Source organism: Rhodococcus sp. no. 34 (genome assembly GCF_054589475.1).
The window spans coordinates 32243-88845 of record NZ_BAAILK010000012.1 but is presented as its reverse complement, the minus strand read 5'-3'; the positions used below and the strand labels follow the sequence as shown (position 1 = coordinate 88845).

Genomic DNA, 56603 nt, shown 5'->3' with positions numbered 1-56603 from the left:
ATCGAGTTGTGCGAGGGCGTACTCGAAGATCGCCGGTTCGGGCTTGACTGCACCTACCTCGAACGAGAGGACGAACTCGTCGACCCAGACGTCCCAGCCGCGGTCGGCGAACGCCGGACGGATGTCGAAGGCGATGTTGCTCAAGACGGCAGTGCGTATGCCCTTCTCCGACAGTGACTTCAGGACCTCGCCGGTATCCGGGTACGGCGACCACTGATCCGGATCGACCAGCAGGGCGTAGAAGGCTTCGGCCCGAACCGGATCGGGCACCCCGGACTTACTCAACACGTCGAGGTAAGCCTGACGATGCAACTTCGGATCCCGGTCGCGGTTCTCCCACGCGTAGATCCCCGCTTCGTCCATCTCCACGGTTCTGCCCACCGGCGCGGTCATCCGACGCATCAGCTCGGCTTGAGCGTGCACGTCGAGCGGATCGCCTTGGTGATCGACGAGGTGCTCGGTCCAATCGTCGCTCTCCTCCAAACGGAAGAGGGTTCCGGAGAAATCGAACAGCGTCGCGGCGATATGTCCGTCTTGATGGGCCGTGCTGTCAGTGTTCACCTCGACAGGTTATCGGCGTCCGCTTTCCGATGCGTGATGTGAGCCAGTGCACGCGTACTTTGAGAGAGCACATTTTCCGAGGTTCCCCCGACGGGCACGATTTCGATGCCCCGGATGAACCGTATGACGAGGGGGATCCTCCGTGTCCGACCACGCGAATACACCAGACCTGACGAAGCCGTCCGGCGAAGACCCCCACCTCTCACGTCAGCTGTCCAACCGGCATATCCAGCTGATCGCCATCGGTGGTGCCATCGGCACCGGACTGTTCATGGGATCGGGCAAGACGATCTCGCTCGCCGGGCCCTCCGTGATCTTCGTGTACATGATCATCGGATTCATGCTGTTCTTCGTCATGCGGGCGATGGGGGAGCTGCTGCTCTCGAACATGGCGTACAAGTCGTTCTCCGACTTCGCCGCGGATCTGCTGGGCCCCTGGGCGGGATTCTTCACCGGCTGGACCTACTGGTTCTGCTGGATCGTCACCGGCATCGCGGACGTCATCGCGATTTCCGGGTACTTCAAGTACTGGTGGCCAGGGCTCGCGGCGTGGATTCCTGCTTTGCTGACGATCGCGGCGCTGTTGCTCCTCAATCTCCCGACCGTTCGCGCCTTCGGTGAAACCGAGTTCTGGTTCGCGCTGATCAAGATCATCGCCATCGTCAGCCTGATCGTCGTCGGCATCGTCATGGTCGTCTCCGGGTTCACTGCGCCGAACGGTGCCACCTCCGGTATCGACAACCTCTGGAACGACGGCGGGATGTTCCCGACCGGATTCATGGGCTTCGTCGCCGGCTTCCAGATCGCCGTGTTCGCCTTCGTGGGTATCGAGCTCGTCGGTACGACGGCAGCCGAGGCGAAGGACCCGGAGAAGAACCTGCCGAAGGCCATCAACTCCATCCCCATTCGTGTCCTGCTGTTCTACGTCGTTGCACTGACCGTGATCATCGCGGTGACTCCGTGGCGTGAAATCAGCGCAGACAAGAGTCCGTTCGTCGCCATGTTCACACTCGCCGGCCTCGGCATCGCTGCTTCTGTCATCAACTTCGTCGTGCTGACCTCCGCTGCATCTTCGGCCAACTCGGGTATCTACTCCACCTCGCGCATGGTGTTCGGCCTTGCGCAGGAAGGCGACGCACCGAGGGCCCTCGGCAAGCTGAACTCACGCAAGGTCCCCGCGAACGCCCTGATGTTCTCGTGCATCTTCCTGCTGGCGTCGTTGATCCTGCTGTTCTCGGGCGATTCCGTGATCGAGGCCTTCACCGTCGTCACGACCATTTCGGCGCTGCTGTTCATGTTCGTGTGGACGATCATCCTGGCGAGCTACATGGTGTACCGGAAGCGTCGTCCGCACCTGCACGAGGCGTCGAAGTTCAAGATGCCCGGCGGCATCGTGATGTGCTGGGTCGTGCTCGCGTTCTTCGTCTTCATTCTCTGGGCACTGACAACCAAGGACGACACCCTGCAGGCACTTCTCGTCACGCCGATCTGGTTCGTGGTTCTGGGCATCGCGTGGGCGATCATCCGGCGTCGACCCGCTCACCGGGCACGATACGACGCATTCAAGTCAGAACTGGACGCCAGCCGACAGAACGGCGAGAAATAGTTTTGGTCAAGATCGGGTAACGGTGGCGGCCGCCTTGATCAAACTGTTACATTCTTCGGCAGACAGAGGAGCGGGCTTCATCAGAAGGACGCTGCACGCCGACGACTGACGGAGTACACACTGTGGGAAACCACCACCGCACGGGCAATGACGATGTTGTCTTCGAGATCGATCCCGAGGCAGCAAGCGGCCGCCACCGCACCCCGTCGGCTGGCCCTGGTGCCGGTGTCAAGGCAGGTGTCGTAGCTGCGGCTACCGGTGCGCTCCTCGTCGGTGCAGGCCAGATGGGTGCAGGAACCGCTGCTGCGGCGCCGGCAACACAGACCATCGCCGGCATCGAAATCCCGCAGGGTCTGCTCCCCGAGGGCGTTGTCGTTCCGGCTGAATTGGCGGCACTTCCGGCTCTCGACATCCCCGAGCTTCCCGATTTTGCTGCCGACCTCAACACGCAGGCACAGCAGTTCCTCGCTGGGATCAACCCCGGCACCTCAGCTCGTACCGTGCAGCCGGTGTCCGGAACGCTGACCTCCACCTTCGGTTCGCGCTGGGGAGCACACCACGGCGGCCTCGACATCGCGGCTCCGATCGGTACGCCGATTCTGGCTGCAGCCGACGGCCAGGTCATCGACGCCGGCCCGGCGTCAGGTTTCGGCCTCTGGGTCCGCGTCCAGCACGACGACGGTACGGTCACCACGTACGGCCACGTCAACGACTACCAGGTCAACGTCGGCCAGCGCGTCAACGCCGGCCAGCAGATCGCCACCGTGGGTAACCGTGGCCAGTCCACCGGCCCGCACCTGCACTTCGAGGTTGCCGAGAACGGCGCAAAGGTCGATCCCGCAGCGTGGCTGCAGGCTCGCGGCGTAGCTGTCACCTGGGTCGACAACTCGTAGAAGAAACTTTCGGAGAACTGCGGTGGCGTCGGGAAATTCTTCCCGGTGCCACCGCAGTTCTCGTTTGTCGGTGACACCGGACGGATAGCCTTCAGTGACGTTGATCGTCGAAGGGGGAATGCGCAATGGGTGCAGAGGTCACGGCGCGAGAATTCACCAGAGCCGACCGTAGGCTCTTTCGTAAGAAGGTGCGCTCGTGCGTCGACGCCATGAAGCAGATGCTCGACGGTGGTGACTTCCGAGACGCCGTCGACAAGCCCGCTCCGCTGTTGGGCATGGAGATCGAGTTCAACCTCGTGACCGGCGACATGACGCCCGCGATGTCCAACCGTGAAGTGCTCGAATCCATCGACGACTCTGCGGTTTTCCAAACCGAGCTCGGACAGTTCAACGTCGAGATGAACGTCGAGCCCGGCCCACTCACCGGTGATGCGACTTTCGAATTGGAGAAGAAACTGCGGGCGTCCCTCGACGTCGCGGACGCGCGAATCCACGCGCACGACGCCGAGATGGTGATGATCGGGATGCTGCCGACACTGCAGCTCGAGCATCTCGATCGTGAGTGGATCACCGCCAACCCGCGCTACGAATTGCTCAACGAGCAAATTTTTGCCGCGCGAGGAGAGGACATCGAACTCGACGTCGAAGGTGTCGCGCTACCCGGCGGCGACGTGGAAATCCTTCGGGCCGACACCAATTCGGTGGTGCCGGAGGCGGCATGTACGTCCATGCAGTTGCACCTGCGCGTCGCGCCGGAAGAATTCGCAGCGCACTGGAATGCCGCGCAGTGTCTGGCCGGAGTGCAGGTGGCGCTTGCTGCCAATTCTCCTTTCCTGGCAGGCAAGGCACTTTGGCACGAATCGCGCATTCCGATCTTCGAACAGGCAACGGACACCCGAACTTTCGAGCTCAAGAACCAAGGTGTGCGACCGCGAGTGTGGTTCGGTGAGCGGTGGATCCATTCGGTTCTCGACCTGTTCGAGGAGAATTCACGGTACTTCCCGGCGCTGCTCCCTGATGTCTCGGACACCGATCCGCTGGAAGTGCTCGCGGCGGGCGGGGTTCCGGAGTTGAGCGAGCTTCAGATGCACAACGGCACGGTCTATCGCTGGAATCGGCCCGTCTACGACTGCTCGGATGGCAAGCCGCACTTGCGTATCGAGAATCGGGTGTTGCCGGCCGGGCCGACCGTCGTCGACATCATGGCCAATGCGGCCTTCTACTACGGAACCGTCCGCGCATTGGTGAACGCGGAGCGGCCACTGTGGTCGCACATGTCGTTCCATGCGGCAGAAGAGAACCTGCACATCGGCGCCAAGTACGGACTCGACGCCACCCTGTACTGGCCGGAGATCGGTTGGGTCGGTGCCGACGAGTTGGTCCTGCGAAGGCTGCTGCCGTTGGCGGACGAGGGTTTGGCCGACTTCGGATTGTCCGCCGCGGCCCGCGATCGGTACCTCGGCGTGATCGAAGGGCGGTGCATGAATCGGCAGACCGGTGCCGCCTGGCAACGCGAGCAAGTGGCGCACGCGGAGGCCTCGGGCGCGGACCGCTCGACTGCGCTCACCGGAATGCTCCGCGGTTACGTGGAGAACATGCGGACGGGAGATCCTGTTCACACCTGGTCTTGATTGCTCTGCTAATTCTCCTATCCGTCAACAGTTTCGGGGACCTAAGTCCCCGAAATGAAGAGGGGGCGACCCCAAAAAAGCCGGACAAGTGGGATGGTTAGAGTGAAAGTGGCTCGGTTACTTCTTCAGGAAGGTGGGCACATGAGTTCACGCGAACATAACAGTGTTGTTGTCGGAGTCGAGGGTTCGGACACTGCGTCCACAGCGCTCCGCGAGGCCGCGAAAATCGCCGCCCAGCGCGAATTGCGACTCGACATCATCCACGCTCTCGACTTCGCGCCTTACGGTTTCGGCGGACCGTACGTCGACGCGGGTGGGGTGTACGAATGGGTCGAAGAGGCCGGAAAAGCGATCTTGGCGGAGGCGGAACAGTTCGCCCGTGAGATCGATCCGAAACTCGAAGTTCACACCGAAATCGCCATCGGCAGCGCAACTCAGTGGCTGATCGAGAGTTCGGCACAAGCCAGGCGGGTAGTCGTCGGAGCGTCGGCGTCAGGCAAGGCGGCGACAGCAGTCCTCGGCAATACCGCGGTCGGTGTGGCCAGTCACGGCAAGTGTCCGGTCATCGTCGTTCGGGACCGCGATGGTGCGGTGCCCTCGGAAGGACCCGTAGTGGTCGGCGTCGACGGCAGCGCGTTGAGCGCCCAGGCCGTCGGTGCGGCTTTCGAGGAAGCGTCGTTCCGCGGAGTCGAGTTGGTGGCGTTGCACGTGTGGAGTGACCTCGGCAGTGCGGCATTCGAAGACCCGAGGGCCGCTGCGCTTGCCCCGCAGTCTCTCGAAGAGGAAGAGCACGCGGTACTCAGCGAGAGCTTGGCCGGATGGTCCGAGCAATACCCGGACGTGAAGGTCCGGCGCGAGGTATACCTCGACAACCCACGCGGACGGCTGTTGGACTGGTCGGCAAAAGCGCAGCTCGTCGTAGTCGGCAGCCGTGGCCGTGGTGGATTCCGCGGCATGTTGCTCGGCTCGACCAGCAACACCCTGATCGCTTCGGCCAAGTGCCCCGTCATGGTGGTTCGCCCCGAAGAATCCTGACCCTCGACAGGCTCTCCCACTACCCCGTTCATTTCGGTCATCGAATATGAACGGGGTAGTCACATGAATGCGGACTCAGGTTCCGTAGTGTTCGATGTGAGTAAGTGTTCGATGGGAGTACCACTGCTCGTGTGCGCGTCGCACACGGCAGCAATCGTCAGGATTGGGGTTACAACGTGCGTATCGGTATGGGTTTGAACTACAGCGGCGGGTTCGCTGAAACCGTCGAAGAGGTCGGTGACCTGGAGAAGGCGGGCCTCGACATCGCCTTCGTCCCGGAGGCGTATTCCTTCGACGCCGTCAGCCAGCTCGGTTACCTGGCGGCCAAGACGTCGACCATCGAACTCGCTTCGGGAATCTTTCAGATCTACACCCGTACCCCTTCGTTGACCGCCATGACGGCGGCTGGCCTGGACTTCGTCTCCAACGGTCGCTTCGTGATGGGACTGGGCGCTTCCGGACCGCAGGTGATCGAGGGGTTCCACGGCGTCAAGTACGACGCTCCGCTGGGACGCACACGTGAGGTCGTCGAGATCTGCCGTCAGGTATGGCGCCGCGAGAAGGTCGAGTACCAGGGCAAGTACTACCAGGTTCCCCTCCCCGCCGAGAAGGGCACCGGACTCGGAAAGCCGCTCAAGCTGATCAATCATCCTGTGCGTGAGCGCATCCCGATCCTGATCGCTTCGCTCGGACCCAAGAACGTCGAGCTGACGGCGGAAATCGCCGAAGGCTGGGAACCTATCTTCTTCCATCCGGAGAAGGCAGCAAGCGTGTGGGGTGAGCCGATCGCCAAGGGCAAGGCCAAGCGCGATCCGAGCCTCGGTGAGCTTCAGGTGTACGCGTCGCCGGCACTGGCCATCGGTGACGACGTCGACCACATGCTCGACTGGGTACGCCCGAGCCTTGCGCTCTACATCGGTGGCATGGGCGCCAAGGGCAAGAACTTCTACAACGATCTCGCGGTGCGCTACGGCTACGAAGAGGCCGCCGAGAAGATCCAGGATCTCTACCTCGCGGGCAAGAAGGACGAAGCCGCAGCAGCAGTGCCGGACGAACTGGTTCGCGCAGTGTCGTTGATCGGTCCCGAGAGCTACGTCAAGGAACGCGTCGCGGCCTTCGCCGAAGCCGGTGTCACGACGCTCAACGTCACGCCGTTGGCGGCCGACCGCAACGGCCGAGTGCAGCTGATCGAGAAGTTCCGCAAGATTTGTGACTGACCCCGCTGTGCGCCTTTATTAACCGCCGGCGGTTAATAAAGGCGCACAGCAGAGCGAGTGGTTCAGGATCTCCTGCGTACGAAACCCGATTTTGGGCGCTTGTTGACAGGACTTTTTTCACTTCTGACCGGTCGGGTTCTTCACCTAACGTGGATCGAGTAGCCAGGGTTTGCGTGCGAATCCGGCACCGGTGGCCTCGTTGACGCCCGAAAGGGATGTTGGCGGGGCCGTTGCCGCAGTCCACCCGAACACCCAATGTCCGATTCGGGACTCGCGTCGGCTGATGAATCCTTTTTGCCGTCATTGGGCAATAGTGTGAGGGCGAAGAGATTCTGTGGTCGATTGTGGAGGGACGAACATGAGTGCAACCAAACCCGTCGTCGTAGCGGTAGACGGTTCGGAATCGGCGTCGTCGGCTGTCGTCTGGGCGGCGAGGACCGCGGTGGCGCTCGGTCGACCGCTCCACATCGCGACGGTGGTGCACATCCCAGCCTTCTACTACTCCGAGCCTTACCTCGCCGAGAGCTTCAAGGACGAACTGCGGCGCACTGCCACCGCTCGTCTGGACAGCGCACAGATTCTCGCGCGGCAAAGCATCGACGACGACCTCGAGATCGTCACCGAACTACTCGACGGCAGCGTCTCCGATCGCCTGATCGAATTGTCCAAGGGCGCGTACATCATTGCGCTCGGCCCTCGCGGGCACGGCGAATTCACCGGATTGGTCGTCGGTTCTGCGACGGTCTCGGTTGTCTCGCACGGCGAATCTCCGGTTGCAGTTGTCCGAGGACGGACGCTCGACGGTCGGCCGCCGACCGAGGGCCCCGTCGTCGTCGGTGTCGATGGATCCGAAAGCAGCATCGAGGCAGTCGAGCACGCTTTCGAGCAGGCCTCCGCGCGGGGCGCCACCTTGATTGCCGTCAACGTGTGGAGCGACGTGAGTGTGCAGCCCTCGTTGGGCGCCACCCCCGACGACCCCCTGTGGAGCAGCATCCAGACGGGTGAGGAAGTTGTCCTCGCCGAGCAATTGGCCGGATTCACCGAGCGTTACCCGGACGTCGTCGTCGAAAGAGTCGTCGCGCGTGACCGTCCGGTCCGAGTCCTGAGCGAATACGCGGAGACGGCGCAGTTGATAGTCGTCGGCAGTCGCGGGCGCGGCGGATTCGCAGGGATGCTCCTCGGATCGACCAGTCGGGCGCTCCTGCACACCGCGGATTGCCCGGTTCTCATCGTCCGGCACGTCAACAAGTGAAGAGAATGCATTCCATGAGTTCTGAGTCCACCGTCTCCGGTACCGTTCGACGTGAGATGTCTTTTGGAGGGGTTCGATGACAACGCGGATATTCCTGGTCGACGATCACGAGATCGTCAGACGCGGATTGTTCGACCTACTCGGTGGGGTCGAGGACTTCGTGGTGGTGGGCGAGGCGGCGTCCGTGGGGGAAGCGCTGGCCGCGGTACCGCAGAGCAACGCCGACGTCGCTGTTCTGGACGTACGCCTGCCTGACGGCAACGGCGTCGAACTGTGCCGAGAACTCCGCTCGATGCTTCCCGACCTCCGCTGCCTGATGCTCACGTCGTACGCCGATGACGAGGCGTTGCTCGACGCGATCATGGCGGGCGCCTCGGGATTCGTCCTCAAGCAGATTCTCGGAACCGATCTGGTCGCTGCAGTCCGCACAGTCGGGCGCGGCGGTTCACTGCTCGACAGTCGTGCAACCGAGGCGCTGATGCAGCGGATCCGCAGCGACCGTACAGCTGATCCGTTGGCCGAACTTTCCGATCAGGAGCGAGCAGTCTTCGATCTCATCGGAGAGGGGCTCACCAACCGGGAGATCGGCGCGCGATTGTTCCTCGCGGAGAAGACGGTCAAGAACTACGTGACGCGTCTGCTCTCGAAGCTGGGCATGCAGCGTCGTACTCAGGCTGCGGTGCTGGCGACCGAAATCCGTAGCGGCAGTCGCTAGGATCTAACGACCGGATTTCGGTCGATTCGAGTTGGTGCGACCGAGCGGTACTCGCCAGAGCAGGCGTGCACCGCTCGGATCGTGATTGACGATCGTGCACGTACCGCCGCAATGTTCGGCGCGGCGCTCCAGATTGTGCAGTCCACTCTTGTGGAAGTCGGAGGGGAGTCCGACGCCGTCGTCCTCGATCGTGATCGCAAATTCGACGTCCGCGGTGACAGCGATGGTGATGTGGCGTGCGTGTGCATGCCGAAGGACGTTGCTCAACCCCTCACGCAGCACGGCTTCGGCGTGCTGGTGGATCCCGGGATTCACCAGAGTGTCGATGGCGCCGGAGAATTGGACGCTCGGGGTCACAGCGGACTGTGCGGTGGCGTCGCCGATGACATCGAGGAGGCGCCGGCGCAGGCTCGACGAATCGGTGGCCGTCGGAGTCTGCAGATCGAAGATGGTTGTCCGGATCTCGCGGACTGTCTTGTCGAGCTGTTCGAGAGATCGTTTGACAATCGCGCGCGCCGACTCCGGGAGGGTCTCGTCCGGAAGCGTGCTCTGCAGGCTCATTCCGCTCGCGAACAGTCGCTGGATGACGTTGTCGTGCAGGTCTCGTGCGATGCGGTCGCGGTCGGCGAGAACGGACAACAGGCGTTGCGCCTTTTGTTTCTCGTCGAACTCGATTGCAACGGAGCCGAGTTCGGCCATCGACTCGATCCGGGTCAGTTCGTCGTGATCCCAGTGTGTGTTGGTGGAATTCGACGCCACGATGACCGCGCCGACTACACCCGAGGCGACGCACATCGGTGCCACGACCGCACTCCCAGCCGACGGCACCAGTTCGGTGAGTGCGCCTAAAGTGGTGAGTACCTGTAGCTTTCGAGTGCTCCGCACCACGTCGAACGGATAAGTGGTCGCCGGGATTCTGACTCCACGTGACGTGGTCCGGGCGCTGGCCGCGGCGTGAACCTGTGCGTAGCCGTTCTCGCAGATCACCACGATCACGTCGTCGACGCCGGTCAGGTCCCGAACGCGACTGGCAAGAAGTTGCAGGCCGTCCTCGAGCGAGTCACCGGCCAGCAACCGCGAGCGGATGGCAGATGTTGCGGTGAGCCATCTTTCACGAGTTCGTGACTGCTCGAACAGTCGGGCGTTTTCCACAGCGATACCGGCTGCGATGGCGAGGGCTTCGAGAATGACCTCGTCTTCCTGGGTGAACTCGGCCTGTCCCCGCTTCTCGGTCAGGTAGATGCTTCCGAACACCTTTCCCCGCATCATGATCGGCGCTCCGAGGAAGCTCTCCATCGGTGGATGATTTGCGGGGAATCCCACCGATTCGGGATGGTCGCCGAGATGGGCCACACGCAAAGTCTGCGGGTGATTCATCAGAACACCCAGCACGCCATGACCTTCGGGGAAATGTCCCATGGTCGCGCGTTGGGACCCGGAGATTCCCTCGTACACGAATTCCGAGAGCCCGCCCCCCGGCGCCGCGACCCCCAGGGCGCCGTAGCGGCAATCCAGAACCGTTGTCGCAGAGGTGATGATCCGTTGAAGCGTCAGGTCGAGGTCCAGGCCGGAGCCGACCACCAGGACCGCCTCGAGCAGGCGGTGGAGTGTCGGTATGTCGGCATTGGAATCGCCCAGGCGGTCGAGCAACTCGCCGAACGTACGTGCCGGACTGTGACCCGAAGCTTCGACCATGGTCGAAGCATATCGCCTCACCGAACGTCAGCTCTCCTGGCGGCGACCTTCCCACCACGACGACCAGTGATGCTTGATCTCGTCGAACTCGTCATCGCTCAGGTCGTAGGTGGTCAGCAGGATGGACATGCCTCCGTCGGGCCGCTGCGCCGTCACCGACTGGGTGGCGACAGACAGCAGGCCAGGGCCGAGATCCTCGACTGTCAACCCGAATTGGTGGTCGGTGACGTAGTCGACGACGCCTTCGAAATAGTCGCCGGGAGCGATTGTCACCGCGTACCGACTTCCTGCTTCCAATTCGATTTCGGTGAGCCCGAGGACGCTTGCCACGTTCTCACCGGGGAGCAGAAGGCCGTCGAGATAAATGGTTCCACGCTCGGCCAGTCCGTGGTGCTCCACTGCGAATCTGAGCAGCTGGAGGAATGTCGTCCAGCCCTCGGTGATGTCGTCGTACCAGTCGTCGTCGGCAGATTTGGCCGGTCGGTCGATGCGGACGACCGTCTTGCCGTCCTGTTCGCGAAGTGAGAAACGGTCGCCGTTTCCGAGTTTCAGCGTCAACGCTTCGGGGTCGGCCTCAGCGGTGGAGTAGATCTGGGTGATTTCGTCGTCGAGTCCGTCGTACTCCCAGCCGAACCAACGTCGAATCAGCGACGGGTCGCGCAGCGCGGGCCAGAGTACGGACGGGGCTGCGACGATGGACACTTCGATCACGGTTTCGCTCACGCGGAAGACGCTACCGATTTCAGCCCTTCATGGCGACGGTCAGTAGAAATGCAACGTCTTCGAGCGCTTCGACGCTGTGCCGGTCGGCCGGGACGGTCAGGAAATCACCCGTGGATCCTTTCCACTGGTCGCTCCCACATACAAGATTCAGCTTCCCGCTCAGGACCAACAACGTGGCTTCGCCCGGACTGTCGTGTTCGGCGAGGCTCTTGCCGGCGCTCAGCGCGATCACCGTCTGTCGCAGGCTGCGCTGGTGGCCACCGTAGACGGTTTGTGAACTGCGACCGCTGGTCGCCGAGCCCGCCAGTTTCAACTGTTGGCGAGCGAGAGCGGTCAGTGACTTCTTGTCCATCGAAGACCTCTCGGAAGCGGTGAATGTCCTTCTTGGAGTATGACCGACTCACTCGCGAGGTGCCTCGTTATCGGCGGAAGTCGGTCAGCGCGTGTACTCCAACCAGCGGAAGCGCAGGCCGCTCTTCTCCGAGGTCTGCCAGGGCTCGTCGGATTTCAGGTTCCATTCGGGGCCGATCTCGGGAGCAAAAGCATCACCGGCGATGTCGAGGTCGATCTCGGTCACCAGTAGATGCGTCGCGAATGGCAGTGCAGCCGAATAAATTTGCCCGCCACCGACGACGAAGACGTCACCGTCCGGCAACGCCAGGGCGTCGTCCAGACTGCGGACCACCTCGGCGCCTTCGGCGTGCCATTGCGGATCGCGTGTGACGACGATGTTCCGACGCCCGCTGAACGGACGGAACTTCGATGGAATGGAGTCCCAGGTGCGCCGCCCCATGATTACCGGATGGCCCATGGTGACGCGTTTGAAGTAAGCCATGTCCTCGGACACGCGCCACGGGATCGAGTTGTCGGCGCCGATGACGCCGCCGTGGGCCTGCGCCCAGATGAGGGTGACTGTGCGATCGGTCATCGTCAGACCGCTACCGGGGCTTTGATCGCGGGGTGGTGCTGGTAGTCGACGATCTCCACGTCCTCGAATGTGTAGTCGAAGATGGAGTCGCGCTTGTTCAGCTTCAGGGTCGGCAACGGCAGCGGTTCGCGGCCAAGCTGCTCGGTCACCTGGTCGACGTGATTGTCGTAGATGTGGCAGTCGCCGCCGGTCCAGACGAACTCGCCGACGTCGAGTCCGGCCTGCTGGGCCATCATGTGGGTGAGCAGCGCGTAGCTGGCTATGTTGAACGGAACGCCGAGGAACATGTCGGCGCTGCGCTGGTACAGCTGGCAGGAGAGCTTGCCGTCGGCGACGTAGAACTGGAAGAAAGCGTGGCACGGCGCCAGGGCCATCTGCGGAATGTCGGCGACGTTCCACGCCGAAACGATGATCCGCCGCGAATCGGGGTTGGAGCGCAGGGTCTCGACGGTCTGCGTGATCTGGTCGATGTGCTCGCCCGAAGGGGTGGGCCAGCTACGCCACTGGACGCCGTAGACGGGGCCGAGTTCACCGTTCTCGTCGGCCCACTCGTCCCAGATGGAGACGCCGTGCTCGTGCAGCCACGCCACGTTGGAGTCGCCGCGCAGGAACCACAGGAGTTCGTTGACTATCGACTTGAGGTGGACCTTCTTGGTGGTGACGAGCGGAAAGCCGTCGGCAAGATCGAAACGCATCTGGTGACCGAAGATGCTGCGGGTGCCGGTTCCGGTTCGATCGGATTTGGCGGTACCCGTCTCCATGACGAGCCGGAGGAGGTCTTCGTAAGCAGTGGAGACAGTCACGGGAATCAGTCTAGGGCCTGCCCTGCTGTGCGCCTTTATTAACCTCCCGCGGTTAATAAAGGCGCACGGCAATATAGCCTCGGCACATGCGCGAACTCTTGGTGATCGGTATCGGTGCTGGTGATCCCGACCAGGTGACGGTTCAGGCGATCAAGGCTATGAACAGGGCCGATACCTTCTTCATCATCGGAAAGGGTGACGAGAAGCAGGCCCTGGTCGACTTGCGCACCGGCATTCTCGACGAGCACGTTCACCTCGACTACAAGGTGGTCGAGATCACGGACCCGCCGCGGGACCGAACCCCCACCGATTACGAGGGGGTTGTCGAGGACTGGCACGAGCGTCGGGCCGCGAAATTCGAAGCGGAATTCGCGGCCGAACCTGGCGTCGGCGCGATTCTCGTCTGGGGTGACCCTTCCCTCTACGACAGCACTCTGCGGATCGTCGAGCGCGTGCTCGCTCGCGGGAGAGTTTCGTTCGACTACTCCGTCATCCCGGGAATCACCAGCGTGCAGTCGCTGGCTGCACAACACCGGATCGTCCTGAACCGAATCGGCGAACCCATCCACATCACGACCGGCCGCAAACTGGCCGAGGGATTGCCCGACGGCGTGGACAATGCCGTCGTGATGCTCGACGCGCATTGCACCTTCACTCAGGTAAGCGAAAACGACGCCGAGATCTGGTGGGGCGCGTACCTCGGGACCCCGGACGAGGAGTTGATTTCCGGCAAACTGCGTGACGTCGAAGATCAGATCGTCGCTCGCCGGGCGGAGTTGCGTGAGAAGCACGGTTGGATCATGGATACGTACCTCGTTCGGCGCTGACAACCGACCCTGAATTTGCCGCCTCGATCCTGCACTCTTGATCCCGAACGACGGTCTGCGCACCTATGATCTGCGCATGACATCGTTCGGGCAGGACCGACTGCAGTCGATTCTGCCCGCGCCGCGTGGCCGTGAAAAATCAGCTGTGAAGTCGGCTTTCGACCTTCTGGTTCAGTGGTATCGGCGTCCTGATCAATTCGACAGTTTCAATCGATACCTCGCCACGAAGGGCCTGGAGCTAGCTGTCCGATTGCTGGTCATCGGCTCGCTGACGACGGTCATCATTGCGATGACTCTGCTGCGCTTCAGCGACGCTGGCGTGCACAACCACGTCACCAGCGTCGTCAACGCCGTTATCATCGCCGTCACGATTGCGGTGATCGTGCTCTTCTGCCTTCTGCCCGAAATCACGCGTCGGTGGTCGTACTTCTTTGTCGCCTACTGCGAGGTCGGCGTATTCGTCGGTGTGTTCTTGAACAACGACCCTTTCATCGGGTTGATCCAGTGTGTGCTCTTCGTACTGATCGGTGGTTACATCGCGTACTTTCACAACGCGAGACTCCAGGCGGTTCACATCGCGCTGTCCATCGTGGTTCTGGCAGTGGTCGGCCGAAAGGTTGCGGTCTACGCGGATCCTGCGTTGGCCACAGCACTGTGCCTGATCATCGCCACCGGGATCGTGGTCATCCCGTTCGCCTGCCAGTTCGTCCTCTCACTTCTCGGCTCCGACGCGGACAGTTCGGATGTGGATCCGTTGACAGGGCTTCTGAATCGGCGCGGGCTGCAGCGAGCTGTTGTCGAAATGGGGGCGACGGGGCATGCGTCGAGCAAGTCGTCGTATGTCGTCGCGATTGTCGATGTCGATTCGTTCAAGAGCGTCAACGACTCACAGGGGCACGACGAAGGCGATCTCGTACTTCGCCAGATTGCTGATCGACTGCGGTGGTGCGGCGGCGAGAAGGCGCTCTTCGCCAGATTCGGTGGGGACGAGTTCGTGTTGGTAGACACGATAGACGTCGGCGCAGCGCCTGCGTTCGAAGACAATCTGCGAAGGCACTTGCGAATCGACAATCGTGATCCGGTAGTGACCACCAGCGTCGGAGTCGCGATCACCTCTGCCGAATGGTCGTCGATTATTTCCGACGAGGAGTTGACGGAACTGTTTCGAGTAGCCGATGCCTCGATGTACCGCGCGAAGGCCGCCGGCGGCGATCAGGTTGTGATGTGGGACGGCAAACAGTGAAAATTGTCTGATTGCGGGGAGTTGACTGGATTACCCTGACACTATGGAATCTGCCGAGAGTGTTGAGCGTTCGGACGCCGTGGCGTCTCGACGACCGCTCTCGGGTCCCGCGTTCCGGCTGATCTCTTCTCAACTTGTCGATTGGTATCGGCGTCCGGACCAATTCGACACCTTCAATCGCTATCTCGCGGACAAAGGGTTGACCGTCTCCTCGCGGTTTCTCGTCGTCTGCTCGTTGGTACTGGTCACCGTGATCATGTTCCTCACTCGCTTCAGTCCACAGGGACCGACCACTGCGCACGCGCGCTCCGCGAACGCAGTCATCATGGTCATAACCGTGATGATGGCCGTCGCCCTCTCGACGAGGCGAAATCTCTCCCGTTCCTGGTCTTACGCCTTTGTGCTCTACTCGGAAGTGGGAATAGCGGCCGCAATGCTGCTGTACTCCAATCCACTTGCAGCACTGGCACACGCCGTGATGTTCTCGGTGATCGGCGGATACATCGCGTTCTTCCACAATGCTCGAATACAGAGCCTTCACATGTTGTGGGTATTCGTCGTGGTCATCGGCATCGTGACACGTACGGCAGTGGTCGAAAACGATGTGGATGTTCCGGTTCTGGTCGCGTTGGTAGTACTGGTCGGCGCGGCAATCTACGTGATTCCCTTTGCCTGTCAGTTCATTTTCTCCATCCTCGGCACCGACGCGTTGAACTCGCAATTGGACCCACTGACGGGACTGCTCAACAGGAGGGGACTGGCCGACGAAGTACGACTGTTGCTGGAGCGGTCGTACACGCACTCGGCGCTCTTGGTAGTCGCCGCCGTCGACATCAATCGATTCAAGGCCATCAACGACGAGTACGGACATACCGTCGGTGACGCCGTGATCGAAAAAGTCGGATCGAGGCTGGTCGAATGCGCCGGCCCGGCGGCCTTGATCGCACGGATAGGCGGCGACGAGTTCGTCATCGTCGATTCGGTCGATCAACGCTCGTTCCATCGACTCGAACATGAGTTACTCCGTTCGACGATCACCTCGCCCGATCATCCCGAGGTGGCGATGAGCGTCGGAATCGCGAAGATCGCAGGGCCTTTCGAATCAGCGGATGATGCGCTGGTCGCCTACCCGACTCTGCTGCGGCGAGCGGATCGGGCGATGTACTCCGCGAAGGCACGCGGTGGGCATTCGGTGGTGCTGCAGACGGAAACGGACTGAGCGCGCTGTGAGTGTCCGTGGTCGGCGTTAGTCTGTTGCCATGCCTGAACTACCCGAGGTGGAAGCGCTGGCAGGGTTCCTTCGTCAGCACGCGGTCGGCGCAGTGGTGGGACGCGTCGACATCGCTGCATTGAGTGTGCTCAAGACCTTCGATCCGCCGATCACTGCTCTGCAGGGGCGTGACGTCACGGGCGCCGCCCGCTTCGGGAAGCATCTGGCTCTGGATTGCGACGGGTTGTGGTTGGTCACGCATCTCTCCCGTGCCGGCTGGATGCGCTGGCTGGACAATCCATCGGCGACGCCGCCGAAGCCGGGGAAGGGGCCGTTGGCGCTGCGCGTTCATTTCTTCACACCCGAAGGGTTGACGCCGGCATTCGATCTCACCGAAGCCGGCACCAAGAAACGCCTCGCCGTCTGGGTCGTGAACGATCCGCAGGAGGTTCCGGGCATCGCCCGGTTGGGGCCGGACGCGATGGCCGTGACCGAAGCCGAGTTCGCACAGATTCTGGGCGGAACGTCGGCGCGGATCAAGAACTCGATAGTCGAGCAGTCGTTGATCGCCGGTATCGGGAACGCCTACTCGGACGAGATCCTCCACACCGCGAAACTCTCGCCTTTCGCGACCTCGTCGCGGCTGACGCCGGATCAGATTTCGACGCTGTATGCCGTGATGCGATCTACGCTGGCCGACGCGATCGAGCGTTCGGAAGGTCAGGACGCGGCCCGGCTCAAGGGTGAGAAACGCTCGGGGATGCGAGTGCATGCTCGTACCGGACTTCCGTGCCCGGTGTGCGGTGACGTCGTACGCGAAGTGTCGTTCGCGGAGCGTTCTTTTCAATACTGTGCGACGTGCCAGACCGGCGGTAAGCCGTTGGCGGACAGGCGAATGTCGAAACTGCTCAAGTAGCGAACTGTGCTGCGAGTAGTTCGACGAACTCGCGGGCGAGTGCCGACGAATGGGTGGGTTCGGTGATTGCGTGGACGATCCGATGCGGCGCATCGGTGATCGGAATACAGACCAATTCGGGGTGCAGGGCGCTCATGGACTGGGGGAGCAAACCTACGCCCAGGCCGTTGGCGGTCAGTGAACAGATCAGGTCTACCGAGTTGGCTTCAAGTGTTTTTCCCCGAGGGACCTGTGATTCGGCGAAGGCTTGGTCGGTTTGGACACGGGCCTCGCTGCCGGAGGCGAAGTCCACGAGAGTGTGATCGCGTAGGTCTTCGAGCCTGATCGACGAAGCCTGGGCAAAGGGATGGTCAGGAGCAACGAACGCTGCGGTGGGTTCACTCCACAGCGGCGCGGCGGCAAAGCTCTTGGGTAGGCGACCTGCGGCCAATCCGACAATGCCGACGTCGATTGCACCGGACCGGACTCCTTCGATAACTACTTCACTGCCGTACGGTCGCGCGGTGATGTTGATTGCAGGGTGGCGCCGTGTCAGATCTGCCAGCGCGCGTCCGACGTCGACGCGCCCCGCCGAGGTGATGGTGCCGACCGTCAACCGCACTTGCTCGTTGCTCCGTGCCGAGACATCACTGACGAGTCTCGACACGGCGCCGAGTACCTCGCGGGAGCGGGCGACAAAAACCTCGCCTGCAGCAGTCAGGCCGACGTTTCGGCTGTTCCGGTTGAACAATTCGACTCCCAGTTCCTTTTCGAGGTCTCTGATCTGGGCACTCAAGGCGGACTGGGAAACGTGCAACCGCGACGCTGCTCGGCTGAAGTGTCTGTCTTCCGCGACTGCCAGGGCGTAGCGGATGTGACGTAGTTCCATTGCACCAATCTATCGTTTCTGGAGATAGATCATGCATATCTATCTATTGGACGCGCGTCGGTGTAGGCGGTCATGCTTGACGACATGATTTCAAGCGACGCGCGTCCGAGGCTCGGACTACCGATAGTGCTGCTGATGGCTGCGGCGACGGGCCTGTGCGCGGGCGGTAACTATTTCAACCAGCCACTCCTCGATTCCATCGCAGATCACCTGAATGTGTCGGCCTCCGCAGCGGCCGCGACGGTGACCATCGCGCAGGTCGCGTATGCACTCGGATTGATACTTCTGGTTCCGGTGGGCGACATGGTGGACCGACGCAAGCTGACGGTAGGGCTCATGCTGCTGGCGGCGACCGGTCAAGCGGTCAGCGGATTTGCGCCCAACTTTGCCACGCTGGCCGTGGGAATCGCTGTCGCTGGAGTCTTTTCGGTCGCCGCCCAGGTGCTCATTCCGTTTGCCGCCTCACTGGCCGAACCTGAGAGGTCCGGTCAGGTGGTCGGCACGATCATGAGCGGACTGCTGATCGGAATCCTGCTGGCGCGCAGCGTTGCCGGCGTCCTCTCCGGACTGGGAGGTTGGTCGACGGTATACAAGGTTGCGGCGGTGCTGATGGTGGTGATGGCCGTGGCATTGTGGCGATCTCTGCCTTCCGATTCCGCAGATCGCCCGAAGGCAAGCTACCGCGCAACGCTCGCTTCGGTAGGGAAGTTGGCCGCGACCTTGCCGCGCCTGAGAACCCGATCGGCCATGGGCGGACTGGCTTTTGCTGCTGTCAGCACCGTCTTCACGACGATGGCCTTTCTTCTGTCCGGCGAATTCGGCTACAGCGACACTCAAATCGGCTTGGTCGGACTACTCGGTGTGGCGGGAGCTTTGATGGCGACGGTGGCGGGCAGACTGGCCGATCAGGGATTGGGTCAGCTGGCGACCGGCGGCGCCATCGCGATTCTCTTGGTGTCGTGGCTTCCCTTTGTCGCCGGTGCCACCCACGTGGTGTGGTTTCTCGTTGCCATCGTCCTTGCCGACCTCGCGCTGCAGGGAGTGCACGTCAGCAACCAGAACGTGATCTACGCCCTTGTCCCCGAAGCACGTTCGCGTGTGAATTCCGTGTACATGACCACCTACTTCGTCGGTGCTGCCGTGGGCTCGGCGGTGGGGTCAGTGGTGTGGAAGTCGTACGGCTGGAACGGAGTGTGCATCGCCGGGTTGGTCTTCTCCGTTGCAACGGCGATGGTGTGGGTGCATGATCGCCGACTGGAGACGGCTGAACTGCGAATCCCGGAATCCCCTGTTGCAGTGGGGTAGGCACCCACACCTTCTCGGCTCCAGCACCTTTCAGATTTCGGCACCGTCCACCAGGATCTTGCCGACGCGTTCGGGATAGAACGACACGTGGTCGTCGATCCCGGACGCTTCGGCGGTAGTGAACGGATAAAACCACGCCAGATCCTCGATCGGAGCGAGTTCGGTTGTGCCGGTGAACGACAGATACGACGCAGTGCCCCTGTAGGGGCAGGCCGTGGTGGTCGGGGACGGCGCAAAGTACTCGCTGCGAACGTCGATTCTCGGAATGTAGTACCGCGTGGGCAGTCCGGTTTCGAAGAGCAGTCTGGGTCGTCTCGTCTCGGCGACCAGTACGTCGCCGACAAAGACCTGGACGTGGCGGGACGAGGGGAGTGCGTCGATACGTACGTATGGATCGCGGGCGTGGACAAAGACCTGTTGATCCTCCTCGTACCAGGCGTCCATGCGATCCCAATAGAATGCGACGTACTCACTCAGATCCAGGGAACCGTCGAACTGTTCAGGGTAGGTCCAGACGGCGTCCTCGGCCCGGCGATCCCCGATCTCGATCGTCCAGTAGGTGGCGTCACCTTTCCATGGGCAATGGGTGGTCGTCGACGTCGGGACGAGGAATTCGGTACGAACGTCCGCGAGGGGGATGTAGTACATCGGCAGGCGGCCGCGTTCGAAAAGGTATACCGAACGAGTGGTGTCTGCGACGGCGTGACCAGCGAAGAAGGCTCGAATTCGGCGGGGGTTCGGCTCCAGTGCGATCCGCCCGTTGGAAGCTGTGATCTGTGTGTCTTCTGCGTGAGTCAGTGCTGTGGACATTCGCGAATGCTCCTGAGATCGGCAGGGTGGTCCTTCCCATCCTGCGCCCGGCAGCAGTTATTTGACAGGTTGGAGTCGAAATACGCGGATCTGGCGCCCGAATGCTCGATCGGCGTAGGTTTCGTACGGCGGCCACGTGGTGGTCGCGAGCTCCCACAGCTTCTTACGCGTGGCGCCCTCCGCCAGACTCGCACCGACCGGTATTTCGACGCCCTTCACTGTCACGATTGCGGTGGGGTTTGCCATCAAATTGAGTGTCCATGCTGGATGCGTATCCTGCCCCCAGTTCGAACCGACGACGACAAACGCATCGCCGTCGGGTGCGTACAGGAGTGGCGTGGTTCGAGAACGGCCGGTCTTACGGCCCGTCGTGGTGAGCAGTAGCTGAGTCACGGTGTTCTCTCCGACCAGCGAGAGCTTGCCTCCCGACACTCTCTGCACTGCTCGATCGAGCGGAACCAGATCCTTGCCGAGATCCGAGAACCATTGTGTATGGCCGACATTGCGCATCAATGACCGGTAGATATTGCGCATCGGACCCCTCGCATTCTCGGCACTGTTTCGAGGCTGGTGCACCTCGACTCGAAAGAGTCTGCCACGTCTGGTCACAGATACCTGAGTCCCAAGGTCCCGAAAGGAATGAAGCGGTCAGCCGAATTCGGTTTTGGTGGAGTAGAATTGGGGCATACCGCCGAAACCGTTCGTTTGTGCGCGTTGGACGGTCGTTGGAAGATCAACCCTCCGAGGTCAAGACATCAGGCTCGAGCCACTCGACGCCGAGCAGTTCGGACAGCGACCGCAGACCGGATCGATCACCACCTTTCAGACCTGTGACCGAATTGAGATTGCGCAACATGACCGTGGCGACGTCCTCTTCCTTGGTGCCTACGCCGAAGGGTATGACCCACGGGCACGTCTGGTAGTCGCGATGCGACCGACCGAACGTCTGTTCTGCCGCGATCCCTGAGTATCGCGGTTGATGAAAGATTCCCGTCCGTGGCAACGGGGACGCGTGAGTGCCGTCCGGGAGTGCTTCGTTGGCATGGAGCGAGATCGAGGTCGTGACATTGAAGACGATGACCGGTGCGTCCCCGCGTTGAAACCGCAGACGTTGACCCTCCTTGTCCGGCACCGCACCGAACAGTTTTGCCACCGAGATCCCGGCGTCTTCGATCATCTCGACCAGTGGATCACCTGCCGTGGAGACGAATTCGACGGCCACCAACACCTGCTTGCCTGCCTTGACCTGCGCCTGCGCCCACTGTGCCGTCGACTCGGCGCGGATCATGCCCGCTTTCTGTCGGTAGCGCAGAACCAGCGCACGGCCGCGCGCGATGTTGCGACTCTTGCGGGCCAATCCCATTTCGTAGGCGTACTCGGCCCACTCGGTCTCGTACTCGGCGCGCTGGGCATGGGTGAGGTCGATCGGCATACCGTCGAGTGGAACAGGTCCCCACGGAGTCGGTCGATGAATCATCAAGGGCGGTTTGCTGTTCGACATCCACCCACGCACGGTCTCGAGCGCTCGAGATTGCAGCGTAGGTGATTCCTTCGCCTCTGCGCTCCACGTCCACTTCCCGTAGGACTTGTCCAGCGGAAGGCCGGACTCGACCAGCCTGGCGCCCAGGTCGGACCAGTACTCCGAAGGTTCTGAATGCAGCTGCGCGAAAAGCGGTGCCAGGTAACGCTGGTCGGCCGGCGTGTGTCCCGGTGTTGCCGTCACGGACAGGACGAACGGCGCTTGCTCGTGAGCATTCGAAAAGCGCGCGACCTTCTCGAATGCCGCCGTGCGCTGTGTGTCGTTGCTGTACAGCTGGGCCTCGTCTGCAATCACCACACCGAACGTGTACTTGGGGCGGCCGTTTCGCGCGATCAGCTTCTTCAATTGGTCAGGCGACATGATCAGCCAGCGGAATCCACCGTCGCCCACCGAGGCGATGGAATAGCGCCAATGCGGAATGGTGATCTGTGCGGGTCGATCGACGAGGACGAGGATGTTGGTTTCGCCGCGCTCCTCGGCGATCGTCTTGGCCGACATCACTGCGATCAGCGTCTTACCCAGGCCTGCATTGTCTGCCAACAGAAACCCGCGTTTGCCGGCGCGAGCGGCATCGACGACGGCTGCAGCCCCCGAAACCTGCTCGGGCCGAGGAATTTTGGGTGCAGCAACGGGACGTTCACCGGTGCTGTCATTGATGTCGTCCTCTACCCACTGCTGATAAGAGAAGGGGAGTGCCGTGAATGGAGCGAGTTCTACGGGCAACTCCGTACCGACCCACGCGTAGCTCTTCCATTTCTTGACGAACTGCGCACCAGGCGCCGGCGTCCGAAAGGGAACGTCGAGGAGCCAGACTCTCTCACCAGGGCCGGCAGTCGGCACATCCGGGATCGTCGCGCGTGAGCTCTTCTTTGCGACAGTCTTCTTCGGGGCGGTCTTTCTGGTCGTGTTCCTCTTGGGTGCAGCCTTTTTCGGTGCAGCCTTCTTTGCGGCAGTCTTGCGTGCCGTGGTTGCTTTGCGTGGTGGCATCAGGCGGTTTCTGCTGTGAGGAATTCACGCAGCGTGAGCGCGGGCCGGCCGACAAGGTCCTCCACGGTGCCCGTGATCAGCGCCAATTCACCCTGCGCGATTGCGGTGTACGTCGACACCCATGCGTCGAGTTCCCAAGCGGGTGCGTTGTACGACGCCCGCGATTCGTAAGCTTCCTCGAGCGTTTCCTCGACGTACGTGGTCCGCTTGCCGGTGACTTCGGTGATGATGCTCGCGGCCTCGGAGAGCGTCAGTGCCTCCCGTCCGGTCAGGTTGTACGTCTGTCCGACATGAGAATCCAGATCCTGCAGAACCGACACAGCGACGGCAGCAATGTCGGAGCGCGCTACCGCGCCGACGAGACCGTCCCCTGCGGGTCCGCGGATCACACCGTCTTCACCGGCGAGAGCGGGTAGGAAATCGAGGTAGAAGCTGTCGCGCAGGAAGGTGAATGCGAGCCCGGAAGCGCGGATATGTTCTTCGGTGACCCAGTGATCGCGAGCGAGCGTGAACGTCGCGTCCGGAGCAGCGCCGAGGAAAGACGTGTACACGATGTGCCTGACCCCGGCCTCCGCGGCGGCGTCGATGAAGGTGCGGTGCTGATCCAGGCGATCTGCGCTTTCGGCCGCCGAGACCATGAAGAGGGTGTCGATTCCGGCCAGAGCCGCGAGAGCGCGCTCCTGATCCCCGTACGTGGTCTCGGCCGAATCGGCACCGGGGAGCTGCGGTAATCGGTTGACCGACCGTGCGATCAGCCGCTGCGGGACACCGGCGTCGGCCAACGACCGGGCCACCAGTCCGCCGATATGACCGGTCGCGCCGGTGACGGCGATCCTCGCAGACCGTGAATCTACGGACATGGTGCCCCTCCTTCGTCGGTGTGCATCCCATCTTGCCGGAACCCACTCCCACGTCAGGTCACGACGCGACGATTACACCGCGAGCCACCGACAGAGCGTCGGACAAAGCTGTCCTGGTGTTGTCGTCGAGGGACAGCAGGGGCCGGCGGGGAAGGCCGGCGTCGACGCCGAGAGATTCCAACCCGGCTTTGACCGTCGACGGCAGTCCGCGACTGACGAGGACCTTCAGTAGCGGCTCGATCTGTTCGAACACAGCGGCGGCACCCGACCGATCACCGGATTCGAGTAGACGCCAGAAGTGCACCACCTGTTCGGGGGCCAGACACGGGGCTGCCGTGCACCATCCGCTTGCACCGGCAGAGAAAGATTGCAGTGCAAGAGGATTGCTGCCGTTGAAGAAGGGGATCGTGCCACCGCTCAGTTCGTTGATGCGGTTCATCCGGGTGATGTCGCCGGTGGATTCCTTGATCATCGTGATGCCGTCGACGGTGGAGACGAGATCGACGAGAAACTCCGGCGACATGTCGATCCCGGTGGTGGCCGGATTGTTGTAGATCATCGTGGGAATGTCGACGGAATCGGCCACCGCGGTGACGTGTTCACGAATCTCCTGCTCACCCAGATGCCAGTACGACGTGGGGAGGATCATCATTGCGTCGGCTCCGGCGTCTGCCGCGATCGATGCTCGGCGGAGTGCTCCCGTCGTCGTCAGATCCGACACTCCGACGACGGTGGAGACTCGGCGGTCGACGTAGTCGACAGTCTCCCGAGCTACCGTCTCCCACTCTGCATCGTCGAGATAGGCGCTCTCGCCCGTACTGCCGAGTGGGGCTATCGCGTCGACACCACTGCTGATCATGCTGTCGAGGAGCGTGTGTAGCGGCTTGGGGTCGAATGCTCCGGTGTCCCGGTCGAACGGGGTGATGGGATAGGCGACGATTCCCTTGATGGTGCTGCTCATGAGGCTCTCAGTTCTGTTGGTGGGAAACAAAAGTCAGTTGGTCAGTGTGTCGGGATGATTGCGGAGAGCGCGACGGGCGTAGTAAGCGAAGTTCGCCTCGCTGCGCCGAGGAGTCAGTGTCCAATCGTGTGCCTCCTTCGCCAGGCGAGGCGGTAGCGGCTTGATGTCTCCGGCAGCCATCGCCAGCAACTGCAGTCTGGCCGCTCGCTCGATCAGATGCCCGAGAGAGCATGCCTCTTCGACCGTGTTGCCGACGACGAGTTGGCCGTGGTGGGCGAGCAGAATTGCCCGCTTGTCGCCGAGTGCAGCCGAAATGATCTCGCCCTCCTCGTTTCCCACGGGAACCCCGGGCCAGTCGGCGAGAAATGCGCAGTCGTCGTAGAGCGGCGCGATGTCCATTTGGGAGACGACGAGGGGAATCTCGAGCATCGACAGCGCCGTCGCATGTAGTGGGTGTGTGTGGACGATGCAGTTGACGTCGGGTCGTGCGCGGTAGATCCAACTGTGGAACCTGTTGGCGGGGTTCGGCATGCCTTCCCCGTCGAGGACTTCGAGATCCTCGTTGACGAGCAGGAGGTTGTCCTCGGTGATCTCGTCGAACCCGAGGCCGAGTCGCTGTGTGACAAACGTTCCTGGCTGCTCACCGCGGGCGGAGATCTGTCCGGCAAGGCCGGAGTCGTGGCCGGCGTCCGACAGTGCCCGGCAGGTCAGTGCGATCTTCTGTCGAAGAGTCCAACTACCTGTCGTTACTTCGGTGAGCATCTTCGTCTCGGCGGTGGCCATGAGTTCCTGCTTGCTCGCATGCATCGTGTCGGTCATAGGGTGTGCCTTTCTCGGGACCCGGGAATCAATGACATTCAGTCACCTATAAGACACAAAGTGTCATATAGGGCGGAAATGTGCAACCCTCGATTCCTGCATCGCTGATCACCGCAGGTCAATGTATTGGTAGGGTAATGACACAAAGTCTCGTGAGGGGAACCGAATGGCAGCGTTTTTGCGAACACATCGGCGTCGTGCCGGTCTGACGCTCGAGGGCCTGGCCGAGCAGACCGGTCTGACGAAGAGCTATCTCTCCAAGGTCGAGCGGGGTATCAGTACCCCGTCGATCGCGGTGGCACTCAAGATTGCGCGTGTGCTCGACGCCGATGTGGGGCAACTGTTCTCGGACAGTATGGAGGGAAATGCCATGACGATCGTGCGCGCGAAGGACCGCGTGATCGACCCGGCCAACTCCGTGCAGTCTTCCGTCTACGATCCGATCGCGCCCTCACTGGTCGGAAAGGCCATGCAGCCGTTCGTGGTTCATCCGGCCTCCGTGATGGGTCCCAAGTTCATGGACCACACGGGAGAGGAGTTCGTGTTCGTGCATTCCGGATCCGTGGAATTCGAAATCCCCGGGCAGACGATGCACCTCGACGCCGGCGACAGCTTGTACTTCGACGCGAATACGCCGCACCGGATGCGGTCGGTGTCGGCGGATCGTGCGGTGGTGCTGGTTGTCGTCTACGACAAGCCTTCGGCTGGATCACCCAGCGGTGACTCGCTGGAAACGCACTGCGGGGTGGGCAGATGACGCTGGGGATCGACACGACACTGACGCTTCTCGCGGCCGGTCTGATCTTCCTTCTCTCCCTGTGCCTGGGAATCTGGAAATACCGACAGATGGCCACTTCGGACAATCACCTCGCCCATCCGTATGTCGACATCGCACACCGCGCTGCCCTGATGTACTCGTTTGCGACGCTGCTGATCGCGGTGTTCGTCGAACTCAGTGCGTGGCCGACGTGGATCAACCTGACCAGTGCCGCAGTGGTCGTGTTCTTCTTTCTCGCAGCGATATTCAGCTACATCGCTCACGGTGCGATGAAGGACACCGACAATCAGTTCGAGTCCGCCGGTCCGCCCCTGCACCTCGGGATGTTTCTGCTGATCCTCGGTGAGGTGGGCGGATTTGCCGTACTACTCGCAGGTTTCGTGAAAGGTCAGTTCTTCTGATCGGGCTTCAGCGCCTGTGCTCGTAGCCGATCCAAGCCCGTCGACGCTCACCCATCGGGTCGTTCTCCACTCGGGACGTCTCGTCGAAGATCATTGTTTGCCGCTCCGGTACGGAGTAGGCGGGCCAATCCCGGTCCGGCACTCCGTGGCGGGCGAAATGGATCCAGTGGCGCTGCATGGTGGAGGTCACCGCAGTCAGTCCGCGGCGCCCACCGACCGCGGTCAAGGCCGCGGTGAGTGCATCCGAACGCCCGAAGACCGCAAGCAATTCGGTGGCGTGGGTAGCGCCCATGCCGACGAGTCTGAGCAGGCGAGGCGCAAAATCGTAGCGGTAACTGTAGGTAGGAGCTACCTGGCAATGACCCTGTGCGCAGAGTATCGCGGGCTCCCAGAACGTGATGTCGCCGCCGAGATCTGCGGCAGCAAACCGGTGCGGATACGTGGGATACGCCGCGAGCGCACGTGCTTTCACTTCAGGGGTGGTGTGGGAGAACATCTTCTCGATCCGAACCGGGTCGGTAGGCAAGATGTCGAGAACGCGCGGGAAGATTCTTCCCTCGTGGAGATTCGAACCGACGAGCAGCGGAACGGGGTGGGCGCGTCCGGCGGCGAACACGTCGAGCGGGTGTTCGGGAAGGACGTCGTCACCCACCACGGGGGCAAATGCCCGCGTTCCGGGTTCTTCGTCCGCGCCGCGGCGCGCAAGTTCTTCGCCGGCAGCGACCAGGTCGTTCACCGAAGCGGAGCGCAGCCACGATCCCGGATCGGTATCCGGAGCCTGTGCGATCTCGAGGAACTCGCGTGCCCAACGGTGCGCTCGCTCTTTTCCGTATGCCGAAGCAGCCGGCGGACTTTGAGCGATGGCCCGGGCGAACAGCCCTCGTGCCGCCGGCGTTGCCATCAGAGTGGTGACCGCGTTGGCGCCGGACGATTCACCGAAGACGGTGACGGCGTTCGGGTCGCCGCCGAAAGCGGCGATGTTGCGTTGGACCCACGTCATCGCGGCGATCTGATCGCGCAATCCGAGGTTCGTCTCGAATGATCTTTCCGCAGTGGAATATTCACTGAAATCGAGGTAGCCCAACGCGCCGAGACGATATTGGATCGAGACGTAGACGATGTCGCCACGTTCGACCAGGCTCGTTCCGCGGTACATGGGCGTCGACGGATTCCCGCCGTTGTACGCGCCGCCGTGAATGAAAACCATGACCGGTCGCAACGAATCCGACGGTACCTGCGGAGCCACGACATTGACGAAGAGTGAGTTCTCGTCGAAATTGCTCTTGCGCTGCGGAGACGGAGAGCCGAATGCTTCCGCCGGGCGGACACCATGCCAAGCCTCGACCGGCTGCGGTGCGCGAAATCTCCAAGGACCGGTCGGGGCCGTTGCGTAGGGGATTGCTCGCCAGGTGCGCAGTCCTCGATCGAGGCGCCCGCGTACGACCCCGGAATCGAGAGTGATCTCGAGGGGGCTCGTCACGGTAGGGAGATGTCGGTGCCGTGGCTACGGTAACCGCTGTATCCCGCCCAGGCCAAGCGTTGTTCACGTCTGGGATCGTTCTCGACGCGGACGATCTCGTCGAAGATCATGGTCCGACGCTCCTGCCCCTCGTAGCGCGGCCACGATCCGCGCGGCGAGCCGTGCTCGGCGAAGTGAAGCCAGTGTCCCTGAACAGATTCGGTGACTGCGCGCAGTCCGCGTCGACCGCCGGGAAGGGTGAGGCCGCGCCCGACAAGGGTGTCACCGATGCCGAAGACTGCAAACATCTCGAATCCGTGTGTGGCGTCGAGGCCGAGCCAGCGCATCATCGTCGGCGCGAAGTCGAATCGGTAGGCGTATGTCGGCGCCGATTGTGCGTGCGCTTGCATCAACTCCACGGACGGGTGCCAGAACGTGACGTCTCCGCCGACGTCGATCGCGGACTGCTCGTCCGGGTAGCCGGGATAGGTCGCGAGGATGCGCTTCCCGGCCTCGGGATCGGTGAGGGCAAACATGGTGTCGATGCGCGACGGGTTGGTCGGAAGTGCGTCGAGCACCTTCGGGAACAGCGTCCCCTCCCGTCTGTTGGTGCCGATGATCATCGGCACCTGGTGTGCCGATCCTTCTTTGAATGCGTCCAAGGGGGAGCGCGGCAGGAAGTCGCCGTCGACGACCGGTCCGAAGGGATGTAGTCCAGGTGTGTTCGCGAGTACCTCGGCGCCCAGTCTGCTTCCGGCTCTGCCCAATTCGACGGCTGTCGCCGAGGTCAGGGCCTTCGCGGGTGGTAGGCCGGAATTGAGGATCTCGACGAAACGCGCGCCCCAGGCATGCGATCGCTGCGTGCTCGAGACCAGATCCGGAGCCGAACTCTCGGCGATAGCGCCGGCAAAGAGTCCCTTGGCGGCCGGAGTCGCCATCAGGGTGGTGACGGCGGTGGCTCCGGCGGATTCACCGAAAATCGTGACTTTTTCAGGATCCCCACCGAAGGCGGCGATGTTGCGTTGCACCCACTGCAGGGCCGCGACCTGATCGCGCAGTCCGAGGTTGGAGTCGAATACGCGCTCGGATGTGGAGAACGGGGTGAAATCGAGGTAGCCCAGAGCGCCGAGCCGGTAGTTGATCGAGACGTAGACGACGTCGCCGCGTTCGACGAGGGACACGCCCGAGTACAAGCCGGTGGCCGAGGTCCCGATGGTGTTTGCCCCACCGTGGATGAAAACCATGACGGGACGCGGAGTATTGCCGGTGTTCGCGGGGGCGAGCACGTTGAGCGTCAGGCAGTCCTCGCTGCTCGGCTGGTACTTCCCGGGCGCGAGCAACAGCCCCTTCTTGTGTTGGACAGACGCGTCGCCGAACCTGGTCGCGTCGCGTTCTCCGGTCCACGGCGTGACCGGCTGGGGTCGCGTCAGACGCAGTGTTCCGACCGGCGGCCGGGCGTAGGGAATTCCGCGCCAGGCACGAAGTTTTCCCACCCGGCGGCCGCGCAGGGTGCCGTCGGCCGTGGTCACAAGTATGTCGGACGCCATGTCGCGACTATACGTACTTCGGGAGCGCGTCAGCGGCGAGCCTCCAGCAATCGAAGCCAGACTTCACTGACCGTCGGATACGAGGGCACCGCATGCCAGAGAGTTTCCAGTGGTACGGCGCCGACGACCGCGATTGTCGCCGCATGCACCAGCTCGGATACTTCGGGCCCGGCGAAGGTAGCGCCGAGGATCACGTCGGTGGCCTTGTCGATCACCAACTTCGCGCGCCCCGAGTAGTCGTCGCGCAGCAGCGAAGATCCCGCGACGGCGAGTTCGATCTCCACGACTTCGACGTCGTAGCCGTCGTCGCGAGCTTTCTTCTCGGTGCGTCCCACCCAGGCGATCTCGGGTGAGGTGAACACCACTTGGGGGACCTGTCCGTTGTCCGCCGACGCGGTGTATCGAGGTCCACTGAGCCCGCGACTCTCGGCCCGCGCGGCGATGACGTCTCCGCAGACTCTCGCCTGATACTTGCCCATGTGGGTGAGGGGAGAACGACCGTTGATGTCGCCGACTGCGTATAGCCATTCACCTTGGGCGCAGAGGTGATCGTCGGTCGTGACGTACTTGCCGTCCTCGAGGCCGATGACGGACAAGCCGAGATCGGCTGAGGTCGGGCCGCGGCCCGCCGCGACGATGACCTCGTCGACTTCGATCACGCCGGACGATGTCTCGATGCTGACGGGTCCACCGTGGATGTGACCTTCGCCGGTGTCCTTGGCATCGGGGCGTGAGACCGAGTTGACGGCAGTGCTCAGTCGAACGTCCACACCGCGGGCGCCGAGTGCTTCGGCCACCATCGTTCCGGCAAACGGTTCTGCTGATTTCAACAGAGCATCGCCCCTCACGAGCAACGTCACGTGAGCGCCGAACGACGACAACCACGTTGCGCACTCCGTTGCGACCACTCCGCCGCCGATGACCGCCACTCGCGACGGAACCTCGTGCAGGTTGGTCGCATCGCGCGAGGTCCACGGGAGTGCCTCGCGCAATCCCGGTGTCTTCGGGACGGTGGCGGTCGTTCCCGTGGCGAGTACGACGGCCTGGCGGGCGCGGAGCTTACGGGTCCCGTCGACGGTCACTGCTCGCTCGCCGTCGATGACCCCGTGGCCTTTGATCACGGTGATGCCCGCCGAGGTTGCCCAGTCGACCTGGGACGAATCGTCGTGGTTGTGGGTGAACGAGTCGCGCCGTTTCAGAACGGCATCGACGTCCAGCGGTCCGGCCGGGATCCCGGGCAAGGCGTCGGCCGCCTCGAGGACCTGCCCCGGGCGCAGTAGTGCCTTGCTGGGCATACAGGCCCAATACGAGCATTCACCGCCGACGAGTTCGTGTTCCACGATTGCGGCGGTGCGATTACTTCCGGCGATGGCGTACGCGGCGGCGTTCTCGCCGGCGGGCCCACCGCCGATCACGATGACATCGAATTCGTCGGTCATGCCTCCACGGTATGTCGGATCGGTCCGAGTTCGCTCGGTTACCGCCGGGTACGAGAACTCGATGATGGTTACAGTTGCACCCATGACGCGGCAGAAGATTTTGATCACCGGTGCCAGTTCGGGTCTGGGAGAGGAGATGGCCAGGAGATTCGCCGCGGCCGGTCGCGACCTCGCGTTGTGTGCCCGGCGGACGGATCGTCTCGACGCGCTGCGTGGGGAGCTGGTGGCGCAGTACCCGTCGATCAGCGTCGCAGTGCGCGAACTCGATGTGACCGAACACGATTCCGTCGTCCGGGTTTTCGGTGAGCTGCGCGACGAGTTGGGTGGCCTGGACCGGGTGATCGTGAACGCCGGGCTCGGTAAGGGCGCCAAGATCGGAACCGGAAAAGCGCACGCGAATCTTGCAACAGCGCAGACGAATTTTGTCGGCGCGCTGTCGCAGTGTGAAGCTGCGCTCGAGATCTTCCGCGCGCAGGACGCCGGACACCTGGTTCTCGTGTCCTCGATAAGCGCGGATCGGGGGCTACCCGGGCCAAAAGCGGCCTATTCGGCAAGCAAGGCCGGGGTAGCGGCTCTGGGTGAGGCGCTCAGTATCGAGTTGGCGCGCACACCTATTCGGGTCACCACCCTGCTGCCGGGCTTCATCAAGACCGACATGTCCGCCGGCGCCGGCGACGACGCAGCGCTCATGGCCAGTCTGGACGAAGGCGTCAGTGCCATGGTCGACGCCATCGAGAAGGAAACCACCCGAGCGGCGCTACCCGGCCTCAAGTGGCAAGGGATAGATGCGGCCCTACGATTCCTGCCCAACTCCGTGACAGCGAGGTTTGTCTGATGAGCATCCACATCTCGAACGGTAAGCCCCGGGTAGTGATCGTCGGTGGCGGCTTCGGTGGACTGTATGCAGCGAGACGACTCAAGAAGGCTGACGTCGAGGTAGTGCTGATCGACCGGGGAACGAGCCACGTCTTCCAGCCGCTGCTCTACCAGTGCGCCACGGGTCTGCTCTCCGAAGGGCAGATCGCAAGTCCGCTGCGGCATCTGCTCGAGGACAACAAGAACACGAACGTCGTTCTGGGCGAGGCCAAGTCGGTGGACGCGGACGCCGGGATACTGACTGCCAGTCGCTTCGACGGGTCAACCTTCGAACTGCCGTACGACTACCTGATCGTGGCGGCCGGAATGCGGCAGTCGTACCACGGCCAGGACGAGTTCATCAAATGGGCGCCTGGCATGAAAACCCTCGACGACGCTTTGGCGATCAGGCGCAGTCTCATTGCTGCGTTCGAGATGGCCGAATCGCTCCCGACGGCGGAAGAACGTCGACCGTGGCTGACATTCGCCGTGGCGGGCGGTGGACCCACCGGCGTCGAATTAGCCGGGCAGATCCGCGAATTGGCGATGCACGCGCTGACCAACGAGTTCCGGTCCATAGACCCGGACGAGGCAAGGGTGCTGCTCTTCCACGGCGACGATCGGGTGCTCCCTTCGTTCAGTCGCAAGCTCTCGGCCGCCGCCAAACGTACTCTCGACGGGATCGGCGTCGAGACTCACCTCGGCGTGCACGTCACCGACGTGTGCGAGACCAGCATCGAGACGACGGACAAGAAGACAAAAGAGAAGCGGCAGTACGAGACCCGCACGATTCTGTGGACCGCGGGCGTCGAAGCAGTGCCGTTCGCCGAGGCACTGGCCACGGCGCTGGGTGTGAAGCAGGTCGGCGGTGGCCGCATCGAGGTGGAAGCCGATCTGACCGTTCCCGGCCACCCGAACGTCTACGTGGTGGGCGACCTCATGTCGCGGGACAAACTTGCCGGGGTGGCCGAGGTCGCGATGCAGGGTGGTCGGCACGCCGGTGCCCGGATCGCTGCAACCGTGGAAAACGGAGTGCCCAGCCGAAAACCGTTCAAGTACCGCGATCTTGGAACCGCGGCCTACATTTCGCGACGCCACGCGTTGCTTCAGGCAGGGCCGGTCCAGTTGTCCGGGTTCATCGGATGGGTGTCATGGGGAATCATCCACATCGCATTCCTCGCCGGTTTCCGCAATCGCGCCAGCACGGTGCTGAACTGGGGCGCAACCCTGGCGTCGAAAACGCGTCGGGAACGGGCAATCACGTACGGCGACCCCGAAACCGCTCGGCAGCCGTACAACTGAGGGTTACTCAGTCTTGAACACGGGGTTTCCGGCGGCGTCGATCATCCACCACAGGCTGCCGACGCTCTGTCCGAGCATGTCTCCGGGAACCTTGTCGTCGAGGTACCGATAGACGGGCTTGCCGTTGACGGTGATCTGGAAAGATCCTTCAGGCCCGTCGACAGTGTCGATGACGGCGTCGATTCCTTCGACGATCGGCGAATCCGTGACCGAGGTGACCGCCGGCCAGTAACGCAGGCAAGCTTCGTCGCACGACCCGGCTTGTGAGTTCTCCTCGTCCGGGTTGTAGACGTAGACGGTCATGCCTTCGCCGTCGACGGCGATCGTCCCGAGTGGGGAGTCGGCGGTCTTCAGCAGGGGTGCATCAGCGGCGGCGGGTGGCGACAGCGACGTCGCAATGGCAGTGACGTTGTCTGCGCTGTCCCCGGAATCGAGGGCGTCGGGCGAGCAACCGGTGAGGATCAGGGCGGTACTCGCAACCGTCGCGAACAACCACTGTCTGCGCATGACGTCTCCGTTCTGGGCGGGAGTGCTCGGGACAAGCAATCGGGGATACCCGTTGCGGACGAGCTGAAAACGCCGGGCGTCCGGATTCCTCGACAATAGCTCTGTTACAGAGCTATTGTGAGGTTGTGGATGGAAACGGAGCAGATCTTGCGGATGACGTCCTGGAGACGCTCGGACAATTGCGCCGGGGCACGAGGAAGGCGTCGGGGCGGCCGTTTGCGGAACGACCGCTCGCCGGCGCCCAGATCGAACTCGTCAGGCTGCTACGACGCAACCCGGGTCTGTCGGTGGCCGAGGCCGCCGGGCGATTGGGTGTCGCGGCAAACACGGTGTCCACCTTGGTGCGGCAGCTCGTCGACGATGGAGTGATCGAACGCGTTGCCGACGAGGCAGACCGCCGCGTCGCGCGATTGGTACTCGCGGACGAGGCGCGCGCCCGCGTCGAGGTGTGGCGTGATCGCCGGAGTGTGATTGTCGGTCAGGCATTGTCGAGTCTGACCGGAGAAGACAGGGCGAGGATCGAGGCTGCGCTACCAGCCCTGTCGCGATTGGCGAGCGCTCTGGCAGCAGCCGGATCAGAAGGTGAGGGGTAGTGAGATGCTGAAACAGTGGTGGAAGAGCCGAGCGGCAGGTTCACCCGACCCCGGCGCACACGCGGTCGAGATCGACTCGGTTACATACAAGTTCGGCGACCACCGCGCGGTGGACAACCTGAGTCTGGTCATCAATGCGGGGGAGTGTTTCGGCCTGCTCGGTCCCAACGGCGCAGGAAAGACTACGACGATCAGGTTGCTCAACACGTTACTTCCTCTGCAAGACGGTGACATTCGGATTCTCGGTCGCTCAGTTCGTACCGAGGCGATGACCATTCGGCGCTACCTCGGGTACGTGCCACAACAGCTCTCGATCGAAAGCGCATTGACCGCACGCGAGAACGTGACCTGGTTCGCGCGACTGTACGACGTTCCGCGGTCCGAACGACGCGAGCGCGTCGACCAGGCGCTCGAGATGGTGGACCTACTCGATTCAGGTGATCGTCTGGCGTCGGGTTTCTCCGGCGGTATGGTACGACGTCTCGAACTTGCGCAGGCGCTGGTGAACCGACCGTCGTTGCTGGTGCTCGACGAACCGACGGTGGGGCTGGATCCCATTGCCCGCGAATCCGTCTGGCAGCGAGTGGCGGAGATGCAGAAGCAGTACGGCATGACTGTGCTGCTCACGACGCACTACATGGAAGAAGCCGAGGAGTTGTGTGATCGTGTTGCGTTGATGCATCACGGTGAACTTCGTGCAGTGGGCGAGCCGAGCGCGTTGGCCGCCGAACTGGGGCCGGAGGCCACTCTCGAAGACGTGTTCCGTCACTACACCGGCGACGATCTCACCGGCGACAAGTCAGGAGGTCTCCGCGATGTCCGCAGTGCCCGTCGCACAGCGCGCCGCTTGGGCTGATCCCACTACCAACAGTCTTGCTCGATTGCTCTCGAGAATTTACACATTCTGCCTCGTGGAGGTTCAGAAGTTGCGGCACGACCGATCTGAATTGGTCACGCGCGCAATCCAGCCGATCCTCTGGTTGGTGATCTTCGGTCAGACGTTCAGTCATATCCGAGCGATCCCGACTGGCGACGTACCGTATCTCGACTTTCTCGCGCCGGGCATCATTGCGCAGTCCGCTCTTTTTGTTGCGATCTTCTACGGAATCCAGATCATCTGGGAGCGTGACGCGGGAGTCCTCACCAAACTCATGGTGACGCCGACGCCACGAGCCGCGCTGGTCACCGGAAAGGCATTTGCAGCCGGTATCCGTGCGGTCGCCCAGGCCGTGGTCGTAGTCGTTGTAGCGGCGCTGCTGGGCGTGAGCATGACGTGGAACCCGATCAAGCTGCTCGGCGTCGTGGCTGTCGTTGTCCTCGGCTCGGCGTTCTTCGCCTGTCTGTCGGTTGCGATCGCGGGGATCGTGCTCAAACGAGATCGATTGATGGGCATCGGCCAGGCGATCACCATGCCGTTGTTCTTCGCGTCCAACGCTCTGTACCCGGTCGAACTCATGCCGACGTGGGTTCAGTGGCTCAGTCGCATCAATCCGCTGAGCTACGAGGTGTCAGCGCTGCGCGGTCTGCTGATCGGAATGCCGACCGATTACCTCGTCGACTTCGGCGTGCTGATCGGGGCCGCGCTGCTCGGAATCATCACAGCTTCGGCACTATTGGGCCGCTTGACTCGCTGATCTGACTCGCTGATCTTCGCTCCGGACTAGTCGCGAGTGAACGGTGGGGTGTAGGTGCTGCAATCCGGAGGGACGGCCGGGAGTCCTTCGGACGAGCGAAGTTTCTCCGCAATCGATGAGAGCAAGTCCTGCGATTCAGGGGAGAGATCGACCGCTTTTATGGCCAGAGAACGTAATTCGCTGTCGTGAAACTCTTCGACAACCGAACGGTCTTCTTCCGGAATCAGTTCGGGATCTTGGCGAGGTGTCGGGCCGAAGAAGTACTCTGCTGCTACGCCGAAGTAATCGGCCAATGCCAAAACGACTTGCTCCGACGGATTTGTGCGCACACCGCTCCGGAGTTGAGAGAGGTACGGTGTCGAAATCTTGCATCCACGTTGCGAAAGGGCTTCCACAACTTGTGCGTTGGTGAGTCTCGGTGCTGTGGCCGGGTACAAGGCGTTCAAACGGTCCTTGAATGAATCGGTCACAATTCCTCCCTCGAGCGTGACCCAGCGTCACAGCTACTTCGCAGTTTTCACATAGTAGACGACACGGTTATTCTGGACTCCGGTCGAAAGTCCTTTCACCTGCGGATATTTGGCGCGGAGAGATTCCAAAGACTTTGTAAAGTATGTGATTTACACCGCGTACTGACCGTTCGTTTTGCCAACGGGCGTGCGGGTGGCGTATAAGCAAAATGTCGGTGGTTACGCCGTTGCGCTGCAGGTTCTTTCGGCCGGTCCTATGTAGCTGCGTCGATGCATTGTGGCCCTGTCTGTAACGTGCGAGCACTGCCGCCGGGCGCCGGGCGTCACTCTCTCCGGCGGTTGGCGAGCCGCGTGTTCGGAACTCTTTCTCGGTGCTCTGCTCGACGCTCGCGCGTAGTGATGGGCGCGTATTTTTCTCGGCAGTCGAGAGTGAGCGGGCAGGTGTGTCGACCTGTTGAAAGTGGCGCGCGTCGAAAGCGGCCGATTGGTATGTCATCGACGTTGGAACACAGTGCTTCTCGTCAGTCGCCGCTATCTCCTGCGGTGATATCAGCGTCGCCCGGACGTGTTTTGCGGCAGACCGAGCTCGAGGCGCAGCGTCCCGGCACGACATGTCGACCGTCGCCTTTGCGTCTTTCGGATCGGAATAGCCCGCTGCGCCGGTAGTAGTCGACGTCAGTCGCAGTCGGGTGCGGTCAGGACCCTTCGAAGGAATACGCGGCTTGCACACGGAGGGCGACAGTCCGGGCGGCAATTCTGTCGCACAGATCTACCATCAGCCCCTGCCGTGGGCTGCTCCTCCTGCAGGATGCGTGCCTCGGCCTCGGAAGCGGCTTATGGCACGGGGCTTGCTGACCGGCGCATACTGGTTACAACGCGGTGTGTTCGAAGGGCAGGACTGACATGGTCAGTGTCGAGAAGTGGGCGATGTGGGATTCCGCCGTGGAGGTGGATGTCACCGAAGGCGCTGCGCTGCCCACTGCGCACGCGTTGATCGCAGCTGCCATCGACGAAACCGAAGCGGTCTGCGACCTTCGCCGGGGTGACGCCGAGATTCACGCCGTCAACCTCGCTCAGGGAACTCCGGTCAAAGTGACTCGGCGTATGTCTGCTCTCTTGCGGTCGGCGCTGTGGGCGGCTCGTATGACCGGCGGCGCAGTCAATCCGCTTGCCGACAATTACTCCGAGGACGAGTCCATCCCTCCGGTCCACCCGACCCCGACGTTCGAGGACGTACAGCTCGACGGAGACGTGGTGTACGCGCCCTGGGGTGCGTCGTTCGACATCACCGGAGTTGCCAAGGCCGACACCGTCGATCGCGCCGCGCAGATCGTCGCCGCCGAATTACAATGCGGCGTTGCTGTGCGGATCGGCGACGTGATCGCCACGGCCGGCCATGCACCGGCTGGTGGCTGGCAGATTCCGGTGCCGGACAGCGAAGAAGTCGAACTGATCAACGGAACCGCGATGGCGACGGCGCGGGCGCTGGAGCTGCCCTCCTGGGAGCCGAACCAGGAGCGGCCCTCCACGGAATGGGCACAGGTCTCGGTGATTGCTGACGACGCGGTGTGGGCGTACGCCGCGAGCGAAGCTGCGTTGATCCGGGGGATAAGCGCCATCAAATGGGTTGAACAGCAAGAGCTTCGCGCTCGGCTCGTCGACCGATCCGGACGCGTGTACACAACGGAAAGTTGGTTCGGCCCGGCCGCCGCGTGAGTCAGGCCCGTCCGCGCTCTCTGCGGTACCACTGCACCAGAGCATCTGTGGATGTGTCGCCGAGGTCGCCGGGTGCTGCTTCGGAAGAGAGCGCAGGCCCCAGTTCCAGTGCCTGCGTCTTGCCGAGTTCGACGCCCCACTGATCGAACGGATTGACACCCCACACAGCACCTTCGACAAATACCTGGTGCTCGTAAAGCGCGATCAACTGACCGACGACCGAGGGGGTCAGCTCCTTCGCCAAGATAGTGCTCGACGGTCGGTTGCCTGGCATCACCTTGTGCGGCACCAACTCCGGTGCCGTGCCCTCTGACGCGATCTCTTCGGCAGTCTTGCCGAACGCGAGAACCTTTGTCTGAGCGAAGAAGTTACTCATGAGCAGATCGTGCATTGATCCCGTGCCGTCCGCAGTAGGCAGATCGTCGGTGGATTCCGCGAACCCGATGAAATCGGCAGGCACCAGCCAGGTGCCCTGATGCAGGAGTTGGTAGAAGGCGTGTTGGCCGTTGGTTCCGGGCTCGCCCCAGAAGATCTCACCGGTGGACGTGGTCACCGGTGAGCCGTCGGCGCGAACCGATTTGCCGTTGGACTCCATGGTCAGCTGCTGCAGGTAGGCGGGAAAGCGCAGCAAGTCGTTGGAGTAGGGCAGCACTGCGCGGGACTGTGCGCCGAAGAAGTTGGAGTACCAGAGCCCGATGAGGCCGAGGAGGACCGGCGCGTTCTGCTCGAGCGGTTGGTTTCGGAAGTGCGTGTCGATCTGGTGGAAACCGTCGAGAAACTCCGCAAAGCGAACGGGTCCGACGGCACACATGACCGACAAGCCGATCGCCGAGTCGACGGAGTAGCGCCCGCCGACCCAATCCCAGAACCCGAACATGTTCGCGGTGTCGATGCCGAACTCCGCCACGCGATCACCATGGGTGGAGACTGCGACGAAATGCTTGGCTACGGCCGAGACGTCTTCGCTGCCCAGACCGGCGAACAGCCAACGCTTTGCCGCTGTCGCGTTGGTGAGGGTCTCGAGGGTGGAGAACGTCTTGGATGCGACGATGAAGAGCGTCGTCTCCGGATCGAGGTCGTCGAGCTGTCCGACCAGATCGACAGGGTCGATGTTGGAGACGAACCGGACGCTGATTCCGGCGTCGGCGTAATGCCGTAGTGCGCGGTAGACCATCACCGGCCCGAGGTCGGAACCGCCGATGCCGATGTTGACGATGGTGCGGATGCGCTTGCCGGTAGCTCCGGTCCACTCGCCGCTGCGCACACGATCGGCGAAAGCGCCCATCGCGTCCAGAACTTCGTGAACGTCGGCGACGACGTCTTGACCGTCGACGGTCAGCGCAGAATCCTTGGGCAGACGCAGCGCTGTGTGTAGTACGGCGCGGTCTTCGGAAGTGTTGATGTGATCGCCCGCGAACATCGCGTCGCGTCGTGCCTCGACGCCGGCCTCGCGGGCCAGGTCGACGAGCAGCGCGAGAGTTTCGCGGCTGACGCGATGCTTGCTGTAGTCGATGTGAAGATCACCGGCGTCGATCGTCAGCTCTCGCCCGCGGGCTGGATCGTCCTGGAAGAGTTCTCGCAGGTGAACGCCTTCGATGTCGGCGTAATGAGCGCGCAGTTTCTGCCAGGCTGAGGTTCCGGTGATGTCAGTGCTCACGATCATCGACTTTAGTGGCACAAGCTGGAAACTTCCGCGTGAGTCTCGCTCGCGGGCAGACGGACGCGGCTCCGACGAGCATCATGGAACCCATGGACACATTCGAATTCATTCGATCAGTTCCCACCCAGTTGTTCGTCGGCGGTCGGTTCGTGCCCGCGGAGAACAACGCGACCTTCCCGGTGGCGGATCCGGCGACCGGGAAATCGTTGACCGATGTCGCCGATGCGAGCCCCGCGGACGCGCTGCGCGCTCTCGACGAAGCCGTCGCCGTCTCGTCGAAGTGGGCGAGCACACCTGCGCGCGAGCGTGGTGAAATCCTGCGAGCCGTCTTCGAGAAGATCACCGAGCGAGCCGAGGACGTGGCGCTGCTGATGACCCTCGAAATGGGCAAGGCACTCGCCGAAAGTCGCGCCGAGGTGAAATACGGGGCGGAGTTCTTCCGGTGGTTCAGCGAGGAGGCCGTTCGCATCGGCGGGCGCTACACGCCGGCGCCGGCGGGCAACGGCCGGATCCTTGTCACCAAGGCGCCGGTCGGACCGTGTCTGGCTATCACTCCCTGGAATTTCCCGTTGGCGATGGGTACCCGCAAGATCGGCCCGGCATTGGCCGCCGGCTGCACGATCATCGTCAAGCCCGCCTCGGAGACCCCGTTGACGATGTTGTTGCTTGCTCAGCTCATGGCCGAAGCAGGGTTGCCCGACGGAGTCCTCTCGGTGTTGCCGACATCGAAATCCGGTGAAGTGACCGGCCCTCTCATCGACGACCCTCGACTGCGCAAGCTCACCTTCACCGGGTCCACCGGCGTCGGCAAGATGCTGGTGGAGAAGTCCGCGAAGCGATTGCTCCGCACGTCGATGGAATTGGGTGGCAACGCACCCTTCGTGGTGTTCGACGACGCGGACGTCGACAAGGCAGTCGAGGGCGCGGTACTGGCGAAGCTTCGCAACGGTGGCGAAGCATGCACCGCCGCCAACCGGTTCCACGTCGCCAACGCCGTGCGTGAAGAGTTCACGACCAAGCTGACCGAGAAGATGGCGACTTTCACGATGGGACCCGGTACCGACCCGGAGACGAAGCTCGGGCCGCTGATCAACCAGAACCAGCTCGACACGGTCGCGGAGTTGGTTGCAGATGCGGTGGATGCCGGGGCGAAGGTGCGACTGGGCGGCGAAGCGCCGGGTGGCGAAGGGTACTTCTATCCAGCCACGGTGTTGGCAGACGTTCCGTCCAGCGCGCGGATTCTGAAAGAAGAGGTGTTCGGACCCGTCGCCGCGATCACCGGCTTCGACACCGAAGCCGAGGGAATCGCAGCCGCCAACGACACCGAGTTCGGACTGGCCGCGTACATCTTCACAAGGGATCTCGACCGTGCGCTTCGGGTTTCCGATGCACTGGAATCAGGAATGATCGGCGTCAACCGCGGAGTGATCTCGGACGCGGCAGCGCCGTTCGGTGGCGTGAAGGAATCCGGATTCGGCCGCGAGGGCGGGACCGAGGGGATCGAGGAATACCTGAACACGAAGTACATCGCGCTCGAGAGCTGATACACCCGCGAACGGCCACATCGGGACTGCCAGAGGCATCCGATGTGGCCGTTCGCAAGTGATCTGGGTGTGCGCTAGTGGCCCAGGCGTCCGCGGCCCAGGCGCAGGAGCAGCATCGCGAGAGTGTGGCCTTCCTGGCCCAGCTCGTTGAATCGTTCTAGGACCTTCATCTCGCGGCTGTGCACCAGACGCGGACCACCCGATGCCATCCGGGTACGGCCGATGATCTGGGAGACCTCGGAGCGGCGTTTGATGGCCGCGAGGATCTCGGCGTCGAGACGGTCGATTTCTTTCCGTAGTCCGTCGATCTCCGCCTCACTCTGGGGGATCTCGACGTCTGTCGGAGCAGTTTTTACAGTATCGACAGTATTTCCATGGGGGGCTGCAGCCTGGGTGCTCATTGCTATTCGTCTCCTCTTCCTACTGCGTGGATCGTGGTCTCGGCTCGGGTCGTTACCGATCCAGGCACACTGACGAAAATGCCCCGGATCCGATTCGGACCAGGGGCGGGTGAGCTGTTCAGATCACGTGCACCGAGGTCCGGGGCACGTAAAGTAACGCCACAGCGGGCCGACGGGGTCGGCCGTGTTGTCGCGAACGGAAATGCTGAACATAGCGTCCAGTTTGCCATGCTCGACACAGGTAATCCAAGTGCCTCTACCAGCAGGTGGACGCACTGACGACCGTGTCGGTGGACGCCGGTAGCGTGGACAGGCGATGAACACGTACCCAGCACTCGGTGAGCACGACGGACATTCCCAGCACGACGGGGGCGGCGCGCGGGGACACGACGTGGGTTCGGACGCCCTCCTCGAGGGTCTCAACCCGCAACAGCGCGAGGCCGTGGTCCATGCCGGTTCGCCGTTGCTGATAGTCGCGGGCGCCGGCTCGGGCAAGACTGCAGTGCTGACGCGTCGCATCGCCTATCTGTTGGCCGAACGGGGTGTCACCCCCGGTCAGATCCTGGCCATCACGTTCACCAACAAGGCTGCGGCCGAGATGCGCGAGCGTGTGGCAGCTCTTGTCGGACCGCGTGCCAACGCCATGTGGGTATCGACGTTCCACTCCAGTTGCGTGCGGATCCTGCGAGCACAGGCGGCGCTCCTGCCCGGTTTGAACTCGAATTTCTCGATCTACGATTCCGACGATTCGCGTCGACTGCTGACGATGATCTCGAAGGACCTCGAGCTCGACACCAAACGATTCTCCGCGCGGCTTCTCGCCACTCACATCTCCAACCTGAAGAACGAACTCGTCGGACCGGAAGAGGCGATTGTCGCAGCCGATCAGGATCCGGCCGAACTGCCGCGGCTGATCGCCAAGGTCTACGGCCACTACCAACAGCGGCTGCGTGCTGCGAACGCACTCGACTTCGACGATCTCATCGGTGAGACCGTCGCGCTTCTTCAGGCGTTTCCACAGATCGCCGAGTACTACCGCCGCCGCTTCCGTCACGTGCTCGTCGACGAGTACCAGGACACCAACCACGCGCAGTACATGCTTGTGCGTGAACTGGTCGGCGGAGCCGGAGAGTCCGACCACGCCGTTGCCCCGGCCGAACTGTGCGTCGTCGGTGACGCCGATCAGTCGATCTACGCATTCCGCGGAGCCACTATCCGCAACATCGAAGAGTTCGAACGCGACTACCCGGATGCTCGGACCATCCTTCTCGAACAGAACTACCGTTCGACGCAGAACATTCTGTCTGCGGCCAACTCCGTGATTTCCAAGAACACCGGCCGACGAGAAAAGCGTCTGTGGACCGATTCGGGTGAAGGCGAACTGATCGTCGGCTACGTTGCAGACAACGAGCACGACGAAGCATCGTTTGTCGCCTCGGAGATCGATCGGCTGGTGGACCAGGGCGAGACCAAGTTCGCCGACATCGCGGTGTTCTACCGGACCAACAACTCCTCACGCGCGCTCGAGGAGATCTTCATTCGACTCGGAGTGCCGTACAAGGTGGTCGGCGGCGTTCGCTTCTACGAGCGCAAGGAAGTTCGGGACATCGTCGCGTATCTGCGCGTCCTCGCCAACGAGGACGACACCGTGAGCCTGCGACGCATTCTCAACACGCCCCGACGCGGTATCGGTGATCGAGCCGAAGCCTGCGTCGCCGTGCACTCCGAGCACCGCAACATCAGCTTCGCCGCCGCTCTCCGTGACGGCGCGGAAGGCAAAGTGGCGCTGCTCAATACGCGGTCACAGAAGGCCATCGCGTCGTTCCTCGAGATGATGGACGGGCTGCGGGCCCTGCTACCGACAGCAGCCGCCGACGAGGACGAACCGTTCGAGCTCGGTGACATCGGTGAGGTTGCCGAGGCGGTGCTCGAGCGCACCGGCTACCGCGCCGAGCTTGCGGCGAGCAGCGATCCGCAGGACGGCGCGCGACTCGACAACTTGAACGAACTCGTCAGCGTGGCAAGGGAATTCAGTTCCGACGCGCGAAACGCGGCCGGGCTGATCGATCCGGACGACGAGGAAACCGCAGCAATGCGTGAAGGCGAACCCGATCCGGGTTCGCTTGCCGCCTTCCTCGAACGGGTATCGCTTGTCGCCGACGCCGATCAACTGCCGGACTCCGACGACGGCGTCGTGACCATGATGACGCTTCACACCGCCAAGGGCCTCGAGTTCCCGGTCGTCTTCGTCACCGGTTGGGAGGATGGGCAGTTCCCGCACATGCGCGCCCTCGGCGATCCGGCGGAGTTGTCCGAAGAGCGTCGACTTGCTTACGTCGGCATCACCCGTGCCAGGCAGCGCCTGTACCTGACGCGCGCGATCATGCGTTCGGCGTGGGGGCAACCGATCCAGAACCCGGCGTCGCGGTTCATCCAGGAGATCCCGGAGGACCTGATCAACTGGCGCCGTGAGGATCCGGGCACCGGTGGCGGATTCGGAAGCGGCAGGCCGGGTTACGGCAGCGGAAGCCGCTACGGCAGCCAGGGCGGCCAGGGATACGGCGGCGGGCAGAACTACGGGGGAGGGTCCGGCAAGGCCGCGTCGACTCCCAGTTTCGGTGCCGCGCGTGGCCGCAACAACATTCTGGTCCTCGCCACGGGTGACCGCGTCAGTCACGACAAGTACGGTCTGGGCACCGTGTTGGAAACCAAGGGCACTGGCCCCACCGCGACGGTCACCATCGACTTCGGTAGCGCGGGCAAGGTGCGGTTGATGCTCATCGGCGGTGTGCCGATGGTGAAGCTGTAGAAGACAGGCAAAAACTTCCGGCCCGTACCTGGAAAGGTGCGGGCCGGAAGTTTTTCATCAGAAGCGTTGGGCTTGCGATCAGTCCTGCTCGACGCCGAGGCTGATGCCGCGTGAGGCGAGCCAGGGGAGGGGATCGATCTTGTTCTCGCCGGCGAGATGAACCTCGAAGTGAAGGTGCGGGCCGGTGGAGAAGCCGCGGTTGCCGACAGTGGCGATCTGGTCGCCGGCCATGACCTGCTGACCGACCGTGACGGTGGACGTGTCGATGTGGCCGTAGACGGTGATCGTTCCGTCTGCGTGCTGTAGGCGTACCCACATGCCGAACCCGGAAGCCGGACCTGAATCGATGACCTTGCCGTCGGCGACGGCGACGATGGGCGTCCCGATCGGGGCGGCGATGTCGACGCCGGCGTGCAGGGTGCCCCAGCGGGTGCCGAAGTTGGACGTGAAGGTGCCCACTGCCGGCAGGACGAACAGCGGGCGACGGGCAGCGGCTTCGCGTGCTGCGCGCTCGTCACTGAAACGCTGGCCCTTGGCAAGCAGGTTGCTGAACTGGGAGAGGTCGGTCGGCGCTGCGACGTTGAGGACCTGCGGAGCGTCGGCCTCGGTGGTGGCTGCCGTGGAGGTGGCCGGAGCGAACTGAGCGGCCTGCGGTTCTGCGGTGGTACCGATCGCGGAGGACTCGTTGGCGAGTGCAACTTCCGAGTGGTCGGCGGCAGAAGAGGAACCGTCGTTGACAACTGCCTGGCCCGCGGCGACAACCGCGCCGGCTGCAACTGCCAGAACGGCGGCGCGGCCCTTGAGAGCGGAGGGAGGGGTGGGGAGTCGGTGAGCACCGCTGCGGCGAACCGGAGATTCGACATCGACTGTCGGTGCGGAGGAGGCGTAAGTGGGGGTGCTGATCACGTCGGACTCGACGAACTCGTGAGAGTCGGAATCTGACGACGTGGAGGATGAATTTCGAGTGAACATATCGGTAGAGATCTCAGAACTTTTGGTCTCGGTGTAACGCCTGGCCGAGTGCGTTGGATAAGTGGTCGTGACCTCGTCTGGAGCTGAGTTCGAGAACCTACTAGCGGTGAACTGGCTGCGGTGATGCATATGCCGGTTCTCTCCTCGAGTTCGTGATCAGCCCGTGACTTAGACCGACTGACGGTAACGAAATGATTGCGATGGGCGCAAGCCGTAGCGGAAACCTGTCCGATTATGTGACGTGCCTCACAGCTTGACCTGGGAATATGCCGATTCGGGCAAAACGGACGAATCATCTCGTTTCGTGATCGCGCGTGTCACAACCGGATCACCGGTCCATTCAGGCACTACCGTCGATCGAGTGTCCACAACACCTGGAACTACGTCGCAGGCGCGTATCGACGACCCCGGAGTGAAGTCCGGGGCGCCACTCGCGGCGGTAATCGGACTGCTCGGTGCCGTCGGAGTGGCAGCCAGTCCCGTCGTCGGAGTCGGGAGTGGCCGCGGGGTCGACACGACGGGGGCTCTTGCTTCTGCCGCTCTCTTCGCTGCCGTCTGCACGATCGTCGTGCCGCTGGTTGCGGTGCTCACCTCGGGGCGCAGGCCCGCCTTCGCAGGTGGACTCCTGGCAGGTATCGGCGCGGTGTCCCTCGGCGCGGCGGTCCTCGACGTTCAGTTGTTCGTCGACGCAATCGATGCAAACCGCTTGGACCTTTTCCGTCCGATTTCGGCGGGTTCGATCGATGCGGGTCCGGGCGCTTATCTCGCGCTCGCGGGCCACGGACTTCTTGTGGTGTCCGGTGTCCTCGGCTTCATGGTCGTCCATCGTGAATCGGAGCGGGACGGATACGGCAGCGCTCGCGCCGCGGAATTCGACGGGCGATCGGTTGGCGGGCGGATCGGTGGGTGGCCGACAGCGCTGCTGATTCTGGCCGCGGTGGTGTTCGTGCTCTCCCTGTTCGGTCCTTCCTTCAGTTCGCAGGATCCGATCTTTCTGGTCAAACCGCTCGTCGACTCGGCGGCGGCCACCGCCGTCGGTACGGGATTGGTCGGCGTCGCGGTACTCGTTGCGGTCGCGGCGGCATTGACGTCCATCTCGCTACCGGTGGGCTGCGGCGCCCTGATCGGTGTCGGTCTCGGCGCACTCGCAGTCAGTGGAACCAGGGTGATGGCTGGGTTCGCGGCCGGCGATCGGATCGGCGTCGGTTCGGGATCGGTGGTCGGGGCACTGGCCGCCGTGGTCATCGCCGTGATCGGCGTTTCAGCTCCCTACCTCGCTTCCAGGCGTGAAAAAGATGCGATTCCCGCTGAAAGTGTGGTTCGCGCACCCGCGAAGACGACAAAGGGTGCGCTGAAAGCGGCGATGGTGGCTCAGTCCCGGGCGGCGGAAGCGCGGGTGAACAGACTTCACCGCGTTGCCGGTATCGGCGCAGTTGTCACCGCAGCAGTGGCAGCCCTGGGCGTGGCACTTCCGGTCCTGTCGTTGCCGGAGAACATCCCCGAACCGTCCATGCTCTCGTCTCGAGTTGTCCTGCTCGCGGCTGCTGTACTGCTGGTCGCCGGTCTGGGCTTGTTCGCCCCGGGCCGCGCCGCGGTGGTGCGGCCGGCCGTCGGCGTGTTGTGGACCACGGTCGTGATGGGAGTCGCCGCTGTCATGCAGTCGGCGGTCATCGCGACGGACGTACCGGGCGTCGGGTTGGGGGCCGGCGCCTTCGTGCTCTGCGGCGCGGCTTTCCTCGCTGCGGCGACGGGACTGCTCGTCTGGCTGGCGGGAAGCGCCGAGCGTGAGGATGTCGACACGTCGGTAGGTGGCGGTTCGCGAGGGCTGGTGCTTATCGTCGGTGGGATCGGCGCCGTCGCTGTCCTGATCGGAACCGCGCTTCCCCTCTATCAGGGCGACACCTATACGGCGGCCTCAGTTCTGGAGTGGCCGTGGGGAATTGACGTCTGGGGTCAACTGCTCGTCGGCGTCACCGTCGTGATCGCCGCTGTGATCGCAGCGTCCGCGCGGCCGTCGCGGGGCGCGGCATTGCTGATCGGATCTGCCGTGGCAGCTCTGGTGTACGTCGGTGAGTGGCCGCTCACGTCATCGCGCATATCGGACGCAACCGTGGGGGTGGGTGCGATCACAGCGGCCACGGGCATAGTGTTGCTTCTCGTTGCAGCGTTCTCGAGCGCAAGAATCAGTGAGACTGATGCTTGACAAATTCGGTGTGGCCACCTTGCCGAATCGGTGAGGCGTGCCTCATCGGGCAATTGCGCGTGACTTGGGCCACATAGCATCAATGCGGGCGCAAACCGAACGCGGCAACTGGTTAAAGTCCAGAACAGACCCGCTCCTACCCCTCGAGCGGGTGACAACGCAGACGAGACGGTGAGCAGATGGATCTCTTCGAATACCAGGCGAAGGAACTCTTCGCCAAGCACGGAGTGCCGACTTCGGCTGGACGTGTTACAGACACAGTCGCCGGCGCACGCGAGATTGCCGAAGAAATCGGTAAGCCCGTGATGGTGAAGGCACAGGTCAAGGTAGGCGGCCGCGGCAAGGCCGGTGGCGTCAAGTACTCGCCCGACGTGGATGCCGCAGTGGCAAACGCCGAGGCAATCCTGGGCCTGGACATCAAGGGCCATGTCGTCAAGAAGCTGCTGGTCGCAGAGGCAAGTGACATTGCCGAGGAGTACTACATCTCCTTCCTGCTCGACCGCACCAACCGCACCTACCTGGCCATGTGCTCGGTAGAGGGTGGCGTCGAGATCGAGGTCACCGCCGAGGAGAACCCCGACGCTCTCGCCAAGATCCCCGTCGACGCAGTCAAGGGCGTCGACCTCGCGTTCGCGCGCAGCATCGCCGAGGCAGGAAAGCTGCCCGCAGAGGTGCTCGACGCAGCGGCCGTGACGATCCAGAAGCTGTGGGAGGTCTTCATCGGCGAAGACGCACTCCTCGTCGAGGTCAACCCCCTCGTTCGTACGCCTGACGATCAGATCCTCGCCCTCGACGGCAAGGTCACCCTCGACGAGAACGCAGCGTTCCGTCAGCCCGGCCACGAGGCATTCGAGGATCGCGACGCTACCGATCCCCTCGAGCTCAAGGCCAAGGAAAACGACCTCAACTACGTCAAGCTCGACGGTGAGGTCGGAATCATCGGCAACGGCGCAGGCCTGGTCATGTCCACCCTGGACGTCGTCGCATACGCCGGCGAGAACCACGGTGGCGTCAAGCCCGCCAACTTCCTCGACATCGGCGGCGGAGCTTCCGCTGCAGTCATGGCTGCCGGCCTGGATGTCATCCTCAACGATGCACAGGTCAAGAGCGTGTTCGTCAACGTCTTCGGCGGCATCACCGCGTGTGACGCAGTTGCCAACGGCATCGTCGGCGCACTGAAGACCCTGGGTGACGAGGCCAACAAGCCGCTCGTCGTTCGCCTGGACGGAAACAACGTCGAAGAGGGTCGTCGCATCCTCGCCGAGGCCAACCACCCGCTGGTCACGGTCGTCGCAACCATGGACGAGGCCGCCGACAAGGCCGCCGAACTCGCTCACGCAGCGAAGTAAGGGACTCACAGAACAATGGCAATCTTCCTCACCAAGGATTCAAAGGTCATCGTCCAGGGCATCACCGGCGGCGAGGGCACCAAGCACACCGCTCTGATGCTCAAGGCCGGCACCCAGGTCGTCGGCGGCGTCAACGCTCGCAAGGCCGGCACCACGGTCTCGCACGTTGCTGCTGACGGTTCCCCTGTCGAGCTCCCCGTCTTCGCGACGGTCGAAGAGGCAATCAAGGAGACCGGCGCAGACGTCTCCATCGCATTCGTTCCCCCGGCCTTCTCGAAGGACGCCATCGTCGAGGCCATCGACGCGGAGATCCCGCTCCTCGTGGTCATCACCGAGGGCATCCCGGTTCAGGACTCCGCTTACGCTTGGGCGTACAACGAGTCCAAGGGCAAGAAGACGCGCATCATCGGACCGAACTGCCCCGGCATCATCACCCCGGGTGAGGCCCTCGTCGGCATCACGCCCGCCAACATTGCAGGCACCGGCCCCATCGGCCTGGTCTCCAAGTCGGGCACCCTGACCTACCAGATGATGTACGAACTCCGTGACTTCGGCTTCTCCACCGCCATCGGCATCGGCGGCGACCCGGTCATCGGAACCACCCACATCGACGCCATCGAGGCGTTCGAGAAGGATCCCGAGACCAAGGTCATCGTGATGATCGGTGAAATCGGTGGCGACGCGGAAGAGCGTGCAGCCGATTACATCAAGGCCAACGTCACCAAGCCGGTCGTCGGCTACGTGGCAGGCTTCACCGCTCCCGAAGGCAAGACCATGGGCCACGCCGGCGCCATCGTCTCCGGTTCCTCGGGTACGGCTCAGGCCAAGCAGGAAGCTCTCGAAGCTGCAGGCGTGAAGGTCGGCAAGACGCCGTCCGCCACCGCTGCTCTCGCTCGCGAGATTCTTCAGTCCCTGTAAGGGGCTTCGCCCCCGTGCGTGGTTAGGGAGTCTCCGGACTCCTTAACCACGCACAGTGGTATCGACCCACATCGACCCGGCAGGTTCCAACTGCCCGGCACCGGATGTGATGGATGCGACGATCGAATCGAGATCGTCGGCGTCACCGGCGGCGAGCGTCATCACCGCCTTCGATCCATACGTAGTTCCGAGCACCGAGACGCCCCGCGCTCTCAGCTCCGCTTCCACCCGACCGGCCTCTGAGTGCCGGATCGCCAAAGTGCGCAGGACCTTTCTCTCCCTGGCCACAAGCTCGGCCGAATCGAGAGCCACCGAGACCGCTCCCGAATACGCGCGGACCAATCCACCGGCGCCGAGCTTGATTCCGCCGAAATAGCGCGTGACGACAACAATCACATCGACCAGATCTCGAGACTTGAGAACTTGAAGCATCGGCACCCCGGCAGTGCCGCCCGGTTCACCGTCGTCGTGTGCACGTTCGACGCGTGAGTTCGCCTCGTATCCGATCACGAAAGCCGAACAATGATGGCGCGCATCGGGATACAGCGATTTCTGCTCCGCGACGAACTCCGTGGCGGCTTCGGCGTCGTCTACTCGGTGAAGCGCGGCGATGAATCGTGAGTGCTTCACCTCGGTTTCGACGACGTGGTCGGCGCCGGGCGCGAGGGTGAAGGGCATCTGCCCATTGTCTCCTGTCGGTGTTAGCGTGCGAAGTCGAGACACATACGCTGGTAACCATCGAAGACCGTCTACGAGGAGAAGTCATGACGTTCACGCCGCAAGGGCCCAGCTTCGGGCCACCGAATCAGCCGGCAGCGGGCGGTGGAACCAAGAATCTCGGATTCATCCTGCTCATCGCCGTCGCGGCACTCGGCCTGATCAATTTCCTGCTCGGTTTTGCGCCTTTCACGTCGATCAGTGGAAGCAGCAGCGGCATCGGTAGCGGCCTGGACACCAGTTCGAGCTTCTTCGAGTCGAGCATCTACGGCCTCGGATTCGTTTTCGCCGGCGGTGTGGTCGCGGGCGTATCGCTCCTCCCGAAGCAGTCGTATGCAGGCATTGCAGCAGCGCTCACCCTCACGGGTTTCTTCGCTTTGGTGTTCGCCGCATTCTCCGTCGGTACCAGCGACTACGTCGACATCAGCCTCGGTTGGGGTCTGATCATCGTGCTGATCCTCTCGTTCGTGCAGACGGTCGTCGCAGTCGCCGCGTTGTTGTTCGAGATCGGAATCCTGAGGGCGCCCGCGCCCCGACCGATAGCTCAGCAGTACGGTCAGCAGCAGCCTTACGGCCAGGCGCCGGGGCAGGCGCCCGGTCAGCCACAGGGATACGGACAGGCTCAGTACGGCCAGCCGCAGCAGGCTCAGCAGCCGGGCCAGTACCAGCAGAATCCGCAGTACGGGCAGGCGCAGCAGCAGGGATACGGGGGAGCGCACGCCGCCCCCGTCGACCCGGCTGCTTCGCAGCAGCCTTACGGCCAGACTGCGTCTCCCTACGGTCAGAACCCGGTGCAGAATCCCGGACAGACCGACTCGTCGGCCGCGACGACGTCGTCTTACCATCCGCTGACCTCTCAGCCCGCGAGTCAGCCGAACCCGAGTTACTCGTCGGATCAGTTCACCGCTCCACGCGGTTACGGCCAGCCGTACAACCAGCAGCAGACTGGCTCGACCGAGCAGCCGACGGGCTTCGAGCCGCCTACCTTCGAAGCGCCGACGCCGTCTGCGGAACCTGACCAGGGCAGCAGCGATTCCGCGGCCGAGACCAAGGTCTTCGGCTCGCAGAACCCCGACGAGCGTCAGCAGTAGTACTTCTTCGTTTCACGAACATGAATGTGGCCTCCGACCCGCTGCGGGTGGAGGCCACATTCCGTGAGCCCGACGGCGCGCCTGAGTGCGCGGCGCACTGTCGAGTGAAACCCTCGAGGGGATGAGTTCTTTGATTGATGGCACCCGGTCCCGTCCCACGTCCTCACGACCCGGACGTGGTCGTACTGGCAGCGGCCGCGTCGGCGGCGGTCGCCCGGGACCGAACCCGGACCTGGCGCGCAAGTTGCTGACTGTCGCCTTCCGACCGTCGGGCCTGACGATGCTGCTGATCGCGGCTGTCGTCGTGGTCACTTTGGTATCGGCGAGCAGCGACCTGACCGGAACCTTCGGCGCCATTGCCACTACATGGTTGGTCATCCACCAGGTGCCGGCGACTATCAGCGGCGTCCAACTCGGTGTACTGCCACTGCTTCCAACGGCGGTCATGATGTGGGTGGTCGCACGCCGATGCGCGTCGACTGCGGTGCACACCGACTCCCGTGACGACACCCTCCGCCTGGTGGGGGCGGCAGTAGCCGGGCCGTTGACTATCACGGCAATCGCTCTCGCCGTTGTCGCCGACGCCTCCGCGGCAATTCCGCTGTCGAGCCCCAACACGTTGGCCGCTTTCGGCTGGGTCGCCGGGATTCACCTGATCGCCGCGTCCGTCGGTGTTGCTGCTGCGCACTGGGATCGCGTCGTCGCCGAGATTCCGCCGTGGGCATCTGCCGCTGTTCGTCCGGCCGCGGCTGCGTCGGCAGCGCTGCTGGCTGCGGGCGCCGTGGCCGTCGTGGTGTCGCTACTCGTGTCGTGGTCGACGGTCGGTGACCTACTCGCACGAGGCAACGGGTTTGTCGGCGTACTGGGATTGACGGTGTTGTCGCTGCTCTACCTGCCGAACCTCGTGGTCGGTGCAGCCGCGGTGATGACGGGATCGACGGCCGATTTCGGAAACGTCTCCATCAGCGTGTTCGGCAACATCGGTGGAGATCTGCCACCCTTGCCCCTTCTCGGAGCGGTTCCGGAAGGCGTCGCCGGCGGAATCTGGCCGGTGCTGTTGGTCGTTCCGGCTGCGGTGGGTGTGATGCTCGGCCGTGATTGCGCTCGACGCATCGCCGGGCAGGACAGTGTGCTCGCAGTGCTGACGGCAGCTGCCGGTGCCGGCGTCGTCATGGCTCTGCTTGCCCTTGCTGCGGGGGGAGACCTCGGGCAGTTCGGCACCGTCGAGGTCCTGTGGTGGGGCTTCGGTCTTCTGACTTTTGCGTGGCTGGGATTGTTCGGAACCGTCTCGGCGCTGTTCGCGATGTGGTTCTCACACCGCGGACACATGAAGGACGAGGTTGCGCCGCCGACGGATGAACCGGCTCGAGCATCCGAGCCCGAACTTGCGATCACGGCCGCGGCCACAACGGATGGCGAGGACGACGAAAACGCCGACGAAGTGCTCGCCCAGGAATCTGCGGTGGTAGTGACCAAGGTCGTCGAAGCCGAAATTGTCGAAGAATCAGGCGAACCCGTGCAGGTAGTGACAGAGGAAACCGTCGAGATCGAAGTAGTCGACGCGGAGGTTGTCGCGGCACCCGAGGCGGACCCCACAGCCGGGGCGGAGCCGGAGACCGACCTGCCCTCGAAGTCGCAGGAGTCCAGCGACTAGGCTGTCATGCGGCCGATACTCCGGCCGCATCATCTTCCAGTTCTCAGGAGTAGTGCGCTGACTGCCTCGGCCGACAATCCGCAGCCGACAATGCCCGACAGGGTCCAATTTCGCGACTCTGTCGCGCGGGTAGTCGTACTCGCTTCCGGCGCTGGAACCCTGCTGACTTCGCTGATCGACGCTTCGCATGCCGAGGGATACCCCGCCGAGATCGTTGCCGTCGGTGTAGATCGTGACTGCCTCGCCGCCGAGCACGCTGCGGATTCGAAGATCCCGTCCTTCAAGGTCTCGATCAAGACCTACGAAAATCGTGCCGCCTGGGACGAGGCGCTGACAGCAGCAGTGGCCGAGTACGAACCCGATCTCGTGGTCAGCGCAGGCTTCATGAAAATCCTCGGCCCCAGCTTTCTCGAGCGTTTCGGCGGCCGAATCATCAACACTCATCCCGCGTTGCTGCCTGCCTTTCCCGGCGCGCACGCGGTTCCCGACGCTCTGGCGTACGGCGTGAAGGTCACCGGTTCCACGGTGCATCTCGTCGACGGCGGAGTTGATACCGGGCCGATCTTGGCGCAGGAAGCTGTGCCGGTGCACGACGACGACACCGAGTCTTCGTTGCATGAACGCATCAAAATTGTGGAGCGACGGTTGTTGGCGGACGTCATCGCCGCTGTTGCTACGCGCGGAGTGGTTTCCGATGGACGAAAGGCCGTGATCCCCAGTGAGTGAACGCAAGGCTGTGCGCCGTGCACTTGTCAGCGTCTACGACAAGAGTGGTCTGATCGAGCTGGCCACGGGCCTGCACGAGGCCGGTGTCGAGTTGGTCTCGACCGGTTCGACCGCGTCGAAGATCGCCGACGCCGGAATCCCCGTGACGCCGGTCGAGGCTCTGACCGGATTCCCGGAATGCCTCGAAGGCCGTGTGAAGACGCTGCATCCGCGCGTCCACGCCGGCGTTCTCGCCGATACCCGCAAGCCGGATCACCTCGCTCAGCTCGAGGAACTCGGCATCGCGACCTTCGAATTGGTGGTCGTGAACCTGTACCCCTTCACCGAGACGGTTGCCTCGGGCGCTAGCCCGGACGAGTGCGTCGAGCAGATCGACATCGGCGGCCCGTCGATGGTGCGTGCTGCAGCCAAGAACCATCCGTCGGTTGCCGTCGTGGTCGATCCGGCTCGGTACGCCGACGTCCTGACTGCCGTTGCCGGTGGCGGATTCACCTTGCGTGAGCGCACTGTGCTTGCGGCGCAGGCTTTCCAGCACACTGCGTCGTACGACGTCGCGGTTGCGAGCTGGATGACGAGCACGATCGCAGCTGACGAGGACGGTTCGCTGTTCCCGGCCTGGGTCGGTGCGACCTGGAACCGCAGCGCTGTTCTTCGCTACGGCGAGAACCCGCACCAGGACGCTGCGCTGTACGAAAACCCGGCTGCGCCTGCAGGTTTGGCTCAGGCGGAGCAGTTGCACGGCAAGGAGATGTCGTACAACAACTACACGGACTCCGACGCAGCGTGGCGCGCAGCGTACGACTTCACTGATCCGGCCGTCGCAATCATCAAGCACGCCAACCCGTGTGGCATCGCCATCGGCACCGACATCGCCGACGCCCACCGCAAGGCGCATGCATGCGATCCGGTCAGTGCTTTCGGTGGTGTGATCGCTGCCAACCGCGAGGTCACCGTCGAACTGGCCGAGCAGATCGCCGACATCTTCACCGAGGTCGTCATCGCGCCCTCGTACGAAGACGGAGCTGTCGAGGTTCTGCAGCGTAAGAAGAACATTCGTGTTCTGAAGGCAGCCGCTCCGACCGCTACCGGAATCGAACTGCGTCCGATCTCCGGCGGTACCTTGCTCCAGCAGCGCGACGTCCTGGACGCCGACGGCGACAACCCGGCCAACTGGACCCTCGCCAACGGTGAGGCTGCCGATGCCGAGACTCTCGCTGACCTCGAATTTGCTTGGCGCGCCAGCCGTTCGGTGAAGTCCAACGCGATCCTGCTGGCCTCCGGCGGTGCCTCTGTCGGCGTCGGCATGGGCCAGGTCAACCGCGTCGACGCAGCGCATCTGGCTGTTCAGCGAGCCGGTGACCGCGTCGTAGGTTCGGTTGCAGCTTCGGACGCGTTCTTCCCGTTCCCTGACGGTCTGCAGGTGCTGCTCAACGCCGGCGTCAAGGCTGTTGTGCAGCCGGGTGGTTCGGTTCGCGACAACGAAGTGATTGCCGCAGCCAAGGAAGCCGGTGTCACTCTCTATCTGACCGGTGCGCGCCACTTCGCGCACTGACTCCTACGTCGGTAGCGGGCCTCGACTCCTCAACGGGAGTTCGGGGCCCGTTCTGCATTCAGGCCGCCCGGGTCTTTCAGGCGGCGCTGCTGTGGGTGCCCTGGAGTTCGCGCGGTGAGCCGGTGATGACGACGCGTGAGGCTCCGCGACTGCGGATCTCGCTGATCAATGCGCCGAGGGTAGCTTCGTGGGCCGCATCGGAGTGTGAAAGATCCAGGGTGACGGCGTATCCGGTGAGGTCACCGGGCAGATCGACATACGGCGGCGCGATGGACAGTTGGTTGACTCGAAGTTTCATGTGGTGCTCCTGCGTGTGAAAGGTAAAAGAAAAGGCACCCGAGGCGTTTGCCCTGGGTGCCCGAGAACGAATCCGGTGAAACTGGGGATCATTCTCGGGGTACACCGCGCTTGTTGCCCATGTGCTTGGCCGACATTGCGGCCGAAAAAATGTGCTTGTCTGCGGTGCAGCTGCGCCACGAAGGTACGGATACGACGTGCGGGTGTAGCGACATGATGTCCGTTCCTTTCTGTGTGGCGTTGCTGGTTAATGGATGACCGTACAGCACGGATCGAGGGTTCGCACCAAGAAAAAGCGCCGCGAACGTAAACTCCGGGTGACTTCTGTCCCCAGGTTCGCTGGATTGAAAGAGTCTTCATTGCAGGTCAGGCGTAGAAAGCAGAATTCCCTCCGCGATGGTTCGCGGAGGGAACTTTCTACCTGAAAAAGAGGACGTTCGGTCTGTGCGTGATCAGGAGAACGAACGGACCCACGCTGTGAAGGGCTCCGAGAACTCTGCCGAGTACGGAAGCGGCGCGACGTAGTCGGCACCGGTGGACTGTTCGTCGCCGATGTCCTTGAGTACGAAGTTGGCGTTGCGCATCCGCACGGAAGTCAGCGCTG

52 protein-coding genes and 1 pseudogene (1 of these 53 cut by a window edge) are annotated in these 56603 nt (G+C 62.9%); 29 read left to right on the top strand and 24 right to left on the bottom strand.

Annotated elements, in window-relative coordinates:
* A protein-coding gene (locus ACYP01_RS01230; RefSeq protein ID WP_007727677.1) for an HAD family hydrolase crosses the window boundary here: on the bottom strand, positions 1–561 show its 5' portion. It extends 156 nt beyond the left edge of the window; the window shows 561 of its 717 coding nt (coding positions 1–561); it begins with the start codon at positions 559–561; its stop codon lies beyond the left edge, outside the window.
* 142 nt (positions 562–703) lie between these two features.
* On the opposite strand from ACYP01_RS01230, the gene cycA reads away from it, so the two are divergent.
* From cycA to ACYP01_RS01195, 7 genes are all read left to right on the top strand, one after another.
* Positions 704–2167, top strand: coding sequence for a D-serine/D-alanine/glycine transporter (gene cycA / locus ACYP01_RS01225; protein ID WP_030534902.1), 1464 nt, complete (start codon positions 704–706; stop codon positions 2165–2167).
* A gap of 122 nt (positions 2168–2289) precedes the next feature.
* Positions 2290–3060 carry a M23 family metallopeptidase gene (locus ACYP01_RS01220; RefSeq protein ID WP_003946431.1) on the top strand — a complete coding sequence of 257 codons (771 nt, stop codon included), beginning with the start codon at positions 2290–2292 and terminating at the stop codon, positions 3058–3060.
* Between the two features lie 125 nt (positions 3061–3185).
* Positions 3186–4691 (top strand): glutamate-cysteine ligase family protein, encoded by a 1506-nt coding sequence (locus ACYP01_RS01215; RefSeq protein WP_050654664.1) that lies wholly within the window; start codon positions 3186–3188, stop codon positions 4689–4691.
* A gap of 141 nt (positions 4692–4832) precedes the next feature.
* On the top strand, positions 4833–5726 hold the full coding sequence (locus ACYP01_RS01210) for a universal stress protein (RefSeq protein ID WP_007727672.1): 894 nt from the start codon (positions 4833–4835) through the stop codon (positions 5724–5726).
* A 176-nt stretch (positions 5727–5902) separates the two neighbouring features.
* Positions 5903–6943 carry an LLM class F420-dependent oxidoreductase gene (locus ACYP01_RS01205; protein WP_007727670.1) on the top strand — a complete coding sequence of 347 codons (1041 nt, stop codon included), beginning with the start codon at positions 5903–5905 and terminating at the stop codon, positions 6941–6943.
* Positions 6944–7301: 358 nt separating this feature from the next.
* Positions 7302–8195: a universal stress protein gene (locus tag ACYP01_RS01200; RefSeq protein ID WP_003946389.1), complete on the top strand. Its 894-nt coding sequence runs from the start codon at positions 7302–7304 to the stop codon at positions 8193–8195.
* 76 nt (positions 8196–8271) lie between these two features.
* A complete protein-coding gene (locus ACYP01_RS01195) occupies positions 8272–8910 on the top strand; it encodes a response regulator (RefSeq protein WP_003946380.1) in 639 nt (212 codons plus the stop codon).
* Positions 8911–8913: 3 nt separating this feature from the next.
* Here the strand turns inward: ACYP01_RS01195 and ACYP01_RS01190 are convergent, their stop codons facing one another.
* The 5 genes from ACYP01_RS01190 to ACYP01_RS01170 form a co-directional block, all read right to left on the bottom strand.
* Positions 8914–10605, bottom strand: a complete 1692-nt coding sequence (locus ACYP01_RS01190; RefSeq protein WP_042921348.1) for a sensor histidine kinase — start codon at positions 10603–10605, stop codon at positions 8914–8916.
* A 27-nt stretch (positions 10606–10632) separates the two neighbouring features.
* Positions 10633–11328, bottom strand: a complete 696-nt coding sequence (locus ACYP01_RS01185) for a hypothetical protein (protein WP_064111746.1) — start codon at positions 11326–11328, stop codon at positions 10633–10635.
* 19 nt (positions 11329–11347) lie between these two features.
* On the bottom strand, positions 11348–11680 hold the full coding sequence (locus ACYP01_RS01180) for a cupin domain-containing protein (RefSeq protein ID WP_003946336.1): 333 nt from the start codon (positions 11678–11680) through the stop codon (positions 11348–11350).
* A gap of 84 nt (positions 11681–11764) precedes the next feature.
* Positions 11765–12256, bottom strand: a complete 492-nt coding sequence (locus ACYP01_RS01175; protein ID WP_003946393.1) for a dihydrofolate reductase — start codon at positions 12254–12256, stop codon at positions 11765–11767.
* A gap of 2 nt (positions 12257–12258) precedes the next feature.
* Complete coding sequence (locus ACYP01_RS01170) at positions 12259–13059, bottom strand: thymidylate synthase (RefSeq protein ID WP_003946427.1); 801 nt, start codon at positions 13057–13059, stop codon at positions 12259–12261.
* Between the two features lie 86 nt (positions 13060–13145).
* On the opposite strand from ACYP01_RS01170, the gene cobF reads away from it, so the two are divergent.
* The 4 genes from cobF (at position 13146) to ACYP01_RS01150 (ending at position 17255) form a co-directional block, all read left to right on the top strand.
* Positions 13146–13886, top strand: coding sequence for a precorrin-6A synthase (deacetylating) (gene cobF / locus ACYP01_RS01165; protein ID WP_042921340.1), 741 nt, complete (start codon positions 13146–13148; stop codon positions 13884–13886).
* Positions 13887–13962: 76 nt separating this feature from the next.
* The gene (locus tag ACYP01_RS01160; protein ID WP_459678266.1) at positions 13963–15129 is read left to right on the top strand and encodes a GGDEF domain-containing protein; all 1167 of its coding nucleotides are present in this window, start codon (positions 13963–13965) and stop codon (positions 15127–15129) included.
* 43 nt (positions 15130–15172) lie between these two features.
* Positions 15173–16348, top strand: a complete 1176-nt coding sequence (locus ACYP01_RS01155) for a GGDEF domain-containing protein (protein ID WP_459678264.1) — start codon at positions 15173–15175, stop codon at positions 16346–16348.
* A gap of 40 nt (positions 16349–16388) precedes the next feature.
* Positions 16389–17255, top strand: a complete 867-nt coding sequence (locus ACYP01_RS01150; protein ID WP_007727653.1) for an Fpg/Nei family DNA glycosylase — start codon at positions 16389–16391, stop codon at positions 17253–17255.
* On the opposite strand, the gene ACYP01_RS01145 is transcribed toward ACYP01_RS01150, so the two are convergent.
* Positions 17248–18123: a LysR family transcriptional regulator gene (locus ACYP01_RS01145; RefSeq protein ID WP_007727651.1), complete on the bottom strand. Its 876-nt coding sequence runs from the start codon at positions 18121–18123 to the stop codon at positions 17248–17250. The two genes, ACYP01_RS01150 and ACYP01_RS01145, sit on opposite strands and share 8 nt — an antisense overlap.
* Positions 18124–18195: 72 nt before the next feature.
* Here ACYP01_RS01145 and ACYP01_RS01140 point away from each other — a divergent pair, with 72 nt between their 5' ends.
* On the top strand, positions 18196–19428 hold the full coding sequence (locus tag ACYP01_RS01140) for an MFS transporter (RefSeq protein WP_459678261.1): 1233 nt from the start codon (positions 18196–18198) through the stop codon (positions 19426–19428).
* A 30-nt stretch (positions 19429–19458) separates the two neighbouring features.
* Here ACYP01_RS01140 and ACYP01_RS01135 read toward each other — a convergent pair whose 3' ends face one another.
* From ACYP01_RS01135 to ACYP01_RS01110, 6 genes are all read right to left on the bottom strand, one after another.
* The gene (locus ACYP01_RS01135) at positions 19459–20238 is read right to left on the bottom strand and encodes a DUF427 domain-containing protein (RefSeq protein ID WP_459678258.1); all 780 of its coding nucleotides are present in this window, start codon (positions 20236–20238) and stop codon (positions 19459–19461) included.
* Between the two features lie 57 nt (positions 20239–20295).
* Positions 20296–20772, bottom strand: a complete 477-nt coding sequence (locus tag ACYP01_RS01130; protein WP_003946395.1) for a nitroreductase/quinone reductase family protein — start codon at positions 20770–20772, stop codon at positions 20296–20298.
* A gap of 199 nt (positions 20773–20971) precedes the next feature.
* Positions 20972–22765, bottom strand: a complete 1794-nt coding sequence (locus ACYP01_RS01125; RefSeq protein ID WP_459678256.1) for a DEAD/DEAH box helicase family protein — start codon at positions 22763–22765, stop codon at positions 20972–20974.
* The gene (locus ACYP01_RS01120) at positions 22765–23625 is read right to left on the bottom strand and encodes an SDR family oxidoreductase (RefSeq protein ID WP_003946390.1); all 861 of its coding nucleotides are present in this window, start codon (positions 23623–23625) and stop codon (positions 22765–22767) included. The genes ACYP01_RS01125 and ACYP01_RS01120 overlap by 1 nt, the downstream gene beginning before the upstream one ends.
* A gap of 58 nt (positions 23626–23683) precedes the next feature.
* The gene (locus ACYP01_RS01115) at positions 23684–24586 is read right to left on the bottom strand and encodes a dihydrodipicolinate synthase family protein (RefSeq protein ID WP_459678252.1); all 903 of its coding nucleotides are present in this window, start codon (positions 24584–24586) and stop codon (positions 23684–23686) included.
* Positions 24587–24619: 33 nt separating this feature from the next.
* Positions 24620–25405, bottom strand: coding sequence for an aldolase (locus ACYP01_RS01110; RefSeq protein WP_054831664.1), 786 nt, complete (start codon positions 25403–25405; stop codon positions 24620–24622).
* Between the two features lie 166 nt (positions 25406–25571).
* Between ACYP01_RS01110 and ACYP01_RS01105 the strand changes: the two genes are divergently transcribed.
* Together ACYP01_RS01105 and ACYP01_RS01100 are read left to right on the top strand one after the other, a co-directional pair.
* On the top strand, positions 25572–26162 hold the full coding sequence (locus tag ACYP01_RS01105) for a helix-turn-helix domain-containing protein (protein WP_003946400.1): 591 nt from the start codon (positions 25572–25574) through the stop codon (positions 26160–26162).
* Complete coding sequence (locus ACYP01_RS01100; RefSeq protein WP_003946354.1) at positions 26159–26584, top strand: hypothetical protein; 426 nt, start codon at positions 26159–26161, stop codon at positions 26582–26584. Before ACYP01_RS01105 ends, ACYP01_RS01100 begins: the two co-directional genes overlap by 4 nt.
* Before the next feature lie 7 nt (positions 26585–26591).
* On the opposite strand, the gene ACYP01_RS01095 is transcribed toward ACYP01_RS01100, so the two are convergent.
* Genes ACYP01_RS01095 through ACYP01_RS01085 form a run of 3 tightly spaced genes read right to left on the bottom strand, consistent with a single transcriptional unit; the run spans position 26592 to position 31029 of the window.
* Positions 26592–28064 carry a carboxylesterase/lipase family protein gene (locus tag ACYP01_RS01095; protein WP_447000733.1) on the bottom strand — a complete coding sequence of 491 codons (1473 nt, stop codon included), beginning with the start codon at positions 28062–28064 and terminating at the stop codon, positions 26592–26594.
* Positions 28061–29590, bottom strand: coding sequence for a carboxylesterase/lipase family protein (locus ACYP01_RS01090; protein ID WP_003946388.1), 1530 nt, complete (start codon positions 29588–29590; stop codon positions 28061–28063). The genes ACYP01_RS01095 and ACYP01_RS01090 overlap by 4 nt, the downstream gene beginning before the upstream one ends.
* 29 nt (positions 29591–29619) lie before the next feature.
* Positions 29620–31029: a dihydrolipoyl dehydrogenase family protein gene (locus ACYP01_RS01085; protein WP_116058288.1), complete on the bottom strand. Its 1410-nt coding sequence runs from the start codon at positions 31027–31029 to the stop codon at positions 29620–29622.
* Between the two features lie 82 nt (positions 31030–31111).
* On the opposite strand from ACYP01_RS01085, the gene ACYP01_RS01080 reads away from it, so the two are divergent.
* Positions 31112–31864 (top strand): SDR family oxidoreductase, encoded by a 753-nt coding sequence (locus ACYP01_RS01080; RefSeq protein WP_219465944.1) that lies wholly within the window; start codon positions 31112–31114, stop codon positions 31862–31864.
* Positions 31864–33186 carry an NAD(P)/FAD-dependent oxidoreductase gene (locus ACYP01_RS01075; protein ID WP_003946361.1) on the top strand — a complete coding sequence of 441 codons (1323 nt, stop codon included), beginning with the start codon at positions 31864–31866 and terminating at the stop codon, positions 33184–33186. Before ACYP01_RS01080 ends, ACYP01_RS01075 begins: the two co-directional genes overlap by 1 nt.
* A gap of 3 nt (positions 33187–33189) precedes the next feature.
* Here ACYP01_RS01075 and ACYP01_RS01070 read toward each other — a convergent pair whose 3' ends face one another.
* Entirely contained in the window at positions 33190–33693 is a 504-nt protein-coding gene (locus ACYP01_RS01070) for a COG4315 family predicted lipoprotein (protein WP_003946334.1), read from the bottom strand.
* 125 nt (positions 33694–33818) lie between these two features.
* Here ACYP01_RS01070 and ACYP01_RS01065 point away from each other — a divergent pair, with 125 nt between their 5' ends.
* The 3 genes from ACYP01_RS01065 to ACYP01_RS01055 are packed head-to-tail and all read left to right on the top strand — an operon-like array spanning position 33819 to position 35920.
* Entirely contained in the window at positions 33819–34286 is a 468-nt protein-coding gene (locus tag ACYP01_RS01065; protein WP_218747638.1) for a MarR family winged helix-turn-helix transcriptional regulator, read from the top strand.
* Between the two features lie 4 nt (positions 34287–34290).
* The gene (locus tag ACYP01_RS01060; protein ID WP_459678244.1) at positions 34291–35142 is read left to right on the top strand and encodes an ABC transporter ATP-binding protein; all 852 of its coding nucleotides are present in this window, start codon (positions 34291–34293) and stop codon (positions 35140–35142) included.
* Positions 35102–35920, top strand: coding sequence for an ABC transporter permease (locus ACYP01_RS01055; protein ID WP_007727621.1), 819 nt, complete (start codon positions 35102–35104; stop codon positions 35918–35920). The genes ACYP01_RS01060 and ACYP01_RS01055 overlap by 41 nt, the downstream gene beginning before the upstream one ends.
* A gap of 26 nt (positions 35921–35946) precedes the next feature.
* On the opposite strand, the gene ACYP01_RS01050 is transcribed toward ACYP01_RS01055, so the two are convergent.
* Positions 35947–36390, bottom strand: coding sequence for a helix-turn-helix domain-containing protein (locus ACYP01_RS01050; RefSeq protein ID WP_003946341.1), 444 nt, complete (start codon positions 36388–36390; stop codon positions 35947–35949).
* Between the two features lie 903 nt (positions 36391–37293).
* Between ACYP01_RS01050 and ACYP01_RS01045 the strand changes: the two genes are divergently transcribed.
* A complete protein-coding gene (locus ACYP01_RS01045) occupies positions 37294–38106 on the top strand; it encodes an FAD:protein FMN transferase (RefSeq protein WP_007727618.1) in 813 nt (270 codons plus the stop codon).
* A 1-nt stretch (position 38107) separates the two neighbouring features.
* Here the strand turns inward: ACYP01_RS01045 and pgi are convergent, their stop codons facing one another.
* A complete protein-coding gene (gene pgi, locus ACYP01_RS01040) occupies positions 38108–39763 on the bottom strand; it encodes a glucose-6-phosphate isomerase (protein WP_333823609.1) in 1656 nt (551 codons plus the stop codon).
* Between the two features lie 92 nt (positions 39764–39855).
* On the opposite strand from pgi, the gene ACYP01_RS01035 reads away from it, so the two are divergent.
* A complete protein-coding gene (locus ACYP01_RS01035) occupies positions 39856–41310 on the top strand; it encodes an NAD-dependent succinate-semialdehyde dehydrogenase (RefSeq protein ID WP_459678239.1) in 1455 nt (484 codons plus the stop codon).
* Between the two features lie 74 nt (positions 41311–41384).
* Here the strand turns inward: ACYP01_RS01035 and ACYP01_RS01030 are convergent, their stop codons facing one another.
* Complete coding sequence (locus ACYP01_RS01030; RefSeq protein WP_459678237.1) at positions 41385–41711, bottom strand: chorismate mutase; 327 nt, start codon at positions 41709–41711, stop codon at positions 41385–41387.
* 316 nt (positions 41712–42027) lie between these two features.
* Here ACYP01_RS01030 and pcrA point away from each other — a divergent pair, with 316 nt between their 5' ends.
* Positions 42028–44520: a DNA helicase PcrA gene (gene pcrA, locus ACYP01_RS01025; protein WP_459678234.1), complete on the top strand. Its 2493-nt coding sequence runs from the start codon at positions 42028–42030 to the stop codon at positions 44518–44520.
* Positions 44521–44598: 78 nt separating this feature from the next.
* On the opposite strand, the gene ACYP01_RS01020 is transcribed toward pcrA, so the two are convergent.
* Positions 44599–45621, bottom strand: coding sequence for a M23 family metallopeptidase (locus tag ACYP01_RS01020; RefSeq protein WP_030534879.1), 1023 nt, complete (start codon positions 45619–45621; stop codon positions 44599–44601).
* A gap of 232 nt (positions 45622–45853) precedes the next feature.
* Here ACYP01_RS01020 and ACYP01_RS01015 point away from each other — a divergent pair, with 232 nt between their 5' ends.
* From ACYP01_RS01015 to sucD, 3 genes are all read left to right on the top strand, one after another.
* Positions 45854–47695, top strand: coding sequence for a hypothetical protein (locus tag ACYP01_RS01015; RefSeq protein ID WP_459678231.1), 1842 nt, complete (start codon positions 45854–45856; stop codon positions 47693–47695).
* Positions 47696–47874: 179 nt separating this feature from the next.
* Positions 47875–49044 carry an ADP-forming succinate--CoA ligase subunit beta gene (gene sucC, locus ACYP01_RS01010; protein ID WP_003946426.1) on the top strand — a complete coding sequence of 390 codons (1170 nt, stop codon included), beginning with the start codon at positions 47875–47877 and terminating at the stop codon, positions 49042–49044.
* A 15-nt stretch (positions 49045–49059) separates the two neighbouring features.
* Positions 49060–49962, top strand: a complete 903-nt coding sequence (sucD, locus tag ACYP01_RS01005; RefSeq protein WP_003946432.1) for a succinate--CoA ligase subunit alpha — start codon at positions 49060–49062, stop codon at positions 49960–49962.
* A gap of 42 nt (positions 49963–50004) precedes the next feature.
* Here the strand turns inward: sucD and ACYP01_RS01000 are convergent, their stop codons facing one another.
* A complete protein-coding gene (locus tag ACYP01_RS01000) occupies positions 50005–50640 on the bottom strand; it encodes an IMPACT family protein (protein WP_003946418.1) in 636 nt (211 codons plus the stop codon).
* Between the two features lie 86 nt (positions 50641–50726).
* On the opposite strand from ACYP01_RS01000, the gene ACYP01_RS00995 reads away from it, so the two are divergent.
* From ACYP01_RS00995 to purH, 4 genes are all read left to right on the top strand, one after another.
* Positions 50727–51770 (top strand): DUF5336 domain-containing protein, encoded by a 1044-nt coding sequence (locus ACYP01_RS00995; protein WP_459678227.1) that lies wholly within the window; start codon positions 50727–50729, stop codon positions 51768–51770.
* Positions 51771–51891: 121 nt separating this feature from the next.
* Complete coding sequence (locus ACYP01_RS00990; protein ID WP_459678224.1) at positions 51892–53424, top strand: cell division protein PerM; 1533 nt, start codon at positions 51892–51894, stop codon at positions 53422–53424.
* A gap of 6 nt (positions 53425–53430) precedes the next feature.
* Positions 53431–54150 (top strand): phosphoribosylglycinamide formyltransferase, encoded by a 720-nt coding sequence (purN, locus tag ACYP01_RS00985; RefSeq protein ID WP_030534875.1) that lies wholly within the window; start codon positions 53431–53433, stop codon positions 54148–54150.
* Positions 54143–55702: a bifunctional phosphoribosylaminoimidazolecarboxamide formyltransferase/IMP cyclohydrolase gene (gene purH / locus ACYP01_RS00980; protein WP_003946407.1), complete on the top strand. Its 1560-nt coding sequence runs from the start codon at positions 54143–54145 to the stop codon at positions 55700–55702. The genes purN and purH overlap by 8 nt, the downstream gene beginning before the upstream one ends.
* A 76-nt stretch (positions 55703–55778) precedes the next feature.
* Here purH and ACYP01_RS00975 read toward each other — a convergent pair whose 3' ends face one another.
* Both ACYP01_RS00975 and ACYP01_RS00970 read right to left on the bottom strand, forming a co-directional pair.
* Positions 55779–56000: a hypothetical protein gene (locus tag ACYP01_RS00975; RefSeq protein WP_003946391.1), complete on the bottom strand. Its 222-nt coding sequence runs from the start codon at positions 55998–56000 to the stop codon at positions 55779–55781.
* A 451-nt stretch (positions 56001–56451) separates the two neighbouring features.
* A pseudogene (locus tag ACYP01_RS00970) lies at positions 56452–56603 on the bottom strand (alpha/beta hydrolase); the annotation flags it as partial.

Bases quoted from the DNA above. Each gene is read 5' to 3' on its own strand.
- ACYP01_RS01145 (WP_007727651.1), bottom strand. From the start codon at position 18,123: ATGGAACTACGTCACATCCGCTACGCCCTGGCAGTCGCGGAAGACAGA.
- ACYP01_RS01085 (WP_116058288.1), bottom strand. From the start codon at position 31,029: ATGACCGACGAATTCGATGTCATCGTGATCGGCGGTGGGCCCGCCGGC.
- ACYP01_RS01045 (WP_007727618.1), top strand. From the start codon at position 37,294: ATGGTCAGTGTCGAGAAGTGGGCGATGTGGGATTCCGCCGTGGAGGTG.
- ACYP01_RS01090 (WP_003946388.1), bottom strand. From the start codon at position 29,590: ATGGCGTCCGACATACTTGTGACCACGGCCGACGGCACCCTGCGCGGC.
- ACYP01_RS01060 (WP_459678244.1), top strand. From the start codon at position 34,291: ATGCTGAAACAGTGGTGGAAGAGCCGAGCGGCAGGTTCACCCGACCCC.
- ACYP01_RS01155 (WP_459678264.1), top strand. From the start codon at position 15,173: ATGGAATCTGCCGAGAGTGTTGAGCGTTCGGACGCCGTGGCGTCTCGA.
- cobF (WP_042921340.1), top strand. From the start codon at position 13,146: ATGCGCGAACTCTTGGTGATCGGTATCGGTGCTGGTGATCCCGACCAG.
- ACYP01_RS01195 (WP_003946380.1), top strand. From the start codon at position 8,272: ATGACAACGCGGATATTCCTGGTCGACGATCACGAGATCGTCAGACGC.
- ACYP01_RS01125 (WP_459678256.1), bottom strand. From the start codon at position 22,765: ATGCCACCACGCAAAGCAACCACGGCACGCAAGACTGCCGCAAAGAAG.
- purN (WP_030534875.1), top strand. From the start codon at position 53,431: ATGCGGCCGATACTCCGGCCGCATCATCTTCCAGTTCTCAGGAGTAGT.
- sucC (WP_003946426.1), top strand. From the start codon at position 47,875: ATGGATCTCTTCGAATACCAGGCGAAGGAACTCTTCGCCAAGCACGGA.
- ACYP01_RS01150 (WP_007727653.1), top strand. From the start codon at position 16,389: ATGCCTGAACTACCCGAGGTGGAAGCGCTGGCAGGGTTCCTTCGTCAG.
- ACYP01_RS01055 (WP_007727621.1), top strand. From the start codon at position 35,102: ATGTCCGCAGTGCCCGTCGCACAGCGCGCCGCTTGGGCTGATCCCACT.
- ACYP01_RS01210 (WP_007727672.1), top strand. From the start codon at position 4,833: ATGAGTTCACGCGAACATAACAGTGTTGTTGTCGGAGTCGAGGGTTCG.
- pcrA (WP_459678234.1), top strand. From the start codon at position 42,028: ATGAACACGTACCCAGCACTCGGTGAGCACGACGGACATTCCCAGCAC.
- ACYP01_RS01160 (WP_459678266.1), top strand. From the start codon at position 13,963: ATGACATCGTTCGGGCAGGACCGACTGCAGTCGATTCTGCCCGCGCCG.
- ACYP01_RS01130 (WP_003946395.1), bottom strand. From the start codon at position 20,772: ATGCGCAATATCTACCGGTCATTGATGCGCAATGTCGGCCATACACAA.
- ACYP01_RS01000 (WP_003946418.1), bottom strand. From the start codon at position 50,640: ATGCCCTTCACCCTCGCGCCCGGCGCCGACCACGTCGTCGAAACCGAG.
- ACYP01_RS01175 (WP_003946393.1), bottom strand. From the start codon at position 12,256: ATGACCGATCGCACAGTCACCCTCATCTGGGCGCAGGCCCACGGCGGC.
- ACYP01_RS00995 (WP_459678227.1), top strand. From the start codon at position 50,727: ATGACGTTCACGCCGCAAGGGCCCAGCTTCGGGCCACCGAATCAGCCG.
- ACYP01_RS01110 (WP_054831664.1), bottom strand. From the start codon at position 25,405: ATGACCGACACGATGCATGCGAGCAAGCAGGAACTCATGGCCACCGCC.
- ACYP01_RS01180 (WP_003946336.1), bottom strand. From the start codon at position 11,680: ATGGACAAGAAGTCACTGACCGCTCTCGCTCGCCAACAGTTGAAACTG.
- ACYP01_RS00975 (WP_003946391.1), bottom strand. From the start codon at position 56,000: ATGAAACTTCGAGTCAACCAACTGTCCATCGCGCCGCCGTATGTCGAT.
- ACYP01_RS01100 (WP_003946354.1), top strand. From the start codon at position 26,159: ATGACGCTGGGGATCGACACGACACTGACGCTTCTCGCGGCCGGTCTG.
- ACYP01_RS01115 (WP_459678252.1), bottom strand. From the start codon at position 24,586: ATGAGCAGCACCATCAAGGGAATCGTCGCCTATCCCATCACCCCGTTC.
- ACYP01_RS01215 (WP_050654664.1), top strand. From the start codon at position 3,186: ATGGGTGCAGAGGTCACGGCGCGAGAATTCACCAGAGCCGACCGTAGG.
- ACYP01_RS01070 (WP_003946334.1), bottom strand. From the start codon at position 33,693: ATGCGCAGACAGTGGTTGTTCGCGACGGTTGCGAGTACCGCCCTGATC.
- ACYP01_RS01200 (WP_003946389.1), top strand. From the start codon at position 7,302: ATGAGTGCAACCAAACCCGTCGTCGTAGCGGTAGACGGTTCGGAATCG.
- ACYP01_RS01080 (WP_219465944.1), top strand. From the start codon at position 31,112: ATGACGCGGCAGAAGATTTTGATCACCGGTGCCAGTTCGGGTCTGGGA.
- ACYP01_RS01190 (WP_042921348.1), bottom strand. From the start codon at position 10,605: ATGGTCGAAGCTTCGGGTCACAGTCCGGCACGTACGTTCGGCGAGTTG.
- ACYP01_RS01075 (WP_003946361.1), top strand. From the start codon at position 31,864: ATGAGCATCCACATCTCGAACGGTAAGCCCCGGGTAGTGATCGTCGGT.
- ACYP01_RS01030 (WP_459678237.1), bottom strand. From the start codon at position 41,711: ATGAGCACCCAGGCTGCAGCCCCCCATGGAAATACTGTCGATACTGTA.
- sucD (WP_003946432.1), top strand. From the start codon at position 49,060: ATGGCAATCTTCCTCACCAAGGATTCAAAGGTCATCGTCCAGGGCATC.
- ACYP01_RS01020 (WP_030534879.1), bottom strand. From the start codon at position 45,621: ATGCATCACCGCAGCCAGTTCACCGCTAGTAGGTTCTCGAACTCAGCT.
- ACYP01_RS01140 (WP_459678261.1), top strand. From the start codon at position 18,196: ATGCTTGACGACATGATTTCAAGCGACGCGCGTCCGAGGCTCGGACTA.
- ACYP01_RS01135 (WP_459678258.1), bottom strand. From the start codon at position 20,238: ATGTCCACAGCACTGACTCACGCAGAAGACACACAGATCACAGCTTCC.
- ACYP01_RS00990 (WP_459678224.1), top strand. From the start codon at position 51,892: ATGAGTTCTTTGATTGATGGCACCCGGTCCCGTCCCACGTCCTCACGA.
- ACYP01_RS01105 (WP_003946400.1), top strand. From the start codon at position 25,572: ATGGCAGCGTTTTTGCGAACACATCGGCGTCGTGCCGGTCTGACGCTC.
- ACYP01_RS01120 (WP_003946390.1), bottom strand. From the start codon at position 23,625: ATGTCCGTAGATTCACGGTCTGCGAGGATCGCCGTCACCGGCGCGACC.
- ACYP01_RS01035 (WP_459678239.1), top strand. From the start codon at position 39,856: ATGGACACATTCGAATTCATTCGATCAGTTCCCACCCAGTTGTTCGTC.